Genomic DNA, 41,397 nt, shown 5'->3' on the forward strand with positions numbered 1-41,397 from the left:
CATAACCTACTTTACACTACCTTCGGTAGTTTGCTCCATTGTTAAGCTATGTTGTCTTCTCATGTTTTCATATTGAGCCTCTGCTATAATATCTTCAAATTCCTCCTTTATAGTGTGGGCTGTTGTCTTGGCAGCATCAATTGCATTAAACATTTGACTTGTAACCATAACAGCAGCCTTTCTCATGGGTTTTCGAGTAGCCTTTAATACACCAGATACACCAAAAAATGTAGCCATTCCATACAAAATCCCTAACGGTTCCAATTTCATTCAACCTCCTAAAAAAAATAAATAAAATGAACTTAATTAAAGTATTAACAATTTCAACGTTATTATTCGAAATAAAAAAACCTCTGTTGAGGTTTTAGGAAGTTTATTTATGCATTTTTTCTAAGATTATAAAATGTATCAAGATATTCACATATTTGTTCTTTTATGCTTCTTAAAAGTCTATACTTAATATTCAATAGAATACCTTTAATGCGATTTTCAACATCCTTCTGATGCTTTGAAAAAATTCTACTGCTTTGAAAATTGATATCTAGAGCATCCATCATGATATCTGTAAAATCCATTTGTTTGTAAATAATTTCTAGCAGCTGATTGTTGAACCATCCTAAAATAGATTTCTCTACAATATAACCAAAGTACTCTTCTCCCTTTTCAGTTATAAGATGGGAAAGCTTATACTGATTGATCAAAGTTGAGTTAAAATTACAGATGATGATTTTTTCATTATTGATTGAAGGAGTAAAGGGATATCCATTGAACTCCTGAAATTCAATATTTAAGGCTTCTGAAATTGAGTTGATAAGACTACAAAAATCTTTATTCTTAATTACTTTATTGATTATTTCTTCTTTATTTATATTATATAAACCCTTCTTAGTGCTGATATTTTTAACAAGCTTATTTTCAACTTGCAAAAAATACTTTTGAATTTTTTCATCTATCAAGCTAAAGGTGACGTCAATAAAATTAGAATTAATATCTACTGTTAAGCTACTCATTTTGACTATCCTTTCTACAAGTAAATTAAAGTATATTACGATTGTAATCTGTAGATATTAAATAAGAATGAAATTTATGTTAAGTTTATGCTAAATACATTTTAACTTTCTATTAAAAGCACATAAATTTAGTAATAGAAGCTAAGCTTTAAGTATTGATCTATGTAGGAGGATTATTAATGGCCATTGAAGATGCTAACCTTTACGTAGCAACAAGATTTCCTGGTAGAATAAGATTTAAATATATTAAATTATTAAAAACACAGTTCTAGCCAACTGTATTGATAGAAGCTTAAATAAGGTAGAGGGTATTGATAAGGTTAACATTAATATTTATAGTAGAAGTATACTGGTTAACTTTAATGTTAAAATGGTAAATGAAAAGGATATTTATACTATTCTTGATGATATAATAAACGATTATCAAGCTACATTAAAGATACAAGAGGAAACTAAAGCTTCTATATCAATAACTGACGACAATATAATATCGTCAGAAAGAGCCACAGCTATGGAACATAGGAGCTCTTATTTAGAAAAAAAATATAAAAAACCCTACAGAAAAAAGATAGTAGGCCGCCATGACTGGTATAAAATGTCCCTCCATGAAATAGGGCTCCTTTTAAAATCAGATATTGACAAAGGTTTATATGAAGCTGAAGCTCTAAAGCTACTAGAAATTATAGGATATAATGAGTTTGCTGGAAAGAAGAAAAAGTCTATTATAGCAATGTTCTTCCAACAGTTTAATGACTATATCATGAAGCTATTACTGGGGGCAAGTGGAGTGTCAATGTTTCTTGGACAGATTGCTGATGCCCTTACAATTGTTGCAATAGTAGTTCTTGAAGCAATACTTGGAGTATGGCAAAATTATAAAGCTGAAATGTCTCTAGAAGCACTTAAAAAGTACACTTCGCCAGCTTCAAAGGTAATCAGGGATGGCAAAACTCAAATGATTCCATCTAGGAGTTTAGTTCCTGGAGACATTATTTCCTTTGAAGCAGGAGACATTATTCCTGCAGATGCTAGGCTAATTAGCAGTTCAAATTTACAACTACACGAAGCCTCTTTAACAGGAGAATCTGAAGCCATTGAAAAATCTTATAAAGTAAATTATACAAATGATGTATCCCTGGCAGATAGAAAAAATATGGTTTTTTTAGGAACAAAGGTAATTAAGGGGAATGGAAAGGCCATAGTTGTAGAAACAGGTATGGATACAGAAATGGGGAAGATTGCAAAACTCTTAGATGAAACACAAGAAGTTCTCACTCCTCTTCAACAGGACCTTAACAGATTAGCTAAAACAATTACATGGGGCTGTGTTGGAGTTTCTGTCGGGGTTATTATAAGTGGAGTATTGGGAGGACAACCCTTTCTAGAAATGTTAAGAACAGGGGTTAGCTTAGCAGTAGGGGCTATCCCAGAGGGTCTATCGACCATATTAACGATCTCCTTAGCCTTTGGAGTGCAGCGAATGGCCAAAAAGGGAGCCATTGTGAAACAACTGCCTAGTGTGGAAACCCTCAGCTGCGCCGATGTAATCTGTACAGACAAAACGGGCACATTAACGACTGGAGAAATGACTGTTACTGATGTATATACTTTAAATAAAAAATATATAGTTGGTGGAGAGGGTAATAAAGCATATGGTGATTTCTTTTATAATGATAAAATAGTAAATGTAGAAGATGACAAAAGCTTAAAGCAATTAATTACCATTTCCTACCTATGTAATAATGCTCATTATAAAATAAAAGATAACGATGAAATCCAAATGATAGGGGATCCTACTGAAGTTGCTTTAAAGGTATTAGCAGAAAAAGCTAAGCTCCGGATAAATCATATGGATTGCTACACAAGAGTTAAGGAACTAGCCTTTGATTCGGAAATCAAAAAAATGACTGTAATTTGTAAAGATCATGAGGAAAAATATACAGTGAATACTAAAGGGGCTCCAGATGTTATATTAAGTAAATGCAAAAAGATATTAGATGAAAAAGGGTTAGTTAGGGAGATTAAATCTGAAGATTTATGTACCATTAATAGAGCCATTGATAAAATGGCTGATAACTCTCTAAGGGTTATGGCTTTTGGTTTTAAAGAATTAACTTCAATACCAGATGAAAATGAGGAAATAGAGAAGGATATTGTATTTGTTGGCTTAACTGGAATAATTGATCCTGCTAGACCTGGAGTAGCCAGCTCCATTAAAAAATGTCATAAAGCGGGTATTAAGGTTGTTATGATTACAGGAGATCACAAGAAGACTGCTATGGCTATAGGAAACAAATAAATATATTGGAGGGTGGCGACATTGTTTTAACTGGACTGGAGTTGGACCAGCTTTCAGATGATGAACTGTTAGAAATAATTGATAAGGTTGCAATATTTGCCAGAACATCACCCAATCAAAAACTCAGAATTGTGAAGGCTTTGCAGACGAAGGGACACATAGTTGTTATGACCGGTGACGGGATTAATGATGCTCCAGCAATCAAAGAAGCTAATATAGGAATAGCAATGGGCAAGGCTGGTACTGATGTAACCAGAGAGGCTGCGTCTATTATCTTAGTTGATGACAATTTTACAACAATTGTAAGAGCAATAGAAGAGGGAAGAGGAATAAGTGGTAATGTTAAGAAGTTTCTTCGATATGTTCTTACAGGGAATATTGGTGCAGTATTGGCGATATTTACAGCTTCATTATTAAGAATGCCCACTCCTTTAATCGCAAGTCAAATACTGATGATTAATTTAGTAACTGAAGGCATACCTGCCTTAGCTTTAGGTTTGGATTCTCCATATTATAACATCATGGGGGAAGCACCAAGGGATGCTAAGAAAAGTATATTTGATAAGCCCTTACTTAAGAAGATTATTTCAAGAGGATTATTTATGGGATTAAGTGCATTTAGTCTGTTTACTGGAACCTTCCTGCTTACAGGTAATATTGCAAGAGCCAGAACCTTGGCTTATGCCAGTATAGTAGTTAATCAAATGCTACATGTATTTGACTGTAGGGAAAGAACCTTAACTAAAAATAAGTATTTGTTCCCCGCAGTAGGAATTTCTACTTTAATACTGTTTGGAAGTATTTATATTCCAGCTGTAGCCATGCTATTTGGAACATGCCCACTGACAATAATTGATTGGATTGCATTGTTATTTATGGCTACCTTTATTGGTAGATTAGACTATATAAAAGAAAAAGCCACAAGGCTTGTTGCCAATAGATTGTCTCCTTTATTTGCCTAGCCAATGGCATAAAAAATATATTAAATAAAAATGGCTCCTTACAAGGTATAGATTTTACTGTGTAAGGAGCTTTAAACTTTAATAGTAATCAAATGCTCATCTTAAGGAGCTTTTATCAAAGATGAATCTAGCATCTTTAGCAGCTGTATTGGGCATTAATTTTTTGCTACTCTTCGCCTCATTGATTAATTCTTGAAAAATTGGTGTAATCATATAGCCTAATAGGGTTAAGCCTAAACCCATTAATAATCCTTCAGCAGTGAAGGCGCTAATTAGTTTTTTCATTACAGATCACCTCTTTTATATTCTTGATTGTTCTTTATAGCTTCTGATGATATTCTCATACTATTAAATATTGATAATATTGAATTAAATGTGTTGAGACTTTTTGCTTTAAATGGTCCCACATATCCAAATGTAGCCATAAGGCCAAAAACAAAATTATAATTTTGACTAAAGTCTATGTTTCTTTGAATTCTATAGTAGCTTTTCTCTGTTATTTGAATTAATCGTGGGACTAATGATAAATCCTTCACCATAAGTAGACAATCTGATTTTAGTAATGTATGTTGGCTTGCTGCATTAACAAAGGAGATACTGATGTCTGCTTCCTCCATAGCCAGAGTATCATTGATGCCATCTCCAATCATAACTACTGTTTTATTCCTTTTCTTATCTTTGATAAATTCAACTTTATCATCTAGTGATAAACCTCCCATGTAACTCTGAATATCTAGTTTATTAGCTATATTTTGAGTATTCCTTTTAATGTCTCCACTTATTACTGATAGATCTTCAATACCCAATTCTTTCACTTGTTTTATCATTTCTGGAGCTGTCTCTTCCAGATCTTCAATCAATAGGATCTTAGCGCGAAGCTTATGGTCAACAGCAAAATAGATAGGAATATAAAAATGAACTTCTTTATCCTTAATGATTTTTGGGTTCACTATTGAAATTTTCTCTTTCATCATCAGTTTATCGTTGCCAATAACCACTCTGTGCTTTTGATAGTTTGATATAATCCCCTTAGAAGGTATATAAATAGTTTCATTATTAAAGTCTAGATTATCCATTCTTTCGGTGGTAAAAGCTGAGGCTACTGGGTGACATATATTCCCTTCACAGGAGGCTGCTATTTGAACAATATCCTCTGGGGTATATTTATCATCGTATATCTCTATTTTACCTATTCTTAACTTACCCCTTGTTAGGGTACCAGTTTTATCAAATACAATACTATTTGCATTAAGAATCTTTTCTATGGTATTGATGTTTCTTAACAGAATCTTATTTTTCATAAGGAGCTTTAAATAGTTTGCTAAGCCTGCATTTAATGCCACCTTGGAGGCTGAAGGAGTCATAAGCAATAATACAGACAAGGGTGTTAAGGAATTACCAGTTATTATAAAACTTGCTAATGCTAAAGTAGAAGCAAAATAAAGTGATCTCTCTTGATAAAACTTAACTCTTTTGCTAATATTTAAGCTGCTTAAGAGAAGGTCTGATTTTAATGATTTATCTGGTATTTTTTTAACCCTTACCTTAATGTAACCTGATACAACTACCATGCCATCATATACACAACTATTTACTTTAGCTCTCTTAATTTCCGGTTGTCCAGAATAATATAAATAATTAATCAAAGCATTACCTTCAATAATAACTCCATCAACTATAATAGACTCATTTTCATAAAAGGTCACTACATCCCCTTCTTCTAAAAACTTTATCGGTAATAGATACTCAGTTCCTTTATAGTTATACCATATCACGGAGTTTGGATTACCAGTGTTTTCTATTAAAGTTCTCTTTATTTGAAGCTTGGAGTAGGATTGTAATGCATCTGTAAGAGCTTTTAGAAATAAAAGCATTGTGCCTTTGTTCCCTTCTCTTGACAAAGTAAGGGCAGTACCTGCCAGCAACAGAAGCTTATCGGGATTTGTTGGGAAGTATTCTGCAATTTTATTATAGTTTCGTTTTAGTTGTGGATAACCCTTGATTAAGGTGACTAAGGCAGCCACCTTTAATACAGGTAAACTACTACCAATGAAAAATTTACCCCAGAAATGTTGCTTAATTTTGTAAAGTATATAAATTGATCCAAATATGAATATTTTTTTCTTAGCAACCTGAAGATTCTTTTCTTCCTTTAGATAATCATTATAGTGCTCACTGATGTATTTAAGGTGTTTGCCATTATTATCTACCATACTAATCATTCTGTTTTTTAAAGTATTAACATCAATTATATTAGGATTATATTTTAATGATATTGTACCTATAACAGGATTCACTTTAACACCTGTAATTCCTATTAGTTCTCTAAAATATAGCTGGAGTGCATCTGATAATTCATTGTTTTTATAGATTATATCTAATTTCAGTCTAACTCTTCCTGGAACAAAACTTATTACTTCCATTAGTTCACTCCTTGATTAATATGCATACATGGCTTTTGGTGTAGATTTAAGTAATGCCCAACCAGCAAATATAAAGATCCATCCTGGTAAAATAGGAAGAATTATACCAACTATCCCTAGCAGCAATAATGAAATTCCGCAAAGTTTTCTCATAGGATACCTTCTTTCTTATAAGATTTTCTAATACATAATTTTGCCAATTTGCAAAAATATATGTACTAAAACTTAAAAATACTGTTGACTTTATGATTAGCTACTTTCAAGTATTTAACTAAGATTTAATCTAATTTTAATGATTACAAAGAATACTTTATATAGAATTAAACTATAGATAGGTCATAAAGCACCTTTATCTTTATCAGTAGTATAAATAATTTTTACTAATTCATAGGAGGGAAATTATGTTAAATGGTTTAAAGGTTCGCGAGTTGCGTAATGTCAAAGGATATACTACTCTAGATATTGCTAATTTAACACATATCTCTAAGAGCTACATTGAAGAGTTAGAAAGGGGAACAAAGCATAATCCTGCCTTTAACAAGGTTGTTTCTTTGGCTAATGCATTAGGTGTTAAGATAGATGAGCTAGTATTAAGATATTAGGTAATGCTTTCCTGCAGGTCTAATATTATGCAATAAATCTTAAGAAATCTAGAGGGATTTTAATGTTGTAAAATCGATATAAATATTTTATCAGAGAACATAAAGTATAGGAGGGATATGGGATGGGTACCCTGAATTTATGTATTGATATTGATGGAACAGTTACCGGAGCCTACGATTGGCTTCCAAGGACAAATCGTTTTTTTAATGTATGTCTCAAACCTCGGGACATAAAATATTACGAAATACATCGAGTATTAGGTGTAGAAAGAAGAGAATATGAAAAATTTTATGATCAGTATGGAGAAATAATTCATCAAGAGGCAAGTATTAGAAAGGGTGCAAGAGAAGCCCTACAGAAATTTTATCAGCACAACAAAATCCATTTTGTGACAGCTAGAGAAGAAAAGATGAGGGGGGTTACCGCTAAGTGGTTTAAACAACACCAGATACCCTATCATTCTCTTTCATTGCTAGGGAGCCATAATAAGGTAGAGAAAGCTATGGATCTAGCTTGTGATATATTTATTGAGGATCGTTACGAAAATGCTATACAGTTAGCATCTGCTGGATTTGAAGTTTTGTTAATTAATTGCTACTACAATCAGGGGTCTTTGTTATCTGGCATCACACGGGTTAATAATTGGCTTCAAATTGAAGACTATATACATAAAGCTTCAAATAATCGATACAATAGTTTTAAAATAGCTAAGTAATTGCTATTGTCCCTACTGCAAAAGCAGTAGGGATTTTTGTGTTTTAAGGGCCAACAAAGCAAAATACCTAAACAACCCGTGAGGCATAGCCTTAACTGGTTGTTGTTTTATTAAAGTAAACAATAGTTATTTATTTTCAAGTAAGGGTCGAGTTTGTAAATAGATATTTAAGTAAGGGCTAGACCCTTTAGTGATTACATCAGTAATGATTTGTGACAGTAGCATATTGTAAATCATACCATTATCCCCATACCCCATTAGAAAGTACCAATTAGGAAAATCCTCATAAACTCCTATAATGGGCATGCCATCATGGGTTCCAGCATATAGAGCACTTAAGTAATATTGGGGCTCTACTTCAATACTAGGAAATAGTTTGTTGAATTCTTGAATTAATTTCTGCTTTTTATTTATAAGCATGCTTTCCCGTTTTTGTGGATTAGTTGTATTTTCATCTAATCCTCCAATGATAATTCGGTTATCAGAAGTGGTTCTCATGTAAATATATGGACGTGCAGTTTCCCAAATTAAGGTTTTTTGATACCAAGAGGACAAATCGTCTACTGGATTAGTAATGACAGCATAGGAGCTAACAAAGGATACATTTTTATCATGCTTAAATTCCTGGCATTGGTAACCAGCAGCAACGATTACACTGTTAGCTCGTATGGTGTGATGATGATTTGTTTGTAGCAGTGTGTAATCCTTCTCTACCTTTTTGCCCTGAATATGGGTTTCTTCAAAAACCCGTAGTCCACAATTCTGTAGTTTTTTAATAAGTCCAACAGTAAACTTATAAGGATTTATCTCTCCATCATTTCTACAATATATGGCAGCAGATTTTGAAAAAGGATAGAGATCAGCTATATCTCGGGAAGTTAAAAAATCTACCTCAAAATGATGCTTCTTTAAAAAACTGTAATCTTTTTTAAGTTTTACCAAATCTTCTTGATAGCTGGCGTAATAAAGACTGTCACGCCTAAAAAAATTAGGGTCTAAGTCTAATAATCCAGATATCTTTTCTATTTCATCTATAGCCTTTGAGGACAGTTTCAAATGGTTGACAGCTATATCTTCACCAAAGCTATTAATTAACTGATAGAACATTTTGTCACCTAAATATTGAAGAAGAGCAGTATTGGCAGAAGTACTTCCATGCCCAATTTTTTCTTTCTCAATTAAAACTACATCTATTCCTTTAGCCATTAAATAGTAAGCACACTGAGCACCTGAGCTACCTCCACCAATTATTGCAACATCACATTGGATGTCCTCTTGAAGGGGAGGGTAGGTTGGAGGATTACTTATGGTTGTTGGCCAATAAAGATTACCTGACTGTAAATTCATTGTTGGTTAAGCCTCCTATCCTTTAAAACCCTATTTCTACAAATAGTATAAACCACTAGCGATATTGTATTCTTAAGAAATCAAAAACTTTTATAAGGACTATGGCTTCGTTAAAGCTATAGTCCTATAGGAAGATTATCTTTCTTAAAATGTCTTATTATTTTACAAAAACATAACCAACCCATCATTATCCTTTAACATTCTAGCAATATAATGAAATTAAGAAAGGATGTGAAGGAAATGAATGCAATTGGCGGTCTTGTTAGAAAGGGTGACATATCTTTATTTTACTTATTTAATAGAAAAATCCATTGCGATCCTTTAGATTTTCTGATGAAGTATATTACTCATTTAGGGTCTACTACCTTTACAACACTGCTTTCATTATTTTTATTCATTTACCCCAAACATGAAGTAAGAACAATTGGAAGAGAAATGGTCATAGTCCTCTTAACTACTTTACTAATAGTTCAATTCATAAAAAGGATGGTAAATAGGCCAAGGCCCTATATTACACTTAGAGATATTATACCAATAAACCCACCTAACTGTAGCTATTCATTTCCATCAGGCCATACCTGTGCAGCTTTTTCAATGGCCCTAGTTTTATCGAAGAATTTTCCTCCCTTAAGTGTAGTTTTTATTACCCTTGCCATAATGGTGGGTTTGTCAAGGGTATACTTGGGTGTTCACTACCCTACAGATACATTTATTGGTGGAATAATTGCTTTTACAACCTTTAAGCTTTTGCTGATGGTTGGGTTCATATAAAGCTATGATCGCTACTAAAAATGCTTCCCTTGACAACAAGTTTTAATCATCTAAAGAAGGAGACTAGCAATGAAGAAAAATATAGACTATAAAAAAACTATTTTAGATTTTGCCTTTCTTATGGTGGGATGTATTCTTTTAGCCTTCGCAATAACCTCAATACTAAAGCCTAATGGATTGGTTTCAGGTGGGATCACAGGAATATCTATTATCCTCGATAAATTAATTGGAATTAAGTATACCTACCTTTATTACACCTTATCGATACTTATATTTATAAGTGCCTGGCTAGCATTAGGAAGAAGAGAGGGAAAGAAAATAATCCTATTATCAATTATATTTCCCTTGGTGTTGATAGCATTGGAAACTCTAGACCTATCCTTAATAAAGAATGATACCATGTTGGCATCTATCTACTATGGCATTATCGGTGGTATAGGCTGTGGGCTGGTACTGAAAAGAGGATTTTCTACAGGAGGCACAGATACTATTGCTAAGATTTTACATTATAGAATGGCACCCTTTATCAGTATAAGTCAGATTCTTTTATGTATCGACGTAGTGATTATCATAGCATCGGCCTTTGTATATGATGAGAATATTGCCCTTTATGCAGTATTAGCCCAGATTGTAATGATGAAATCAATTGATATTGTTCTTTTTGGTTTTGGCTCAAGGTATGTAAAAATTGAAGTGATTAGTGATAAGAGTAATGATATTGCTGATTATATTATCAAAAATATCAGAAGGGGAATAAGTACCTATGAAATTAAAGGGGGATATACAAATATTAGTAGGGAGAAGGTTGTTTCAATCTGCTCTCCCCGGGAAAGCATGCTGATAAAAAGATATATTTCGCAGGTGGATCCACTTGCCTTCGTTAATGTTCTTCCAGTAATGAGTGTATGGGGCAATGGAATTGGCTTCGACAGTGTAATGGAAGAAAACAATGGATAATAATAATAATACTATTAAAATTTAGTAGTTCTTATTAGCAAGCCATTAAAGCTATATTGGGTTTCATTAAAAGCTATAGGTTGGGAAAATAGCATTAGCTAACGATTTCACTCATAAAGGGGGATGTATATGAGATTTGCTATAGTAACTGCTTCCATAGGTCATGGTCACAATTCTGTTGCCTATGCTCTACAAGAGGCTTTGCTAAATGAAAATCCAAATAATTGCGTAGAGGTCTTTGACATTTTGGACGACAGTAAGTTATATCAGCTTGTGACAAATGTTTATCTTGGAGTTATTACTAAAACACCTTATATATATAGTAAAATTTTTCAATGGTCTCAACATCACCAAGGCACCAACTCTATAGTTAATCTTCTGAATTTTCTATGTTTAAAAATCTTAAAAAATATCAAGAGTAGCTATCGACCAGATGCCTTTATTTTTACCCATCCAATTCCGGCTGTTTGCTATAAGAATACTTTTAAAATACCTGCATGGACCATTATAACCGATTATACTTATCACCATATTTGGTATAACCCTAAAATAACAGGGTATTTTGTTGCCAATTCAGAGGTTGAAAGACAACTATTAAAAAATAGCTATCCCATAGAAAGGTTATTTCAAACGGGACTTCCTATAAAAAAATCCTTTACGGCTAACTATATGATGAGTAATTCTCAAAGCTTATTGGATTCAAAACCCATGATTCTTATAATGGGGGGTGGGTTTGGCATTGGGCCTCTCAAGGACATTGTGGATGAATTAGAAAAAATACAATTGCCCTTTGAAGCTGTTGTGATCACAGGGAAAAACGAAAGCTTATATCAGGATATTGTAAAATCTATAGAGAGTAAAACAGAAGATCGATGGAGGGTTATCTCCTACACTGATGAAATCCCTACCCTAATGAAGAAGGCTACTCTATTGATATCAAAGGCAGGGGCTATCACCTTAACGGAGGCTCAAATTAGTGGTTTGCCTACGATAATTTATAAGCCAATACCAGGCCATGAAGAAGAGAATGCTCGATTTGCTTGTGAACAAGGGTGGGCTAAATGGGTAAAAAAATTAGAAGACCTTGTTCCAGCTACCAATGAACTACTGTCGTCAACAAAGGAGCTTCAGCATATGAAGGAAAAATGCAGTTTGTTTAGTAAACCCTATGCAGCATCTTGCATCTCAAAGACTATAACTGATTATACACAAATACCATTAAGAAAGACCTTATAATAACATCCAACAAAATAAACATTAAAAAACCTCTTAAGCTTTAAGAGGTTTTAATAGTTTACTTCTGTTATGCTATTTAGAATCTTAAATCCTATTATTTTTTAGCCATGGTTCTAAGATTACATAGGGTATTTTTTCACCATCAGATATTTCACCAAGCTTTACCTTAGGCTTTAAGTCTCCATGATAGTCGCTTCCTCCTGATGCGTAAAGGTTATTCTCTCTACAGTAATCAAGAAGATAATTGGTTCTATCCATACTGTGGAGGGAGTGAAAGCACTCTAATCCATCAAGGGTCTGCAAGGATATTATAGAATTCAGAAATTCATCATAATCATCAGCAAAATATACATATAGATGGGCTAGAAAGGCCTTTCCCCCAGCTTTCTTTATTAAGCTGGTGGCCTCTTCAACTGTAGGGTAATTTTTTAACTGATTAAGATAAAAAGGACTCTCTTCATCATTAACACAGGTTCGATAAAAAGCATTTAAGCTTTCCCATACCTCCTTTGAAAAGTGCTTCTCATTTTCAGGATACCTTCTAATATCGGCATGAAGTAACTGGGTGGCAAAGTACTTACTCTTAACCGTTAGATCTTTGCTATATTGGATATTAAGATTTCTACATACCTCCTTCAGCTTATTGAGGTATGAATTCTCTCTATCGTAAAATCTCTCCTCAGATACAATACCTGAGGCTTCTACTGTATCAAGGTCAATCCCATAACCAAGTATCTCGATGGGCTTCCCATTATGAGCCACAGAGAACTCGCAGCCAGGGATAACCATACCTTCAAAATAGCTTTTTATTTTTGTATCCCTAAGCTTTCTATAAGCGCCAATAGAATCATGGTCTGTAATGGAGATATATTTTAAACCTAACTGCTGTGCCTTCATAAGAATATTTATAGGTTCATCTGAACCATCCGAGGATGTTGTATGAATATGCAAATCAATCATTGATTTCTGACCCCCTGTTTTATTTACTTATTCTATTGTATTACACATTCTTTATGATAGCAATTATTGAAAGCTAACTTATAAATGCCCTGCTAATACATCAGTGGGGTTTTTTGATACCTATCATTATTTTTAGTGCTTTGTATAATAGAATTTATTTACTGGATAATCAAGTAATAATATCAATTCCTTTTGTAATATTATGAATATCAAAGTAATAGTTTAATAATAAGGTAAGTAAAAAGAGAGAAAAACTAAAATATCCATAAATGGGGTATGTATATGAAGAAGGTTATTTTAATTGGACCCTCTGGATCTGGTAAAACCACATTGGTGCAAACACTATATAGCATGCCTATAAAATATAAGAAAACACAGATGCTTGAGTATTACAAAGATGTTATAGATACCCCAGGTGAATATATAGAGAATAAAGGATTATTAAGGGCGTTAATTGTTTCTTCGGTAGACTGTCATCAGCTATGTTTAATTCAGTCATCAACAGACACAATAACCATATATCCCCCTAATTTCACTCAATTATTCACTAAACCCTGCATTGGAATAGTTAGTAAAACAGATGAGGTCAACAGCCATATACCAAAGGTTAAGGAGATTTTGATGACAGCAGGAATCAAGAAATTTTTTTACATTAGTTCTTTAACTGGCGAGGGTATAGAAGAATTACACCACTACTTGCAGATGGATAATAATTAAAATGATGATTTATATATTTTAATTATTGCAATATTCAAAATATTAAGATATAATTTACACATAAAGAGTTAAGGCTTACACAACGATGTGTAATGATTATAGCGATGAGGCTACTAAGGGATGCCATTGATTGGGTATTCTAAGGTAGCTTTTTGTGTTTCATGAATAAGAATAGCAGTAGTGGAGGTAGTGTAAATGAGTGAAAAACAGCGGATCATACAGGAATATGTACCAGGTAAGCAAATTACCTTAGCCCACTTGATTGCCAATCCCCAATCCTCCATTTGCAAGAAACTAGGTTTGCCTGAAGGAATCCGGGAGGCTATTGGAATCTTAACGATAACTCCCAGTGAGGCAACTATTATAGCAGCCGATGTAGCAACAAAGGCTTCCGGTGTAGATATTGGTTTTTTAGACCGCTTCAGTGGTTCTCTAGTAATAACGGGTGATGTTTCAAGTGTTGAAGCAGCCCTTAACGAGGTATTAACTACACTGACTGAGGTATTAAGCTTTACTCCAACCATCATCACCAGGTCATAATTCCAATAAGGTTGTCTTAAAATTTGCGAAAATCAATCATATTTTTTAGGATTAACTAATAAAATTAAACAAGCCATTTATAAGGAGGTAAGAAAATGAACTTAAGGGTAGTAATAGCCGATGATGAACCTATTACTAGAATGGACCTTAGTGAAATTTTTAGAGAAGCTGGATACAAGGTTGTAGGCGAGGCTTCTGATGGTTTTGATGCGGTTGAGCTTTGTAGAAAACTGAATCCTGACCTAGTCCTTATGGATGTTAAAATGCCACTATTAGACGGCTTAAAGGCGTCAAAAATTATTGTTCATGAAGAGCTGGCAACTTCAGTTGTATTACTTACTGCCTATAGTGGCCAAGAATTTGTAGAACGAGCAAAGGAAGCCGGAGTAATGGGTTACCTGGTGAAACCAGTTGATGAGAAGTATTTAATGCCAGCTGTGGAGGTTGCAGTATGTAAGGGCCAAGAAATTAAAAAAATGAAGAGCACCCTAGAGCATATAAAGGAGCAGTTGGAAACCCGTAAGGTTGTAGAAAAGGCAAAGGGAATTTTAATGGTAAAATATAATATGAAGGAAGAGGAAGCCTATAATGAAATTCGGAAAATAAGCATGAACAAAAGATGCCCAATGAAACAAATCGCAACAGCTATAATTATAAATGATCATTTGGGGTGAGAATAATGCAAACACTTCGTGAACTGTGTAACATTCATACCAATTTAACAGAGGGCGACATAGATATATTAGAAAAGATCGCTGAAAATCTACCCATCATAGCAGAGCTGGTTAATGCGGATGTTTTTATTGATTGTATGACTAGAGATAGAAATGCTGCCATAGTAGTGGCTGAAGCAAAGCCACCATGGCACCCTTCCATGTACAAGCATACAGTTGTTGGAGAACTGGCTTTAAGGGAGAATGAGCCTGCAGCCCTTCGAACCTTGGAAATTGGAATGCCAACAAGGGACTTAAAGGCCATTACCCAAGAAAATATGAGTGTAAAACAAAATGTGGTTTCAATAAAAAATAAAACTGGTAAAACCATTGGTGTTTTAATTATGGAACAGGATATAACAGAGCGTGTTAATCAGAGTAAAAACATGGAAATATTGGCAGAGACAGCAGAACAGTTGACAGAAACTCTAATGACCTTTATGGAGGACGAAAAGACCATTACCAATTATGTAAATGATGCCATTGTGGTATTTGATAAATATGGTTGGGCTACCTATGCAAATCCTGTTGCAATGGACCTTTATAAGAAGCTGGGGTATAAGGATCATATAATCGGGATGCATTTTAATAATCTTGTTTTAGATGGTACATTGTTTGAAAAAACCATATCTGATCAAAAATATCACGCTATAGACATTGATGTAGGAAATTTAGCCCTACAGGTTAAATATGCTGTTATGAAGCAAAAAAACACATTAATTGGAATGATTATGCTAATAAAGGATATCACTGATGTCAAGGAAAAAGAAAAGGAGCTAATCTTAAAATCCGTTGCAATTCGGGAAATTCATCATCGCGTTAAAAATAATTTGCAAACCATCGCTAGTCTATTAAGATTACAGTCTAGAAGGATAGAAAATGAATCAGTGAAAAAATACTTCCATGAAAGTATTAATAGAATTTTAAGTATTGCTGTAACCCATGAGATACTTGCCCAAAAGGGAGTAGATAATATCGATATTAAAACCATTATAACTAGGATTAAAGATAGCACCTTAGACTATGGACTTATACTGAATAAGGAAATCTGTATTGATATAAAGGGTGATAATCTCTTTATAGATTCAGACAAAGCCACCTCCATTGCTTTAGTAGTAAATGAACTCCTGCAAAACTGTCTTGAATATGCATTTTTGGGTAAAAAAAATGGTTACATAGAGCTTTGGATCCAAAAGGGCAGTGTATATTCTAGTATTTCAATTATTGATGATGGTATAGGCTTTGATATCAGTAATATACGACAAGGGAGCTTAGGCCTTAAAATTGTCAATCAAATCGTTAAGGATAAGCTAAAGGGAGTTTTCAATATTGATTCATCCCCAAGTGGAACAAAGATCATCTTCGATTTTAAAAATGAATAATTGGTACAATGGTGTACCTTGATTAAAGCAACGAAGCTAGTGAGAAATGAAACATTTCTTATTGGCTTTTATTTTTTGAGGAAAGGGGTGACATCGTGAGGGAGGAAATATTTAGTACTGGCATTGATATTGGAACATCAACCACCCAGGTGGTGTTTAGTAGAATAGTCATTGAGAATATCGCATCAGTTGCATCTGTACCAAGAATTTCAATTATAGATAAAGAAATCATTTACAGAAGTCCTATCTACTTTACCCCATTATTATCCTTAACCCAAATAGATGGTGAAGGTGTTAGGCAGATTGTAGAGGAGGAGTTTAAAAAGGCAGGGCTAAAGACAGAGGCAATTAGCACCGGTGCAGTGATTATAACGGGAGAAACTGCAAGAAAAGAAAACGCTTCTAGGGTTGTTAATGTCCTCGGTGATCTAGCTGGTGATTTTGTGGTTGCCACAGCTGGACCGGATTTAGAAGCAATCATTGCCGGTAAGGGAGCTGGGGCAGAAAAGCTTTCTCGACAGAAGGGCTGTACCGTTATGAACATGGATATTGGAGGGGGCACAACCAATATTGCAGTGTTTAAAAATGGGGAGATCATTGATACCTCCTGCTTAGATATTGGAGGTAGACTTATAAAGCTTGATCTTACCACAGAAAAATTCCTTTATATATCCCCAAAGATTCAAAGGCTGGCTAAGGGACTAGGTATTAAAATTGAGGCTGGTTTGAAGGTTAAGGAAAGGGAATTAGCCATGATAACGAAAGCTATGGCCAACATCCTTGAAGAAGCAGTAGGGATTAAGGCAAAAAGTGAAGATTATACAAAGCTTCTTACAACAAAAGACCTTAAGGGCGGCTATCCTATTGATATTATAACCTTCTCTGGAGGCGTAGCGGATTATATATATAATTCAAAGGAAACTGAGACCTACAAATATGGAGATATCGGAATTCTGTTAGGTAAAGCTATAAAGGCTTCAGAGCTTACCACCAGGATTCAGACAGTTAAACCAGTTGAAACCTTAAATGCCACCGTGGTTGGGGCAGGTGCCCACAGCATGGAGTTAAGCGGAAGTACCATTACCTTTACCCAAAATGTCTTTCCTCTTAAAAATATTCCCATTATTAAAGTTAATCAAAGGGAAAAACTTAGTGAAATCATACAAGAAAAAATGAAGTGGTTCTGTGTGGAAAACAGAATACAACAAGTTGCCATAGCATTAAAGGGTAAACAGAATCCCAGTTTTCTAGAGGTTCAACAGATGGGGGATTGGCTGATTACAGGTATAGGGGACCTATTGGAGGAGCTTCAGCAGTTAATCGTAGTAATTGAAAATGATATGGCGAAGGTATTAGGCCATACCCTATATAGGCAGCTGGAATACAAAAAAGCAGTTATATGCATAGACGGAATTAATGTTGACAACGGGGACTATATTGATATTGGTAAGCCCCTTGCTAATGGTAGAGTAGTTCCTGTTGTTATTAAGACTTTGGTTTTCAATTCATAAAATGAGAGGTGGGTGTATATGAGATTAAAAAGTAAGTTGTTTGGCCAAATGTATCAGTTTAAATCTGTCAAAGAAGTTCTAGCAAAAGCCAATGAAGAAAAGTCTGGAGATAAACTCGCTGGTATCATCGCAGCTTCTGTAACGGAAAGGATTGCTGCAAAGGAAGTACTAAGCAATTTGACCCTTCAGGATCTACGTAATAATCCAGTGGTGGCCTATGAAGAGGATGAAGTAACTCGGGTTATTCAAGACAGTATCAATGAAAAAATCTATAGCCAAATAAAGAACTGGTCTGTAGCAGAGCTGAGGGAGTGGATTCTTAACCACGATACCAGTGGTGAGGACATCAAAAGAATCAGTAGAGGTTTAACAAGTGAGATGATAGCAGGGGTAACAAAGCTCATGTCAAACCTAGACTTGATTTACGGGGCAAGTAAAATCAGAATTAGTGCCCATTGTAATACTACCATTGGACTACCCGGTACTCTATCTGCAAGACTTCAGCCCAATCATCCAACAGATAATCTTGAAGGGGTAATGATATCTGTTATGGAGGGCTTAAGCTATGGTGTTGGAGATGCAGTAATAGGTTTAAATCCTGTTGAAGACACAGTTGAAAGCGTATCCAATGTACTAAAGATGTTTCATGAATTCAAGGAAGAATGGAAGATTCCTACACAAATATGTGTATTAGGTCATGTAACAACTCAAATGGATTCAATTCGTAAGGGGGCTCCATCAGACTTAATCTTCCAGAGTATAGCGGGATCTGAAAAGGGAAATGAAGCCTTTGGTGTTACGGTTTCATTGTTAGACGAAGCAAAGGATTTAGTTCTGAAGGAAGGTACCTCTACCGGACCAAATGTTATGTACTTTGAAACCGGCCAAGGCTCCGAGTTATCCTCCGATGCCCACAACGGTGCAGACCAGGTTACCATGGAGGCTAGATGCTATGGACTTGCCAAACGATATAATCCCTTCTTGGTAAATACAGTTGTTGGTTTTATAGGTCCAGAATATTTATACGACAGTAGACAGGTTATTCGTGCAGGCCTTGAGGACCACTTTATGGGTAAGCTGACGGGCATCTCCATGGGGGTTGATGCTTGCTATACCAATCATATGAAGGCAGATCAAAATGACATAGAGAACCTAGCTGTACTATTGACTTCAGCAGGCTGCAACTATTTTATGGGTATACCTGCCGGAGATGATGTAATGTTAAATTATCAATGTACTGGATACCATGAAACCCCTTCCCTTAGAGAACTATTGAATCTACGTCCAATTAAAGAATATGAATTGTGGTTAGAAACCATGAATATCATTAAAAACGGTAAGTTAACAGGAAGAGCTGGAGATGCTTCTTTATTTTTAAAGAAATAAGGTGGAATTTATATGAAATTAAAAACCAAATTATTTGGAAATGTGTATAAGTTTAAGGACATTAAAGAGCTGTTAGCTAAGGCCAATGAAGAAAAATCGGGAGATATGCTCCTTGGCATTGGTGCAGCCACAATTTCAGAAAGGGTTGCAGCTAAAGTAGTTTTAAGTGAATTAACCCTAGAGGATTTAAGAAAAAACCCTGTTGTTCCCTATGAAGAAGACGAAGTAACCAGAGTGATTGAGGATATGGTGAATGAAAAAATATACCAACAAATTAAAAATTGGACAGTAGGTTATTTTAGGGAGAAGATCTTAAGCTATGAAACAACCGGTAATGAAATTTTACGAATCAGTAAGGGCCTAACAGCAGAAATGGTTGCAGCTGTTGCAAAGCTTATGACCAATATGGATTTAGTTTATGGTGCAAGTAAAATTCGTGTAACGGGAAAAGCCAATTATGAAATTGGCAAGGCTGGTACCCTCTCCTTTCGACTCCAGCCTAATCATCCAACCGATAGCATAGAAGGGATTATCGCATCTATGATGGAGGGGCTATCCTACGGCTGTGGGGATGCTATTATTGGAATTAATCCTGTTGAGGATACCATTGAAAATACTAAAAGAATTATGGAAGCTATTAACGAGTTCATGGTTGAATGGAGGATTCCAACCCAAACCTGTGTACTATCTCATATCTCTACCCAAATGGAGGCTATAAAAAGGGGTGCACCGGTGTCGGTATTATTCCAAAGTGTAGCTGGAACTGAGGCTGCCAATAAAGCCTTTGGAATCAACAAGGATTTAATCCAGGAGGCCTTTGAGCTTATTAAGAAGCATGGAACTGCACCTGGTCCCAATCTAATGTATTTTGAAACAGGCCAAGGTTCAGAGATGTCCCTTAATACAGACCATGGAGCCGACGAAATGACATTAGAGGCCAGAACCTATGGATTCGCAAGAAAATTCATGCCCTTTATGGTTAATAATGTTTCGGGATTTATAGGACCAGAAACCTTATACGATGGTAAACAGATTCTAAGGGCCAATCTTGAAGACCATTTTATGGGTAAGCTTATGGGATTACCCATGGGTATGGCACCATGCTATACAAATCATGTCAATACAGATCAAAATGATCAAGAAACAGCTACAATGCTTTTAGCTATGGCAGGTGCCAATTACTACATGGGAGTTCCCGTAGGAGATGATGTAATGCTTAGCTATCAAGATACCAGCTATCATGATGATGCTACTTTAAGGGAGCTATTAAATCTAAAGCCTGCTGAAGAATTTTTTCATTGGCTGATAGATATGGGAATTATGAAAGAAAATGGTAAATTAACCGGCCGAGCTGGAGATGCTTCAATATTTCTAAAAAAATAGAAGGGGTGAGAAATTGTGTTATCTGAAGTTCAATTAAAGAAAATTATAGAAAAAGTAATCACAGAAATCTCAGTAGGGGATAAAGTCAAGGGCCCTGAGGTAGATGTAAAAGCTATAGATGAAACATTGGATGATAAAGATGTTCCAGACATTACAGAGATTGACTTGAAGGCTCAGGTGTTGGTACCAAATCCTGAGAACCTTGAGGGATTATTGCGGATGAAGCAATCTACTCCAGCAAGGATAGGTGTCTGGAGGGCTGGCCCAAGATATATGACTGAGACATTATTAAGATTCCGAGCAGATCATGCAGTTGCAATGGATGCAGTTTTTACAGATGTTTCAGAAAAACTTCTTAAAGAAATGAATCTCTTTAGTGTAAAAACCAGATGTAAAAATAAAGATGAATATTTAACAAGACCTGATTTAGGAAGAAAATTTGATGAAGAGGCAATTGAAATCATCAAAAAAAGCTGTATAAAGAAGCCACAGGTTCAGATATACGCTTCTGATGGTTTAAGCTCAACTGCCATTGAAGCCAATATTAAAGACATTTTACCAGCCATCATGCAAGGTCTTGAAGTATATGGAGTTAAGGTAGGTACACCATTTTTCGTTAAATATGGTAGAGTACCCGCCATGGATGTTATTTCTGAAGTAACTGAGGCAGATGTAACCTGTGTATTGATTGGTGAGAGACCTGGTCTTGCAACTGGAGAAAGCATGAGCGCTTACATAGCCTATAAAGCCACAGTAAATATGCCGGAGTCCAGGCGAACAGTGGTTTCCAATATTCATAAGGGAGGAACCCCTGCAGTGGAGGCAGGAGCCCACATTGCTGATATTATCAAGCAGATGCTAGATAAGAAGGCTAGTGGATTAGACCTCAAGCTGTAAAAAAATAAGAATGGAGGGTTAAAAAATGAGAAATGATCCATTAAAAGTAACAGTTTTAAGTGCCAAATTAATTCCTCATGTAAGTCCAGACTTAGCGAAGGAATTTAAGCTGGAGCCTCATCATAAAAGCTTAGGGCTAATTACTACAGACTGTGATGATGTCTCTTATACAGCATTAGACGAGGCAACAAAAAAAGCCGACGTTACTGTAGTTTATGCTCGTTCCTTTTATGGTGGAGCAGCAAATGCCAATACAAAGCTGGCTGGAGAGTTTATCGGTATTTTAGCCGGACCTAATCCAGCAGAGGTGAAAAGTGGATTAAACGCCGCCATCGAATTTATTGAGAATGATGCTTGCTTCTATAGTGCCAATGAGGATGATTCAATTGCATATTTTGCCCATTGTATTTCTAGAACGGGTTCTTATTTGTCCTCAACCGCAGGAATACCAGAAGGGGAGGCCATCGCCTATCTTATCGCACCACCAATGGAGGCTATGTACGCATTAGATGCAGCCTTAAAGGCAGCAGATGTGAGGGTAGCAGCCTTTTATGGACCACCATCAGAAACCAACTTCGGAGGCGGACTATTAACAGGTAGCCAGTCGGCTTGTAAAGCAGCATGTGAAGCCTTTGCGGCAGCAGTTCAATATGTTGCAGATAACCCAACTAAACTGTAGGTATAGCTAAATCTCTTTAGAAGGTGGTGATTGTGTTGAAAAATCAAGCCATCGGTCTGATTGAAACCTATGGCTATGTGGCAGCTATAGAAGCCGCAGATGCCTGTGTGAAGGCAGCGAATGTATCCTTAATTCACTGTGAAAGGGTCAAAGGTGGATTAGTAACCATAAAGATTACAGGGGATGTTGGGGCAGTTGAAGCTGCAATTAAAGCTGGGGCGGCTGCTGCCGAAAGGGTTGGAAGACTACTGTCTAAACATGTTATCCCTAGACCTGCCTTTGACCTAGAAAAGTTCTTCTGCATTAGAACTGATGAAAAGGAAAAAACCTTTCATCATACAAAAAAGAAACCCATAAAGGATACAGAAAACACCAGTACTAAAGGAGATCATCCTTTGATAAAGAAGGTGGACAATAAACCTAGGAAAGAGGAGATAACAAAGGCCAATGATGGAGATAAAACTGAAAAGGAGCTTAAGGGAATGAAGGTTGTTGAACTAAGGTCCCTTGCTAGACTTCTAGAGGGTATCACTTTAGACAAAACTGAAATCAAATTTGCAAGAAAACCTGAGCTAATAGATGCTATACTGGCCTTTTACAAAGGGGGAAGTAATGGATGAATCTCTTATACGATGATTTAGCATCAATAGGTGAAAGCAGAGAATTAATCGGTAAAGCCAAGAAGGCCCAAGAGGAATTAGCCCTATTGAGCCAAGAAAAGATTGATAAAATAGTTGAAAGTATGGCAAATAAAGCAGAAAAGGCTGCTAAAAGACTGGCTAAAATGGCGGTTGAGGACACAGGCTTTGGCAGATATGAAGATAAAGTCATTAAAAATGTCTTTGCCAGTAGAAGTGTCTATAACTATATAAAGGATATGAAAACCGTTGGTATTCTTAGGGAAGACCACCAAGAAAAAATTCTTGAGATAGCCACTCCAGTTGGAATAATAGCAGGCTTGGTACCATCAACAAATCCCACATCAACCACCATTTTTAAAGCCTTATGTGCAGTAAAGGCTGGCAACACAATCATCTTTAGTCCCCATCCTTCTGCCCTTAGATGTACCATTGAAACCGTTAGGCTGCTTGAAGAAGCAGCAGTTGAGATGGGGGCACCTAAGAATACAATTCAGTGTATGACAATTCCTAAAATGGAAGGCAGTCTTGCATTAATGTCCCACAAGGAAATAGCACTAATTCTAGCAACCGGTGGCTCAGGAATGGTAAAGGCAGCCTATAGCTCTGGAACACCAGCCTTAGGGGTAGGGCCAGGAAATGTACCTGCCTATATTGAGAGGTCGGCAGATATTCCGCTGGCAGTTAAAAGGATATTTGTAAGCAAGACCTTTGATAATGGAACAATCTGTGCCTCTGAACAAGCCATTGTAGTAGATGCTGTAATAGAAAATGAAGTAAGTAGGGAACTAGAAAATCAGGGTGGATTCTTTGTTGTTGGTGAAGATCGGGAAAGGCTATCAAGATTTATACAGAAATCCAATGGTGGATTAAATCCTAAAATTGTTGGTCAGCCAGCAACTAAAATAGCCGAGATGGCTGGAATAAAGGTTCCTGTAGCCACTAAGGTCCTCATATGTGATGAAAAGGGAGTAGGAAAAGAATATCCTTTCTCAATGGAAAAACTCTCTCCTATTCTTGGGTTTTATGTTGAAGAGGATTGGCATAAGGCCTGTGAGAGATGCATTGAGTTATTAAATTTTGGTGGATTAGGCCATTCCCTTGTTATTCACTCCAATAATGAAGAAGTTATTCGGGAATTTGCCCTAAAAAAGCCTGTAAATAGAATACTTGTGAATACACCCTCCTCCCATGGTGCAATAGGTGCCACCACCAATCTACCCCCATCTTTAACCTTAGGATGCGGAACCATTGGAGGCAGCTCCACCTCTGACAACGTAAATCCAATGCACCTAATAAATGTAAAACGATTGGTCTATGGAGTAAAGGAAGCTGAGGACCTTTCGGAAGAAAAATCACAAAACCCTGATGTAGATGTTGAAATAATCACTAAGATCGTTATGGAAGAGTTAAGTAAAATTATTAAATAAAAATATTAAGGAGGAATAAAAATGGCAAATACAAATGCTCTTGGAATGATTGAAACAAAAGGACTAGTTGGTTCAATTGAAGCAGCAGATGCAATGGTAAAGGCGGCAAACGTAACCCTTATTGGTAAGGTCCATGTTGGAGGGGGCCTTGTTACAGTAATGGTAAGGGGTGATGTAGGTGCAGTAAAGGCTGCCACAGATGCCGGTGCTGCTGCGGCTGAAAGGGTAGGAGATTTAGTATCTGTTCATGTAATTCCAAGACCCCATGGAGATGTTGAATTAATACTACCAAAGCTAGAAGCTTAAGTTCTACATTAATTAACCCTCCCGAGCTTCTAAGGAAGCTCGGGAGGGATATTGGCGAGGGATGTGATATAAGGTGAAGGTCTTGACAGAGCTAGCACTGCGTACAGAGTTAAAGGGTAAAGCCTTAAAAAAGTATGTAGTTGATAAAAATACAATTATTACTCCTTCAGCAAGACAATTCTTGAAGGAGAAGAATATTGAAATCGTAACAGATGGGGTTAATACGGAGGCAAGGGAAAGGGAAGAAATTAAAGTTACTGAAATGAAGGAGACAGCACATTTGTATATATGCGAAACTACCGGTGGTTTTTTCAATGAAAAGCCCGAGTATATGACCCATCTTTATGGAAATAGATTGGTTTATAAGGATCATCCCCGTATAGAGTTTAGAGGCAAGCTAGATAGCCTTCAATCAAAATTATTAGAATTACAAGTTGTAGTAGCCCGCTATAAGGTTGATGGCCTTATTAAAGATCTTGAAGAATTATTAACCTATATTAGAAAGATTCTTAGGGCAGAGGTGTTAGAAGAAAGCTTTGCTACAGATATGCTGATGGGTTTGAGGGAAGAGGATATACGAGCCCAATCCCATAATCCAATGAATTACTTTAAAATTCAACATATTTTACCCAGCTATCAAATGGGTGAGGTGGTTATTGGTTTAAATTCTTTAAGAACTAAAGTACGGGAAACTGAAATAGCAGGAATTAAAGCCTTTAGAGAGGGCGGAAATATTGAAAGACAAGACATTATTAAAGCCCTAAATAGAATGAGTAGTGCTGTGTATGTTTTAATGCTAAGATGCCATTCTGGATTTTATAAGGGGTGATAAATTGAAGGATATGAATGTTGATTTAATTCTTAAAAAGGTAATGAAGAAGATTGAAGAAGACTATAGCATCCCCATTGAAGTTTCTGCAAGGCATGTACATCTTAGTAAGGATCACATCGAAAAGCTATTTGGCAAGGAGTATAGCCTTACGATTAAAAAGAATCTATCTCAACCCGGTCAATATCAGTATCAAGAAAGAGTTAATCTTATTGGACCTAAAGGGGTTATTACAGGGGTTACAATTCTCGGTCCTGCAAGGGATAAAACCCAGGTGGAGGTTTCTAGAACAGATGCCATCAAATTAGGTATAAAACCGCCTGTTAGAGAGTCTGGAGATTTAAAGGATAGTGAAACTATTGTGATTTCCAATGAAAGAGAGGTAGTAAAAGCCACTGAATCTGTAATTATTGCTAAAAGGCATATCCATATGGAGCCTAAGGATGCAGAATACTTTGGGGTTAGAGATAAACAGAGTGTGGGTGTAAAGCTACTAAGCAATAGGCCTGTAATCCTTCAAGATGTAACAGTTAGGGTTGACGAAAGCTATAAACTAAATATGCATATCGACCATGATGAAGCTAACTGCGCTGGTTGTGAAGAAGGAGTAGTAGGATTACTGATTGTATAGGGAGTAATGCTGCTTCCTTAAGAAGGGGGACCAAAACCATGGATTTTAAATTAGTTGATGAGTTTATACAGGATGTTGAAAACTCCATACAGGTTACTAAAGGAAATTGTCAGCTAAAGGATTTAAAGGTTGGTGTAGACCTAGGAACAGCCTATATCGTATTGGTGGTGTTGGATAAAGCCAATAATCCCATTGCTTGTGAGTTAGAATTTGCACAGGTGGTTAAGGATGGTTTAGTAGTAGATTATATCGGTGCATTGAATATTGTAAAGAAGCTAAAAGCCAAACTGGAGGGCCGATTAGGTGTGGAGTTGACTCGGGCTGCTATAGCAGTACCCCCTGGAACAGGAGAAGGAGATTGTAGGAGTCATAGGTATGTTGTGGAAGGAAGTGGTATGGAGGTTACAGCAATCCTAGATGAACCGACTGCGGCCAATGCAGTGTTAAATATCAAAGATGGTGTCGTTGTAGATATTGGAGGTGGAACCACCGGCCTAGCTATATTTGATAAGGGTAAAGTTGTATATATAGCAGATGAAGCAACAGGTGGAACCCATCTATCCTTAGTGATAGCAGGCAATTATAAGATTAACTTCGAAGAGGCTGAAGAAAAAAAGAAGGATAAGGACTGTCAAAGAGAGGTCTTTACAATCGTTGTACCAGTCATTGAAAAAATGGCATCCATTATAAAAAGCCATATTGCAGGCTTTCATGTAGACAATATCTTTTTGGTAGGGGGTACCTGTTGCCTTAATGGAATAGAAGAGATTATTGAAAAAGAAACAGGAATTAGAACTCTAAAGCCTACAAATCCTTTCTTGATAACCCCTACGGGAATCGCTATGCATTGTAAGTAACGAAGGGTGGGTTGCTGATGGATATAGAGAAAATGGTTGAAGTCATTACAAGAGAAATTTTTAAAAAGCTTACTGAAGAAGAAAAGAATGAGGAGAACCTTCATAAAAAAATCCTGGTCTTAGATAAGAATTACAAAGCTTATTTACGTAAACTACTAGATGATGCTACTTTAAGTAATATAATCCTCAACGATATAGACGCATATGAAGATAAAGAAATCATAGAGCCCTACGAAACAGTGATAGTACCTTCCCTTTCAATCGATGATCATGTAAATATTGCCTTAGGCCTGCGTACTAATGTAATCACTAGAGGAATATCTGATGCTCTATTACATTCTAAGAAGATCATCCTTCTGGAGGAAGGGCTTCAATACAATTGTTATAAGAAATCAAGTAATTCCACGTATTCTCAAATGCTTGAGGACTATCTAAAGAGAATCCAAGCCTTTGGAATAATCATCTGTAATGAGGTTGAAATTCTTAAACATATAGAGGAAAGAAGCAGAAAAGAGCCTAAATACATTGAGGTAATTGACCTTAAGGATAAAAAGGTTATTACTGAAGGGGATTTGCAAAAACATTACAAAACAGGATGTCAAAAGGTTTTAATTAGCAATAAAGCGGTGATTACCCCGCTGGCCCGGGACTATATAAGAGAAAAAAATATAAAACTGATTTTTTAAATTCCATCAGTTTATAAAGAAAGGAAGAGATTGATGGTATTGGGTAAAGTTGTAGGTAATATATGGGCAACTAGAAAGGAAGCTTCTTTAAATGGAATGAAATTCCTAGTTGTAAAGCCTATCGACTATTCAGCTGAGGCAGATTTAGCCACCTTTATAGCTGCAGATAATATTGGTGCAGGTATTGGTGAAACCGTTCTAGTTACTAAAGGAAGCTCCGCTAGGAAGGTTTTGGGAAGGGATGATATTCCTGTAGATGCCATGATTGTTGGAATTGTAGATTCTGAAGAAGTTGAATTAGGGCTTATTAAGAAAAGTGGTGATGGTTGTGGATTTGATTAACAAAATTAAAGAGGCAGGAGTTGTTGGTGCTGGAGGGGCAGGATTTCCTACCCATGTAAAGATTAATTGTAAAGCTGATACATTTATTATAAATGCTGCTGAATGTGAACCTCTTCTTAGTACAGATCAATATTTAATGAGGGAAAAAAGTCAAGATATCATAGAGGCTATTAATGAGGTAGCAAACCATGTGGGAGCAAGGAGAAGGGTTATTGCCATTAAGAAAAAGTACACTGAGGAAATTAAAAGCCTACAGCAATCTCTTCATAAAAATGGAGCATCCATAGAGCTATACCTTCTAGACAATTTCTTTCCAGCTGGAGATGAGCAGATTATGGTCTATGAGGTAACAGGAAGAATAGTTCCAGAAGGAGGGATTCCTTTAGATGTAGATACTGTTGTTTCAAATGTAGGAACAATGGTAAACATCAAGGATGCCATATTGGGTAAGGCAGTAATAAATAAATATGTAACAATAATAGGGGAAGTTAATGAACCTAAACTACTTAGAGTCCCAATTGGAGCAGCTATTATTGATTGTATAAAGGAAGCAGGAGGAGCTAAGGAGGATGACTACAGTGTTGTGCTTGGTGGGCCCATGATGGGCAGAGTCCTAGATCAGGAAAAACTAAAGGATCAGTTCATTACAAAGACTGTTGGCGCAGTAATCATCTTACCAAAGGACCATTATATAATTAATCGTAATAAAACGCCAATTCAGCACATTATTAATCAAGCAAAGTCAGCCTGTATACAGTGTAGATATTGCACAGACCTTTGTCCTAGATATCTGATAGGCCATAGACTAAGACCCCACCTTATCATGGGGGCCATTTCAACAAGGACAATAGAGGATGAGGTTTTTCAGGAGGCGATGATATGTTGTGAATGTGGAATTTGTGAGCTCTATGCCTGTCCAATGGGGCTTTCACCTAGAATCATCAATGCTTATCTAAAGAACTACTTAAGGCAAAAGAACTTTAGGCCTGCTAAATTTGACGGTGAACTGCAAGCGAATGAAGCCAGAGATTATAGGAAAATACCCACCGATAGATTGATGGCTAAAATTAATGTCCAATCCTACAGCCACCAGAAATTCAAAAGAGCCTATTCAATAAAGGTATCTTCTGTTGGGATACCCCTTAAACAGCATATTGGAGTTATGTCGGAGGCTATAGTAGCCCTAGGAGATTGGGTTGAGGAAGGGCAGATGATTGGTAGAGTCCCTGATGGGAAGCTAGGAGCCAATGTTCATGCCAGTATCAGTGGTGTGATCATGGAGATAGGGGATATCATTAGGATACAGGAAGGGGATGGGGGTTGATGATGAAATCCATTGGTTTTCTTGAATTCAACAGTATAGCAAGAGGAATTGAAGCAACAGATACTATGATTAAAGCAGCAGCTGTAGACCTGATTTTCTCTAAGCCAACCTGCCCTGGGAAGTTCATCACCCTCATTGCTGGTGATGTAGCAGCTATAAAGGCATCTATGGAGGCTGGAAGGGCCTGCGGTAGCATATATGTGGTAGATTATTTGGTGATACCAAGGGTAGATCCTCAGGTAATATATGCCATCAATGGTGTTGCGCCGGTTGAGAACTTTAATGCATTGGGGATCCTTGAATTTTTTAGTGTAGTTGGAGCTGTAACAGCTGCAGATGCAGCCGTAAAGGCGGCTGAGGTTAATCTAATAGAAGTAAGGCTAGGGGTTGGAATCGGAGGTAAATCCTTTGTTACTCTAACTGGTGATGTAAGTGGAGTTGAAGCAGCAGTTGAGGCTGGGGCAGCTAATGGAATTGACAATGGTTTATTAGTGAATAAAGCCGTAATTTCTTCGCCAAGAAAGGAGTTGTATGATAACCTACTATAAAAATGGGGTGAGATTGTAATATGGGAAACAAATTAATTACCTTCAATGAAATTCAAAGGATGTATTGTAAGGGTATTCGGGAAATATCTCTAACAGGGGGGAAAATACTTACTCCTGGAGCTAAGGATTTCGCCCTTGAAAGAGGAATGACATTAAGCTATGAAGAGAAAATGACTAAAAAGCCACAATCAGATATGTTGAGAAGGGAAATCAAAGAAAGCATTGAGGCTATTCTAAAGAATGAATATGAAATTTTGCAACAGGATAAAATTGATGAGATTACAACTAGAGTAATGAAACATCTTCCGAACAAACTATTATATTAAGGGGGTAATAGCATGAGTATTAATGAAGTTATTGTCTACATTATGGTTTTATTCATGATTTTAGGTGCAATTGACAAAATCCTTGGCAATAAATACGGTTATGGAGAAAAATTTGATGAAGGCTTTATGGCAATGGGATCATTGGCTATTGCAATGGTTGGGGTAGTTTCATTGGCTCCAGTTTTGGCAAAGATTTTAAAGCCTATAATTGTACCCATTTATTCAGCTTTAGGAGCAGATCCTGCAATGTTTGCTACAACGCTTTTAGCCAATGACATGGGAGGTTATCCTTTGGCCATGGAGCTGGCCCAATCGCCAGAAGCAGGCCTTTTTGCAGGCTTAATATTAGGAGCTATGATGGGACCGACTATTGTATTTACGATCCCAGTAGCCCTGGGAATTATAGAGAAAAAAGACCATAAATTTCTTGCAAAGGGAATCCTTGCAGGGATGATCACTATTCCATTCGGATGCCTTGCAGGGGGTCTTGTTGCTGGATTTGATATTGGAATGATTATCAGTAACTTAATTCCCATTATTATAGTATCCTTGTTAATCGCTCTAGGGTTGTGGAAAATACCCAATAGGATGATCAGTGGTTTTACCAAATTTGGTAAAGGTGTTGTTATCGTAATTACTGCCGGTACTGCAGCCATTGTTATTGAAACCCTAACAGGAATTGTTATTATTCCAGGAATGGCACCAGTTTGGGATGGTATTGAAATCGTTGGAGCAATTGCCATCATGTTGATAGGTGCCTTCCCAATGGTACACTTTATTACGAAGGTATTTAAGAAGCCCCTAATGAAAATGGGTAAGCTATTAGGTATGGGGGATGTGGCTGCAGCTGGTATGGTGGCCACCCTAGCAAATAACATTCCCATGTTCGGATTAATGAAGGATATGGATGAAAGAGGAAAGGTAATCAATGTTGCTTTTGCTGTAAGTGCAGCCTTTGTCTTTGGTGATCACTTAGGCTTTACTGCAGGAGTTAATAGAGAATTGATATTCCCTATGGTGGTGGGCAAATTAGTTGCTGGTATCACTGCTGTTATTCTAGCTTACATGATAACCTCTAAAAATCCTGAAGAGCAAAAGGTTACTGAGTAGGGGGTAAGTCTATGAAAGCTATGGATACAGCCTTACTTGAAGAGATTGTTAGAAGGGTAATAAGTGAGGAGCTTAAAAATCTTGAAGACCAAGAATTAGATAAAACTGTAGACCCAAGTGGTATTATACATGTAAGGTCTGGTTCTGTAAATTGCAAGCCCTTTGACACAGGTAAGGCAGGTGATAAGGTCTTTATAACAGATTTATACACCTTAGGGGAAAGCCCTAACATGGCATGTGGGATAATGGAAATGGAAGAATCAGCCTTCGATTGGACCCTTACCTATGATGAGATAGACTTTATTATTGAAGGAACTCTTGAAATTATTATAAACAACAGAAAGGTAGTTGGTAATAAAGGGGATGTTTTATTTATTCCAAAGGATACAAGAATACAATTCTCATGTCCGAAATATACCAGATTCCTTTTTGTAACCTATCCAGCAAACTGGGAGGAGTTATCTAAAGGATAAAAGAATGCACTTCAAATGCTAGAGCTTTGTCTAGTATTTGAGGTGCACTTTACTTTTATTAGGGTAATTGTTCTCAAATAAGCATATTAAAGAAAACCTCCTTGTGGAGGTTTTTCTTTTTAAATGGAAATATTAGCATATTGATTGCAGAGATAATTTTATAAGTATATACTATTATTATTAGTTAACATAAAACCATAAAGGATCGATAAAATGATAAAGAAGCTAAAGAATTTCATTGAAGAACTGGCAATGATGGAGGTTACTCCAAATGTCTATAATCAATATTCCTATGCGACAAAGGATAATGAAGTAAGAAGAAATAATCTTCTAATTTATTTAAAGGGGATGACTTTATATACACCATGAAAATTCCGATAGTATTGGTAAATAAATAATTGGTTATGACAAACTAAGGGGGACTAAAATGTTTAATAAAAGTATCATTATCAAAATATTAATTGCTCTACTGATCATGATGTTAATCATTTCTGCAGCACATATGAATATTTTGGCAGCATCTCAGCCATGGGAGAAATACGCTGAGTATATCCCAGAAGAAACCCCTATAGCAAAGAGGCATCTTAGAGGGGCATGGATTTCCACCACCCTAAACCTCGATTGGCCTTCTACAGAAGTTAGAAATATAGAAAATGACACTGAGAGAATAGAGAAAACCAAGGAAGAGCTGGTGGCAATTCTAGATAGAGCTGTTGAGATGAATATGAATGCCGTATTCCTACAGGTGAGTCCTGAAGGGGATGCCCTATATCCATCAAATATTGCTAACTGGTCCCGCTATTTAACCGGCACCTTCGGAAAGGATCCTGGTTTTGATCCTTTGGCCTTTGCAATTGATGAAGCCCATAAACGTAACCTAGAGTTTCATGCATGGTTTAATCCCTATAGGGTATCCATGTATACCAACCCAGCAATCAAAGAATCCTTGGATATTGAAAAAAGTGTTTATAAGGACCAGCCAGAATGGATAAGGACCGCTAAAAACAGATTTATTGTTGACCCTGGAATACCTGAGGCAAGGGATTGGGTTGTTGATAGGGTAATGGAGGTAGTGAATAACTATGATATCGATGGAATTCATTTTGATGATTACTTTTACTATGAGGGTTATGAAGGGGAATTAAAGGATGATGAAACCTTTAATAAATACAGTAATGGTGAATTCTCCAATAAGGATGATTGGAGAAGAAATAATACCTATATATTGGTTAAAGAACTCTCAGAGATCATAAGATTCACAAAGCCATGGGTAAAGTTTGGTATAAGCCCCTCTGGTGTATGGGGAAATAAAAAAGATGGTCATCCTGATGGTTCAAATACAGAAGCTAGCTTTACCCACTACAATAGCAGCTTTGCAGATACTAAGAAGTGGATAGAGGAAGAGCTAATAGACTATATCTCTCCCCAAATATATTGGACCTTTGCCAATACAAAAGCACCCTATGGTGAGGTTGCCAGTTGGTGGTCAGAGGTAGTAAAGGATAAAAATGTACACCTTTATATTGGGCAGGCCCTTTATAAGGTAAATGATAATACAGATGAGTATTTTAGAGGTAGTAAGGCTTTAGAAGAGTTTGGTAGGCAGCTTAAATTTAATATTGTGAATCCTGAAATACAAGGGAGTATCATGTTTCGATTCCGGAACTTCAACGACATATCCAAAGAAGATGTTGTGAATAGAATAAAGGACGACCTATGGTCAACAAAAGCCCTGATTCCCGTAATGCCCTGGAAGAAAGGGATAGCCCCTAATAATCCAACAGAAGGAAAGATGGAGGAAATACCTGAGGGTCTTAAGGTCTTATGGGTGAATCAGGAGGATGATACAGCCTATTATGCAATCTATAGGTTCAATAAAGGAGAAAAGCTAGATATCAGTTCTGATGAAAGGGGAAGAAATTTAATAGCCACTGTAAGAAAAAACAAAAATGGCTTACAACAATTCATAGATAAGGATGTCAAGGATGCAACAACTGTGGCTTATGCAATTACTGCCCTCGATAGACTTCATAATGAAAGCAAAGAAGTGATCATTAGTCTGAATCAATCTAATTATTTTTTAGATGTTGATAACAGTTACTCTTGGGCTATAGAAGCAATTGATGGTGCTTATGAGGGGGGTATTGTTTTAGGAGATGGTAAGGGGCTATTTCATCCAGGTCACAATACCAAAAGAGGAGATTTTATTCTGATGATGGTTAGGGCTCTAGATTTAAAGGCTGACTTTCAAGAGAATTTTATAGATGTACCGAAGAACTCCTATTACCATGACGCTATAGGCATTGCTAAGGAGCTTGGAATTGTTAAGGGTACAGGGGTGGATTTCAATCCCAATGGCAACATCACAAGGGAAGATATGATGGTTATTATGGATAGAACCCTTGAAGCAATAGAAATAAAGTTGGAGGATGCAGAAGAAGAAGTTTTAGAAAAATATAAGGATGCAAATTTAATTAGTGAATATGCCACTGGAGCCATAGGAAGGCTAACAAAGGCTGGATTAGTACAGGGCTCTGGAGGGAGAGTAAATCCCCAAAACCACGCTACAAGGGCTGAGATTGTAGTAATCCTTGATAGATTATTAAAAAGAATAGAGATGAATGAGTAAATAGATTGGCCCTACTGGATGCAGTAGGGCTTTTTGGTGAGGCGATTAGACCAATTGATTGTTTGGCCAAAGGAACTAGCTACAAATCATTATTTCTTTGCCTTTGCCTTAGCTTTGATTTCTTACACAAATAACTAGAAGAGAGTCATAGTTTTTATGGGATTTTAAGACATTTAAAAACGATTATAATTGTCATAACTTGCAATTTTTACTAGATTAATAGGATTAATTTAGATATAATGATATATAACTACGTTTATTATATAAATGTGTATCGCTTTTGAATGGGAGGATGGAAATAATGGGGAAATCAAATAGAAAAAGAGGAACAATTAAAGTAAAATTGTTGTACATACCTTTGATTGTTGTTCTTATTGGTATTACAATTTTAGCTTTCATATCCTCATATTTTACTAGGGAAAGCTTAATGAATACCATGCGCCAAAATGGTTATTTTGTTTCGCAAAGATTTACCAGTTTACTGGAGGGGAATGCAAAAACATTAGAAACAGTTAATAAAATGTTAGATGATAGTATTACAAGCATTAGTAAAGATGTAGTAAGAAATCAAGATAGACTATCCAATGAATTTATTAAAGTATTGGCTGAGGAGTCTAATGTTGAACAAGTAAATTGGTATAACCATCAAGGGGTCATAATTTATTCTAATATTCCTGAGTACATTGGTTGGACAGCTGATAAAGGCCATCCTGTATACAATTTTATGAGAAGTAATAATCGAGAATTTATCGAAGATATTAGAATCGATACTGAATCAGGAGAAGCCCTAAAATATGGATATGCAAAGGCTGCTGATGGCTCCTTTGTGCAGGTAGGTATTTCAGCCAATAAGGTTCAAGAGTTAATTAATGAATTTAGCCATCAGGTTATTATTGAAGATTTAACTTCAAATGAAGAAGTAGTTCATGCAATACTAATTAATAGAGATTTAACAGCAACAGCCCATAGCAATCAAGAAAAAATTGGAGAAAAACACAACGATGAGGGAAGTAAACTAGCAGCAATTGATGGTATTCCAACCTCTCAAATTCACCACAATAAAGCTGGAAATATAACAACATTTGATGTTCTATACCCCGTTAAAATCAATGGTGAGCATAAAGGCGCTATTAATATAGGTTATTCTATGGAAGATATACAAACAGCTATTAATAAGAATATTTTTATAATAGTTGTGGCTGGAGTAAGTATATTTCTGATTTTAGCGATTGTTTTATATGCTACATCTAAAAATACGATTAATGTATTAAACAAATTAAAGGGACAGATGAATTATATGGCATCTGGCGATTTTAGTAATGAAGTTCCTCAAAAATTAATAGACAAAAGAGATGAATTTGGAGAAATATCCTATGCGGTAAACTCTATGCAGGGTTCTATTAGGAACATTGTAAAAGGTGTGATAGAAAAATCCCAACAGGTTGCTGCATCCTCAGAAGAACTAACTGCCACTAGTCAACAGGTATCAGTAGCAGCCGAGGAAGTAGCAAATTCTATTGATTCAATTGCCAAGGGGTCTAATGATCAATCTAGAGAAACTCAGGAGGGAGCCTCCTCTATTTTTGAGCTTGGAAATCTGGTAATGAATAATAACCAACAGATACAGCTATTGAATGAAGCAACAGAAAAAGTAAATCAATTGAAAAATGAAGGTTTTGAAGTTTTGAAAAGTCTTATAGAAACTACCGACGTTAATAAAAAGTCATCGAATCAAATACATGAAGTAATCATTAATACCAATGAAAGTGCCAGCAGAATTGCTAACTCAAGTAAGATGATCAGTAATATAGCTGAGCAAACCAATCTCTTAGCTTTAAATGCAGCTATAGAAGCAGCAAGGGCAGGAGAGCACGGGAGAGGCTTTGCTGTTGTAGCAGAAGAAATTAGAAAGCTGGCAGAGGAATCCAATAAATTCACTGAAGAAATTAGTATAATAATTGAAGAGCTTACAAGTAAAACTTCAAGTGCAGTAATAACAATGAAGGAGCTTGAGAATATCGTTACATCCCAGGTAGATAGTGTTAATATAACCAATAGAAAATTTGATGGAATTGCATTAACCTTAGAAGAAATGAAAAAGATATTAGATCAAGTTAATCTTTCTAGTAATGAAGCTATCAATAAAAAGGAAGAAATCGTTGATATAATTAATAATTTATCTGCAATATCACAAGAGAATGCTGCAGCTACTGAAGAGATTTCTGCTTCAGTGGAAGAACAGACAGCAGCTATGGAAGAAATTGCTGGGTCTAGCAATGAGCTTGCCAGAATTGCAGAAGAGTTACAAAGTAAGGTAGCAAGCTTTAAAATATAGTATTCATGATGGTAATCGTAAAAAACATTTAGTACTTTATTAAATAGAGTAAAAAAAGGAGAAGATTATGGACAAACAACAGCCTGTTTACAAAAATCTAGATCAACTAAAAATTCATTATTCAGTAACCCAACACCCAGCAGTATTTACAATAGAAGAAATGGAGGCACTAGGAATAACCAAAGAAGGCGACGTAGTAAAAAATTTATTCCTTCGGGATGCAAAGGGTAAACGTCATTTTTTAGTAGTTTTAGACAAAGATAAAAGGGCTGAGTTAAGTAATATAAGCCAACAGTTGGGTTCTACAAAATTGAGCTTCGCCTCAGAAGAACGACTTCAGAAGCACTTGAAACTTAGTAAGGGTGCTGTTACTCCGCTAGGTGTAATTAACGATGAAAGTGGTTCTGTGGAGGTAGTATTTGATCAAGACTTAATAGGCAAGGAAAAGCTAGGGGTTCATCCCAATGACAATACTGCAACCCTATGGATTTCCTATGAAGACCTAGTAAAAGTAATAGAAGAAACCAGACATAAAATAGTATATATCCAAATATAACGATTTTTTTTACCGGTATGACTAAAGAAATTTGTTGACTTATTATTAGGATAGAAGAAATATCCATAAAAGGGGAGGATTTTGAGGATTGATAAATAGAAAATAATTAGTAAAACACCAACAATATTTTTCAAAACCCTTGCTTATAATTGTTATTCGTGCTATACTTACTAAGAACTTAAATTATTAGTAAAAAATTTACACCAATATATATTTCAATAGTACTTAAAGTTTAGTATACTTATCGAAATTTTATTAGTGACCTTTTACAAATATTTAAGAATAAAAATTTCGGAGGTATGCGTTATGATGAACGGTACAGTAAAATGGTTTAATTCAGAAAAGGGTTTTGGATTTATTACAGGAGAAGATGGAAATGATGTATTTGCACATTTTTCTCAAATAAGCAAAGATGGTTACAAAACTCTTGAAGAAGGTCAAAAGGTTTCTTTTAAAGTTGTTCAAGGACCAAAAGGACCTCAAGCAGAAAATATTACTATTATCTAATTAGTAAATATTTTACCCCTTAATAGCTAAGCTATTAAGGGGTTTTTTATTATGGAATACAACAAGGTTCCCAAAACTCATATATAGTCTCTGCTTCAAAAATGGAGGCCTATCAAGTAATTAGACCTGCCCTATTCTGGATAATTAGGATTTTATGAGTATATCTCCTTACTTTTTTCATCAAACTAACTACAGTATAAGTTGACAACAAAGAGAGGATGGTTAGATGAAATATAGTTATCCATATAAAGAATGGTTAGGAGGTTTAATATTCTTTATAATTATAACGATATATGGAGTTTTTTTAATATATGATATTCAACCTACATGGTTCTATTGGATAGGTTATTTAGCTTTATGCTATTTGCTTATAGATTGGTATTGGAGTAAATTTATACTATATAAATCTAAGCATATAAGTATTACTAACAGCTATATGGAGTTTTCTTTTAATCACAATAGAAATAAAAAAAGATACATAGCAGAAGAAATTGAATATATTATTAATTCAAACCATAAGCAACGACTTAAAACCCATAATGTTACCCACTTTTTTATGAAAAATGGCGACTATTATTATCTAACAAGAGAAATTAACAATTATGAAAGGCTAAAAAAAGATTTAAAGAAGAGATTCCCTAATAAGTATTTTGCTGTTAAAGACTCATTTTACGGAGTATTAGAAGAAGATAAAAAATCCATTATTCTAGAGAAACTCAAAAATAGCTAAAACTTTTTAAAGAGGATTCTTATAAAGCAACCACCCACTGAAAATCAGTGGGTGGTGTGTTTTCTATGGTTTTTTGCTACTACAGCTCCTTTGCCATTTCAGACAAAATAGCAGTAGTAGAGTTTAATTCTTCTAATGCACCTAATATTTGTTCCGTTGATTCTACTTGAACTTTAGTTATTTTAGTTGTGTCATTTACCATCCTATTCATTGCCTCTACAGAGGCTTTGATGGCTTCTAGGGTTGAATTAATATTTTTTATTGCAGTTTTTGTCTCTGCTGACATTTTTCTAATTTCTTCAGCTACAACAGAAAAGCCCCTTCCATGCTCGCCAGCTCGAGCGGCCTCTATGGCAGCATTTAATCCAAGTAGGTTCGTTTGATCTGAAATGTTTTGAATGTACTTTATAATAGTATCAGTGTCTCCCATCTGCTGATAGGTAACTTCACTTTGATTGGAAATGTCATCTGCAGAGGAGGAAATCTTATTTGCACCACTGGATATTTCTTCGATACTTGCTGTTATCTCTTGTAGGGCTGCAGCTATAGAATCAATTTGTTCAAGATGTTGATTTTGCTTCTTTAAGCTCTTACCAATGCTGACAGTACCAACAGTTTGTCCTAGTTTGTTTTTAAGGGGTATAGTGATAGACTTAAAGGGAATACCGAGTACTTCTTTGGGAATTATTTGAACAATTTTTTGATCTTTTTCAAGACACTCATACATTGCATCTCCCTTTTTTATCGGATCTCCTTCTTTTGCCTTAACGTCTAATTCCTTGCCAGGGAAATACTTTAAAAAAACTTTTCTATCAGATATACCGATAATAACATCTTCATCAAAAGCATCTTGAATAGTATTACCTATTTCTATCCAGTGTTCTAAAATTGCCTCCCGATTTTCACCCATTCGTAGTCAGCCTCCTAACATATTAGTTACAACCTTATATTAACAAATTTCAACATTTTTTTAAATAATCCTTCTTTATAATAGAATATTTTTATAATCGAAATAAATATTTTAGCTTCTGTTAAGGTCTTCTGATGTTATCACTTTATTCCCTAAAACAGGTGACTTATGGTATAATATAGAAAATTATATGATAATGGAGTAAAGGATTTTTCTGATTTACTAAATTAAAGATTAACTCACCTTCAGAAGTGGATAGAGAGGAACTTGAATGAACTTATTATTAATTACAGTTTTTTTAACAATGCTCTTAGTTTATGGTGGTCTAACCTATTATATCGGCAAGAAAGGGTTTGTATTCCTAACCTCCATTGGTCTAAGGCTTTATAAAATACCCTATTGGATTTCAATATGGGTAATAGCTTTTTCCTTCTTTATTGCCAGAATTATTGATGGAAGGGTACCCGGGCAATTAACCAATACCTTTAGCTTAGTTGGAGGTTATTGGATGGGAATTTTACTCTATTTGATCATGATTATGTTTCTAGGAGAGTTGCTACTATTTCTGAACAAAAAAATTAAGTTCATCCCCAAAGGACTGATAAACCATCCTAGATTTACAACAATAAAGGGCTCAATAGTGGTAGTATTAGTGGTTATGATTGTAATCTATGGCAGGTGGAGCGCAACTAATCCAGTAATTCTTCAGTATGAAATTCAATTGAATAAAGAAGCTGGAGATTATAAAGAATTAAATGTTGTTATGCTTTCAGATTTACACCTAGGAAGGCTTGTTAATAGTAATTACCTAGAAAAGGTAATTAAAGAAATTAATCAATTGGAGCCTGACCTAATCCTTATGCCAGGAGACATTATTGACGATCGAGTTGATGTTTATGCTGAAGAAAATATGGCAGAAATATTTAGAAAGCTGAAACCATCATTGGGTATATATGCATCCATGGGAAATCATGAATATATTGGTGGCCAAGGAGAATTAGCAGAAGAGCATTTAAAACAAGGTGGAATTACGCTTCTAAGGGATGAAACCGTTAAAATTAAGAATTCCTTTTACCTTGTTGGTCGTGAGGATGGGGCTTACCAACGTTTTGCAGGTAGACAACGTTTAGGTGTAGATGAATTGCTAATTGATGTTGATAGAGAGCTACCCATTATTATGCTGGATCATCAGCCAGTAAATATCTATGAAGCTAAGGATGCTGGTGTAGATATTCAGCTTTCAGGCCACACCCATCGGGGGCAATTATTTCCTTTAAGGATATTTACCAAAAGGCTTTTTGAGGTGGATTGGGGATACAAGAATATCGAAGATTTTCATATAATTGTTACCTCTGGAGCAGGAACCTGGGGGCCACCAATAAGAGTGGGCCATAGGTCTGAGATTGTACAAATCAAAATCCTATTTCAATGATGGATGATCTAAAATTTAGATTCAAACAATACATAATATTTTATAAAACATCATACCAGAATCCTTTAAAAAGTAAATGTGTCAGCCTGGAGCTCTACAAATAATAGTAGGGCTTTTTATTAGCTAGTATCTATTTTAATATTAATCAATGTCGAAATTAATCGAACGAAAGGGGAAGGGAAATACTGTTATCTATGGAAATTTATAATTACATTTTTAATTAATAGGAAAGTTCTCTTTTTTCCTATTAAATGGGGGATTTTAAGGGGCCCCTCCCCCTTATATAAATAAGGAGAGGTGAGTTGTG

At 35.8% G+C, this 41,397-nt stretch carries 42 protein-coding genes and 2 pseudogenes; 36 read left to right on the forward strand and 8 right to left on the reverse strand.

Going from position 1 to position 41,397, the window contains the following annotated elements:
* Window positions 1-6: 6 nt before the first annotated feature.
* A complete protein-coding gene (locus tag F8153_RS14865) occupies window positions 7-270 on the reverse strand; it encodes a hypothetical protein (protein ID WP_151867147.1) in 264 nt (87 codons plus the stop codon).
* 107 nt (window positions 271-377) lie between these two features.
* The gene (locus F8153_RS14870; protein ID WP_151867148.1) at window positions 378-1,010 is read right to left on the reverse strand and encodes a hypothetical protein; all 633 of its coding nucleotides are present in this window, start codon (window positions 1,008-1,010) and stop codon (window positions 378-380) included.
* A 370-nt stretch (window positions 1,011-1,380) separates the two neighbouring features.
* On the opposite strand from F8153_RS14870, the gene F8153_RS14875 reads away from it, so the two are divergent.
* Entirely contained in the window at window positions 1,381-3,309 is a 1,929-nt protein-coding gene (locus tag F8153_RS14875) for a cation-translocating P-type ATPase (RefSeq protein ID WP_151867149.1), read from the forward strand.
* Between the two features lie 5 nt (window positions 3,310-3,314).
* Window positions 3,315-4,271, forward strand: a complete 957-nt coding sequence (locus F8153_RS16615) for an HAD-IC family P-type ATPase (protein ID WP_192929846.1) — start codon at window positions 3,315-3,317, stop codon at window positions 4,269-4,271.
* Between the two features lie 96 nt (window positions 4,272-4,367).
* Here F8153_RS16615 and F8153_RS14885 read toward each other — a convergent pair whose 3' ends face one another.
* From F8153_RS14885 to F8153_RS14895, 3 genes are read right to left on the reverse strand one after another with little or no spacing between them, the layout of a single operon-like run.
* Window positions 4,368-4,556, reverse strand: a complete 189-nt coding sequence (locus F8153_RS14885) for a hypothetical protein (protein ID WP_151867151.1) — start codon at window positions 4,554-4,556, stop codon at window positions 4,368-4,370.
* Window positions 4,556-6,694: an HAD-IC family P-type ATPase gene (locus tag F8153_RS14890; RefSeq protein ID WP_151867152.1), complete on the reverse strand. Its 2,139-nt coding sequence runs from the start codon at window positions 6,692-6,694 to the stop codon at window positions 4,556-4,558. Before F8153_RS14890 ends, F8153_RS14885 begins: the two co-directional genes overlap by 1 nt.
* A gap of 15 nt (window positions 6,695-6,709) precedes the next feature.
* Complete coding sequence (locus F8153_RS14895) at window positions 6,710-6,847, reverse strand: hypothetical protein (protein ID WP_151867153.1); 138 nt, start codon at window positions 6,845-6,847, stop codon at window positions 6,710-6,712.
* 248 nt (window positions 6,848-7,095) lie between these two features.
* Here F8153_RS14895 and F8153_RS14900 point away from each other — a divergent pair, with 248 nt between their 5' ends.
* Window positions 7,096-7,296: a helix-turn-helix domain-containing protein gene (locus F8153_RS14900; RefSeq protein ID WP_151867154.1), complete on the forward strand. Its 201-nt coding sequence runs from the start codon at window positions 7,096-7,098 to the stop codon at window positions 7,294-7,296.
* A 122-nt stretch (window positions 7,297-7,418) separates the two neighbouring features.
* A complete protein-coding gene (locus tag F8153_RS14905) occupies window positions 7,419-8,012 on the forward strand; it encodes a 5' nucleotidase, NT5C type (protein ID WP_151867155.1) in 594 nt (197 codons plus the stop codon).
* 126 nt (window positions 8,013-8,138) lie between these two features.
* Here F8153_RS14905 and F8153_RS14910 read toward each other — a convergent pair whose 3' ends face one another.
* Window positions 8,139-9,359, reverse strand: a complete 1,221-nt coding sequence (locus F8153_RS14910) for an NAD(P)/FAD-dependent oxidoreductase (RefSeq protein ID WP_151867156.1) — start codon at window positions 9,357-9,359, stop codon at window positions 8,139-8,141.
* Between the two features lie 213 nt (window positions 9,360-9,572).
* Between F8153_RS14910 and F8153_RS14915 the strand changes: the two genes are divergently transcribed.
* The 3 genes from F8153_RS14915 to F8153_RS14925 all read left to right on the forward strand — a co-directional run bounded on the left by F8153_RS14915 (window position 9,573) and on the right by F8153_RS14925 (window position 12,323).
* On the forward strand, window positions 9,573-10,130 hold the full coding sequence (locus tag F8153_RS14915; RefSeq protein ID WP_151867157.1) for a phosphatase PAP2 family protein: 558 nt from the start codon (window positions 9,573-9,575) through the stop codon (window positions 10,128-10,130).
* A gap of 69 nt (window positions 10,131-10,199) precedes the next feature.
* Window positions 10,200-11,087: a YitT family protein gene (locus F8153_RS14920; RefSeq protein WP_151867158.1), complete on the forward strand. Its 888-nt coding sequence runs from the start codon at window positions 10,200-10,202 to the stop codon at window positions 11,085-11,087.
* Between the two features lie 129 nt (window positions 11,088-11,216).
* On the forward strand, window positions 11,217-12,323 hold the full coding sequence (locus F8153_RS14925; protein ID WP_192929847.1) for an MGDG synthase family glycosyltransferase: 1,107 nt from the start codon (window positions 11,217-11,219) through the stop codon (window positions 12,321-12,323).
* Between the two features lie 84 nt (window positions 12,324-12,407).
* Here the strand turns inward: F8153_RS14925 and F8153_RS14930 are convergent, their stop codons facing one another.
* The gene (locus F8153_RS14930; protein WP_151867160.1) at window positions 12,408-13,283 is read right to left on the reverse strand and encodes a PHP domain-containing protein; all 876 of its coding nucleotides are present in this window, start codon (window positions 13,281-13,283) and stop codon (window positions 12,408-12,410) included.
* 282 nt (window positions 13,284-13,565) lie between these two features.
* Here F8153_RS14930 and F8153_RS14935 point away from each other — a divergent pair, with 282 nt between their 5' ends.
* The 28 genes and pseudogenes from F8153_RS14935 (at window position 13,566) to F8153_RS15065 (ending at window position 38,748) form a co-directional block, all read left to right on the forward strand.
* The gene (locus tag F8153_RS14935) at window positions 13,566-14,000 is read left to right on the forward strand and encodes a EutP/PduV family microcompartment system protein (protein ID WP_151867161.1); all 435 of its coding nucleotides are present in this window, start codon (window positions 13,566-13,568) and stop codon (window positions 13,998-14,000) included.
* Window positions 14,001-14,195: 195 nt separating this feature from the next.
* Window positions 14,196-14,540 carry an ethanolamine utilization microcompartment protein EutS gene (eutS, locus tag F8153_RS14940; RefSeq protein ID WP_151867162.1) on the forward strand — a complete coding sequence of 115 codons (345 nt, stop codon included), beginning with the start codon at window positions 14,196-14,198 and terminating at the stop codon, window positions 14,538-14,540.
* Between the two features lie 95 nt (window positions 14,541-14,635).
* Window positions 14,636-15,214, forward strand: a complete 579-nt coding sequence (locus tag F8153_RS14945) for an ANTAR domain-containing response regulator (protein WP_151867163.1) — start codon at window positions 14,636-14,638, stop codon at window positions 15,212-15,214.
* Between the two features lie 5 nt (window positions 15,215-15,219).
* Entirely contained in the window at window positions 15,220-16,635 is a 1,416-nt protein-coding gene (locus F8153_RS14950) for a sensor histidine kinase (protein ID WP_151867164.1), read from the forward strand.
* Between the two features lie 95 nt (window positions 16,636-16,730).
* Window positions 16,731-18,146 (forward strand): ethanolamine ammonia-lyase reactivating factor EutA, encoded by a 1,416-nt coding sequence (eutA, locus tag F8153_RS14955; protein WP_151867165.1) that lies wholly within the window; start codon window positions 16,731-16,733, stop codon window positions 18,144-18,146.
* A gap of 18 nt (window positions 18,147-18,164) precedes the next feature.
* On the forward strand, window positions 18,165-19,532 hold the full coding sequence (locus F8153_RS14960; RefSeq protein WP_151867166.1) for an ethanolamine ammonia-lyase subunit EutB: 1,368 nt from the start codon (window positions 18,165-18,167) through the stop codon (window positions 19,530-19,532).
* A gap of 12 nt (window positions 19,533-19,544) precedes the next feature.
* On the forward strand, window positions 19,545-20,915 hold the full coding sequence (locus tag F8153_RS14965) for an ethanolamine ammonia-lyase subunit EutB (RefSeq protein WP_151867167.1): 1,371 nt from the start codon (window positions 19,545-19,547) through the stop codon (window positions 20,913-20,915).
* Window positions 20,916-20,930: 15 nt separating this feature from the next.
* The gene (gene eutC / locus F8153_RS14970; RefSeq protein ID WP_151867168.1) at window positions 20,931-21,812 is read left to right on the forward strand and encodes an ethanolamine ammonia-lyase subunit EutC; all 882 of its coding nucleotides are present in this window, start codon (window positions 20,931-20,933) and stop codon (window positions 21,810-21,812) included.
* A 25-nt stretch (window positions 21,813-21,837) separates the two neighbouring features.
* Window positions 21,838-22,491: an ethanolamine utilization microcompartment protein EutL gene (eutL, locus tag F8153_RS14975; RefSeq protein WP_151867169.1), complete on the forward strand. Its 654-nt coding sequence runs from the start codon at window positions 21,838-21,840 to the stop codon at window positions 22,489-22,491.
* Window positions 22,492-22,526: 35 nt separating this feature from the next.
* Window positions 22,527-22,781 (forward strand): annotated as a pseudogene (locus tag F8153_RS16695) (BMC domain-containing protein); the annotation flags it as partial.
* A 326-nt stretch (window positions 22,782-23,107) separates the two neighbouring features.
* Window positions 23,108-24,559: an acetaldehyde dehydrogenase (acetylating) gene (locus F8153_RS14985; RefSeq protein WP_151867170.1), complete on the forward strand. Its 1,452-nt coding sequence runs from the start codon at window positions 23,108-23,110 to the stop codon at window positions 24,557-24,559.
* Between the two features lie 21 nt (window positions 24,560-24,580).
* Window positions 24,581-24,865 carry an ethanolamine utilization microcompartment protein EutM gene (gene eutM, locus F8153_RS14990; protein ID WP_151867171.1) on the forward strand — a complete coding sequence of 95 codons (285 nt, stop codon included), beginning with the start codon at window positions 24,581-24,583 and terminating at the stop codon, window positions 24,863-24,865.
* Between the two features lie 73 nt (window positions 24,866-24,938).
* The gene (locus tag F8153_RS14995) at window positions 24,939-25,694 is read left to right on the forward strand and encodes a cobalamin adenosyltransferase (RefSeq protein ID WP_151867172.1); all 756 of its coding nucleotides are present in this window, start codon (window positions 24,939-24,941) and stop codon (window positions 25,692-25,694) included.
* A gap of 13 nt (window positions 25,695-25,707) precedes the next feature.
* Window positions 25,708-26,325, forward strand: a complete 618-nt coding sequence (gene pduL, locus F8153_RS15000; RefSeq protein WP_151867188.1) for a phosphate propanoyltransferase — start codon at window positions 25,708-25,710, stop codon at window positions 26,323-26,325.
* A 38-nt stretch (window positions 26,326-26,363) separates the two neighbouring features.
* Entirely contained in the window at window positions 26,364-27,182 is an 819-nt protein-coding gene (eutJ, locus tag F8153_RS15005) for an ethanolamine utilization protein EutJ (RefSeq protein WP_151867173.1), read from the forward strand.
* 17 nt (window positions 27,183-27,199) lie between these two features.
* Window positions 27,200-27,868, forward strand: coding sequence for a hypothetical protein (locus F8153_RS15010; RefSeq protein ID WP_151867174.1), 669 nt, complete (start codon window positions 27,200-27,202; stop codon window positions 27,866-27,868).
* Window positions 27,869-27,901: 33 nt separating this feature from the next.
* A complete protein-coding gene (locus tag F8153_RS15015; protein ID WP_151867175.1) occupies window positions 27,902-28,210 on the forward strand; it encodes a EutN/CcmL family microcompartment protein in 309 nt (102 codons plus the stop codon).
* On the forward strand, window positions 28,191-29,534 hold the full coding sequence (locus F8153_RS15020; protein ID WP_243137005.1) for a 4Fe-4S dicluster domain-containing protein: 1,344 nt from the start codon (window positions 28,191-28,193) through the stop codon (window positions 29,532-29,534). Before F8153_RS15015 ends, F8153_RS15020 begins: the two co-directional genes overlap by 20 nt.
* Window positions 29,534-30,082 (forward strand): BMC domain-containing protein, encoded by a 549-nt coding sequence (locus tag F8153_RS15025; RefSeq protein WP_151867177.1) that lies wholly within the window; start codon window positions 29,534-29,536, stop codon window positions 30,080-30,082. The genes F8153_RS15020 and F8153_RS15025 overlap by 1 nt, the downstream gene beginning before the upstream one ends.
* Before the next feature lie 20 nt (window positions 30,083-30,102).
* The gene (locus F8153_RS15030) at window positions 30,103-30,408 is read left to right on the forward strand and encodes a hypothetical protein (RefSeq protein ID WP_151867178.1); all 306 of its coding nucleotides are present in this window, start codon (window positions 30,103-30,105) and stop codon (window positions 30,406-30,408) included.
* A 12-nt stretch (window positions 30,409-30,420) separates the two neighbouring features.
* Complete coding sequence (eutH, locus tag F8153_RS15035) at window positions 30,421-31,518, forward strand: ethanolamine utilization protein EutH (protein WP_151867179.1); 1,098 nt, start codon at window positions 30,421-30,423, stop codon at window positions 31,516-31,518.
* Between the two features lie 11 nt (window positions 31,519-31,529).
* Complete coding sequence (locus F8153_RS15040) at window positions 31,530-31,991, forward strand: cupin domain-containing protein (protein WP_151867180.1); 462 nt, start codon at window positions 31,530-31,532, stop codon at window positions 31,989-31,991.
* A 213-nt stretch (window positions 31,992-32,204) separates the two neighbouring features.
* Window positions 32,205-32,360, forward strand: a complete 156-nt coding sequence (locus F8153_RS16255; protein WP_192929848.1) for a hypothetical protein — start codon at window positions 32,205-32,207, stop codon at window positions 32,358-32,360.
* A gap of 58 nt (window positions 32,361-32,418) precedes the next feature.
* Window positions 32,419-34,620 carry a family 10 glycosylhydrolase gene (locus tag F8153_RS15045; RefSeq protein WP_151867181.1) on the forward strand — a complete coding sequence of 734 codons (2,202 nt, stop codon included), beginning with the start codon at window positions 32,419-32,421 and terminating at the stop codon, window positions 34,618-34,620.
* Window positions 34,621-34,921: 301 nt separating this feature from the next.
* On the forward strand, window positions 34,922-36,955 hold the full coding sequence (locus tag F8153_RS15050; protein ID WP_192929849.1) for a methyl-accepting chemotaxis protein: 2,034 nt from the start codon (window positions 34,922-34,924) through the stop codon (window positions 36,953-36,955).
* Between the two features lie 67 nt (window positions 36,956-37,022).
* Window positions 37,023-37,511 carry a prolyl-tRNA synthetase associated domain-containing protein gene (locus tag F8153_RS15055; protein WP_151867183.1) on the forward strand — a complete coding sequence of 163 codons (489 nt, stop codon included), beginning with the start codon at window positions 37,023-37,025 and terminating at the stop codon, window positions 37,509-37,511.
* Window positions 37,512-37,817: 306 nt separating this feature from the next.
* Window positions 37,818-38,018 carry a cold-shock protein gene (locus F8153_RS15060; protein WP_192929850.1) on the forward strand — a complete coding sequence of 67 codons (201 nt, stop codon included), beginning with the start codon at window positions 37,818-37,820 and terminating at the stop codon, window positions 38,016-38,018.
* Window positions 38,019-38,244: 226 nt separating this feature from the next.
* Complete coding sequence (locus F8153_RS15065) at window positions 38,245-38,748, forward strand: hypothetical protein (RefSeq protein WP_151867184.1); 504 nt, start codon at window positions 38,245-38,247, stop codon at window positions 38,746-38,748.
* Window positions 38,749-38,827: 79 nt separating this feature from the next.
* Here F8153_RS15065 and F8153_RS16800 read toward each other — a convergent pair.
* Window positions 38,828-39,148: pseudogene (locus F8153_RS16800) on the reverse strand (methyl-accepting chemotaxis protein); the annotation flags it as partial.
* Between the two features lie 781 nt (window positions 39,149-39,929).
* Between F8153_RS16800 and F8153_RS15075 the strand changes: the two are divergent.
* Window positions 39,930-41,090 (forward strand): metallophosphoesterase, encoded by a 1,161-nt coding sequence (locus F8153_RS15075; RefSeq protein WP_151867186.1) that lies wholly within the window; start codon window positions 39,930-39,932, stop codon window positions 41,088-41,090.
* Window positions 41,091-41,397 lie beyond the last annotated feature (307 nt).

It is taken from the genome of Alkaliphilus serpentinus, assembly GCF_009017255.1.
Classification (GTDB): Bacteria; Bacillota; Clostridia; order Peptostreptococcales; family Natronincolaceae; genus Alkaliphilus_D; species Alkaliphilus_D serpentinus.

Excerpts from the sequence above, each read along its gene's own strand:
- F8153_RS14865 (WP_151867147.1), bottom strand. The coding sequence starts at position 270 with ATGAAATTGGAACCGTTAGGGATTTTGTATGGAATGGCTACATTTTTT.
- F8153_RS14870 (WP_151867148.1), bottom strand. The coding sequence starts at position 1,010 with ATGAGTAGCTTAACAGTAGATATTAATTCTAATTTTATTGACGTCACC.
- F8153_RS14875 (WP_151867149.1), top strand. The coding sequence starts at position 1,381 with ATGGTAAATGAAAAGGATATTTATACTATTCTTGATGATATAATAAAC.
- F8153_RS14885 (WP_151867151.1), bottom strand. The coding sequence starts at position 4,556 with ATGAAAAAACTAATTAGCGCCTTCACTGCTGAAGGATTATTAATGGGT.
- F8153_RS14890 (WP_151867152.1), bottom strand. The coding sequence starts at position 6,694 with ATGGAAGTAATAAGTTTTGTTCCAGGAAGAGTTAGACTGAAATTAGAT.
- F8153_RS14895 (WP_151867153.1), bottom strand. The coding sequence starts at position 6,847 with ATGAGAAAACTTTGCGGAATTTCATTATTGCTGCTAGGGATAGTTGGT.
- F8153_RS14900 (WP_151867154.1), top strand. The coding sequence starts at position 7,096 with ATGTTAAATGGTTTAAAGGTTCGCGAGTTGCGTAATGTCAAAGGATAT.
- F8153_RS14905 (WP_151867155.1), top strand. The coding sequence starts at position 7,419 with ATGGGTACCCTGAATTTATGTATTGATATTGATGGAACAGTTACCGGA.
- F8153_RS14910 (WP_151867156.1), bottom strand. The coding sequence starts at position 9,359 with ATGAATTTACAGTCAGGTAATCTTTATTGGCCAACAACCATAAGTAAT.
- F8153_RS14915 (WP_151867157.1), top strand. The coding sequence starts at position 9,573 with ATGAAATTAAGAAAGGATGTGAAGGAAATGAATGCAATTGGCGGTCTT.
- F8153_RS14920 (WP_151867158.1), top strand. The coding sequence starts at position 10,200 with ATGAAGAAAAATATAGACTATAAAAAAACTATTTTAGATTTTGCCTTT.
- F8153_RS14925 (WP_192929847.1), top strand. The coding sequence starts at position 11,217 with ATGAGATTTGCTATAGTAACTGCTTCCATAGGTCATGGTCACAATTCT.
- F8153_RS14930 (WP_151867160.1), bottom strand. The coding sequence starts at position 13,283 with ATGATTGATTTGCATATTCATACAACATCCTCGGATGGTTCAGATGAA.
- F8153_RS14935 (WP_151867161.1), top strand. The coding sequence starts at position 13,566 with ATGAAGAAGGTTATTTTAATTGGACCCTCTGGATCTGGTAAAACCACA.
- eutS (WP_151867162.1), top strand. The coding sequence starts at position 14,196 with ATGAGTGAAAAACAGCGGATCATACAGGAATATGTACCAGGTAAGCAA.
- F8153_RS14945 (WP_151867163.1), top strand. The coding sequence starts at position 14,636 with ATGAACTTAAGGGTAGTAATAGCCGATGATGAACCTATTACTAGAATG.
- F8153_RS14950 (WP_151867164.1), top strand. The coding sequence starts at position 15,220 with ATGCAAACACTTCGTGAACTGTGTAACATTCATACCAATTTAACAGAG.
- F8153_RS14960 (WP_151867166.1), top strand. The coding sequence starts at position 18,165 with ATGAGATTAAAAAGTAAGTTGTTTGGCCAAATGTATCAGTTTAAATCT.
- F8153_RS14965 (WP_151867167.1), top strand. The coding sequence starts at position 19,545 with ATGAAATTAAAAACCAAATTATTTGGAAATGTGTATAAGTTTAAGGAC.
- eutL (WP_151867169.1), top strand. The coding sequence starts at position 21,838 with ATGAGAAATGATCCATTAAAAGTAACAGTTTTAAGTGCCAAATTAATT.
- F8153_RS14985 (WP_151867170.1), top strand. The coding sequence starts at position 23,108 with ATGAATCTCTTATACGATGATTTAGCATCAATAGGTGAAAGCAGAGAA.
- eutM (WP_151867171.1), top strand. The coding sequence starts at position 24,581 with ATGGCAAATACAAATGCTCTTGGAATGATTGAAACAAAAGGACTAGTT.
- pduL (WP_151867188.1), top strand. The coding sequence starts at position 25,708 with ATGAATGTTGATTTAATTCTTAAAAAGGTAATGAAGAAGATTGAAGAA.
- eutJ (WP_151867173.1), top strand. The coding sequence starts at position 26,364 with ATGGATTTTAAATTAGTTGATGAGTTTATACAGGATGTTGAAAACTCC.
- F8153_RS15010 (WP_151867174.1), top strand. The coding sequence starts at position 27,200 with ATGGATATAGAGAAAATGGTTGAAGTCATTACAAGAGAAATTTTTAAA.
- F8153_RS15015 (WP_151867175.1), top strand. The coding sequence starts at position 27,902 with ATGGTATTGGGTAAAGTTGTAGGTAATATATGGGCAACTAGAAAGGAA.
- F8153_RS15020 (WP_243137005.1), top strand. The coding sequence starts at position 28,191 with ATGGTTGTGGATTTGATTAACAAAATTAAAGAGGCAGGAGTTGTTGGT.
- F8153_RS15025 (WP_151867177.1), top strand. The coding sequence starts at position 29,534 with ATGATGAAATCCATTGGTTTTCTTGAATTCAACAGTATAGCAAGAGGA.
- F8153_RS15030 (WP_151867178.1), top strand. The coding sequence starts at position 30,103 with ATGGGAAACAAATTAATTACCTTCAATGAAATTCAAAGGATGTATTGT.
- eutH (WP_151867179.1), top strand. The coding sequence starts at position 30,421 with ATGAGTATTAATGAAGTTATTGTCTACATTATGGTTTTATTCATGATT.
- F8153_RS15040 (WP_151867180.1), top strand. The coding sequence starts at position 31,530 with ATGAAAGCTATGGATACAGCCTTACTTGAAGAGATTGTTAGAAGGGTA.
- F8153_RS16255 (WP_192929848.1), top strand. The coding sequence starts at position 32,205 with ATGATAAAGAAGCTAAAGAATTTCATTGAAGAACTGGCAATGATGGAG.
- F8153_RS15045 (WP_151867181.1), top strand. The coding sequence starts at position 32,419 with ATGTTTAATAAAAGTATCATTATCAAAATATTAATTGCTCTACTGATC.
- F8153_RS15050 (WP_192929849.1), top strand. The coding sequence starts at position 34,922 with ATGGGGAAATCAAATAGAAAAAGAGGAACAATTAAAGTAAAATTGTTG.
- F8153_RS15055 (WP_151867183.1), top strand. The coding sequence starts at position 37,023 with ATGGACAAACAACAGCCTGTTTACAAAAATCTAGATCAACTAAAAATT.
- F8153_RS15060 (WP_192929850.1), top strand. The coding sequence starts at position 37,818 with ATGATGAACGGTACAGTAAAATGGTTTAATTCAGAAAAGGGTTTTGGA.
- F8153_RS15065 (WP_151867184.1), top strand. The coding sequence starts at position 38,245 with ATGAAATATAGTTATCCATATAAAGAATGGTTAGGAGGTTTAATATTC.
- F8153_RS15075 (WP_151867186.1), top strand. The coding sequence starts at position 39,930 with ATGAACTTATTATTAATTACAGTTTTTTTAACAATGCTCTTAGTTTAT.